Below are 57,671 nucleotides of genomic sequence, written 5' to 3'. Positions count from 1 at the left end.
TAAGCCGCAAGCGGGACCGAAGACATTGCGACACAGCACCATCGCATCCGGCGCGGGAGAAGATGAAGGTGATCGCCGGGAGCAGGCCGTCCTCGTCGAGCCGCGTGATGACCTCGGGCCGCGACGGCGGACGGTACAGGGTGGGTGGGCGCCCACTGCGATCGTGCGGCCCCCGGCGGCGCGGGCGGTCGAAGTCCGCGAAGCGATCGGCCTGCCGGCGCTGGGCGATGTAGCGCGTGAGTTCCGGATCGACCTCGGTTTTCTTGCCGTCGTAATCGAACAGGTCGAACAGCCGCCGTCCCACCATGACGTGCTGCCACAACGGAACCGGGCGCGTCTCGTCGACCACCACGGTGGTATCGCCGCGCACCGTCTTGATCCAGCCGCCGAACTCCTCAGCGTTGCTCACCGTGGCCGAAAGGCTGGCCAGCGCGACGTCCTCGGGCAGGTGCAGGATCACCTCTTCCCACACCGCACCGCGGAACCGGTCGGCGAGGAAGTGCACCTCGTCCATGACGACATAGGAAAGACCATGCAGCGCTGGTGAATCCGCGTACAGCATGTTGCGCAGCACCTCGGTGGTCATCACCACCACCGGCGCGTCGGAGTTGATCGACGAGTCGCCGGTGAGCAGACCGACCTTTTCGGGTCCGTACACGGACACCAGATCGTTGTGTTTCTGGTTACTCAGCGCCTTGATCGGGGTGGTGTAGAAGCACTTACGCCCGGCGGCCAGCGCCAGGTGCACTGCGAACTCACCGACAATGGTCTTGCCCGCGCCGGTGGGCGCACAGACCAGCACGCCGTGCCCGTTCTCCAGTGCGGTGCAGGCGCGCACCTGAAATGGGTCGAGCGCGAAACTCAGCCCTTGCGAGAACGCGCTCAGTTGCGGCGTGGGGACTGTGGTCAACGTTCTTCACCCGAGAGGCTCATCATTTACCCCTGTTGTCGAACCGCTCGGGAGGACCGATCGGTTCGGGTGCGGCAATGGCTTCGGGGGCATCCAGCGCGGAGGCCTCGTCGTCGTTGAGCTGCTGCGCGGCCTCACGTCTTGCCTTGCGCTTGTCGTGTACCCGAGCGACCTGGATGGAGAACTCCAAGAGCAGCGTGAGCGCGAGCCCCAATGCCGTCATGGAGAACGGATCCGATCCCGGGGTCGCGAACGCGGCGAACACGAACAGGCCGAAGATCAGACCGCGGCGCCAGCTCTTGAGCTTGTCGTAGGAGATGATCCCGACGAAATTCAGCATGACGATCAGTAAGGGGAATTCGAAGCTGACCCCGAAGACCAGCAAGAGGTTGATCAGAAAGCTGAAGTACTCGTCGCCCTTGAGGCCGGTGACCTGAACATCGCTGCCCACGGTCAGCAAGAAGTGCAGCGCCTTGGCCAACACCAGGTAGGCCAGCAGCGCGCCCGCGACGAACAACACCGCCGCCGCCGTGACGAAGATGATCGCGAACCTGCGCTCATTGCGGTACAGGCCCGGGGTGATGAACCGCCAGATCTGGTACAGCCATACCGGACAGGCCAGCACCACGCCCGCCGTCAGGCCAACCTTGAGGCGCAGCATGAACTGTTCGAACGGCGCCGTGGCCAGCAGCCGACAGGCGCCGTCGGCACTGAGATTGGCCCGCGCGCTGGCCGGCAGCGAGCAATACGGTTCACGCAGCCACTCGCCCAGGCTCTCGAGGCCGAACATGGTGTGCTCGTACCAGACGAAACCGATGATGGTGGTCAGCAGGACAGCCGCCACCGAAATCAACAGGCGCGTGCGCAGCTCCTGCAGATGCTCGACGAGCGACATGGTGCCGTCGGGATTCTTGGGTTGTCGAGGACGTCCAGGCAGCCGAAGAGCACCCAGAACCTTATTCATAAACCATGACCTGTCCGGCCGGCCTATCTCGCGGGCAGACGCGGCTAGGCGGTGGGCTTGTGACCGGGAGTCGACTCGATCGGGGGTGCTTCCACCGCGACAGTAGGAGGCACTTGTTGCTGCTCCACGGCTTGCGGGGCACTCTCGGCGCTCTTCCCGTCGTTTTGCAGTTCCTTGACTTCCGACTTGAAGATCCGCAGCGACTTACCCAGCGAACGCGCGAGGTCGGGCAGCTTCTTAGCTCCGAAGAGCAGCGCGAATACGACGATTACGATTACCCAGTGCATGGGTTGTAGACCGCCCAATGTGGTCACCTCCAGACGTCGTGTATGCCCTGAATGCTACCCCAGGGCTGGTTGCGGTCAGCTGGCCTGATACGCCGCCAGCGCCGCGACCGCATCGGCGCGTACCCGCAGCGCCAGCGATTCCGGTGCCAGCACCCGGATGGCCGATCCGAAACCGAGGACCAGACGGGCCATCCAGTCTTCGGAGGCGTAGGTCATGGCGGCCTCCAGCGATCCATCGGGATGCTGAACCCCGGTCGGACGCATCGGGAAATAATCGAAAACCCAGGACGCGCTCGGACCGACGAGCACGGTTGCCGCCGGCAGCGAGGGGTCCGCCTCGAAGAGACCGGTGTCGGTGGCGGTCTGGACCGCGGGCTCCGGAGGCGCCGCACGCTGGTCGAGAACCTCGGCCTGCTCGATCCGGTCGAATCGGAACAGCCGCACGCCCTCCGAGGCGCGGCACCAGGCCTCCAGATAGCTGTGGTCCCCCACCACGGCGATCCGGATCGGGTCGACGATCCGCTCCGACAACGTGTCTCGCGACGCCGAGTAGTACTCGATGCGCAGCGCCTGCCCCTTGCGCACCGCCGAGCGCACCGCGGTCACCGCCTCAGATTCGACGGGGGCCGATAGCGGTGCGGGTGCGCCGTCGGTCGGGGCCGCACCCACAGCGTCCTCGATCTTGGCGATGGCACTGCGCGCGGCCTCGGGGTCCACGGTGCCGGGCATGTCCAGCAGCGCACGCAACGCGACCAACAATGCGGTCGCCTCGGGCGAGGTCAGGCGCAGCGGACGGTCGATGCCCGCCGAGAAGGTGACCTCGATGCTCTCCTCGGAAAAGGAAAGATCGATGAGATCTCCGGGACCGTAGCCGGGCAGTCCGCACATCCACAGCTGGTTCAGGTCAGCCATCAGTTGTTTGGTGGTCACGCCCAGATCCGCGGCGGCCTCGGCGGCACTGATGCCGGGATTGGCCTGGAAGTACGGAACCATGTTCAGCAGCCGCGTGAGCCTGTTCGACAGCTCCGTCATGCGATGACTCCTGCCTGCTCCTGAAGTCGGGCCACTACCTCGTCACGCACCTGCGCCGGTTCCAGCGCCACCGCGTCGGCACCGTGGGAGGCAATGGACCGAACCAGCCGATCCGGTGAAGCGACCTCGATCTCTACGACATCCCCGTCACGTTCTCCCAATCGGCGGGGTTCGACGACGGCACCCATGCGGCGCAGCTCCTGGGCACGGCCCTCGGCGATCCACACCCGCGCGGTGATCCGCACCGGACCGTCGCCCACCGCCGCGGCGACGATGGCACGCAGATCGGCGCCGTCCGGGCGGCGGACCGTCCCCGGTTTATCGAGTTTGGTGACGTCCTCCCCGATGCGCGACAACCGAAAGGTCCGGGTGGCGCCCCGATCCCGATCGTGTCCGACCAGATACCAGCGGCCACGATCGGTAACCACACCCCACGGCTCGACGGTGCGGGTGACGTAGGGCTCGGTACGCGAAGGCCGATGCCCGAACCGCACCGCCTGACCGGAGTCGATGGCGGACAACAGAACCCGCAACACCGATTCCGAACCCCGGCCACCCGGCATGGCAGCCGGGGCGGCCACCGAAACATTCTCGGCGGCGGGATCGACGTCGACGCCCGCGGCACGCAGTTTCATCAGTGCGCCCTGTGCGGCGGTGACCAGTTCGGGTGACTGCCACAACTGGGTGGCCACGGCGACGGCGGCGGACTCGTCGGCGGTCAGGGTGATATCGGACAGTTCGTAGGCGTCCCGGCGAATCCGGTAGCCCTCGGTCGCGTCGAAAGAGGACACCTTTCCCGTCTCCAGCGGGATGCCCAGGTCGCGCAGCTCGTTCTTGTCGCGCTCGAACATCCGGCTGAACGCCTCGTCGCTCGGCGAGTCCGAGTAACCGGCGACCGAGGTGCGGATTCGTTCAGCGGTGACGTAGGTGCGGGTGGACAGCAGGCAGATCACCAGGTTCATCAACCGCTCGACTTTGGAGATCGCCACGGCGGAAAGCTTAGAGGACGGCGAAAGTTTGTTCGAGAGGACGCGCGAACACCGAGAGCTGCGTTACGCAGCGAAAGGTCGAGTAGATCGCTGCATTTCGTCGATCTCGATGCGACAGCCCCGGCTCCGCAGCGCAGCGATCGTCCGCGCGATCCATGCACCGGGCAATTCTTCGGCGATGACGCGGATGACGATCCAGCCACGCTCCTCGAGCATGCGCAGTCGTGCCAGGTCTTTGACGCCGCACACCGCGCACCTTCGGATAACGCTCCGACAGTCCGGCAACCCCGTCGAGCGCGAAAACCTGGTTTCGCATCAGCGCGTCCAGACACCCCATGGCCCGGGCACGCGGCTGATAGCGGCCCAGATCGAACGCGGTGCGCACCCGGTTTGTCACCGGTACACCCGCATGCGGGTGACCTCATCGGCGCCGATGCGCTCATGCCGGGCGATGAGGCCCTCTTGCCTGCGGCATTTCACACTGACCAATTCGATCGGCACGTCGGGATCGACCCAGCTAGCGCCATGCAGACTCGAGGCCGCCAAGCCCGCGACCACTCCCCGGCGTCCCAAGGCCAGCCACGCCGCCACGGTCCTGTCCCGCAGGGTCGGTTCGGCGGATTTCGGGAGATAGACGCCACGAAAGATGGGCCGATAAAAGCGCTGCATGTGTGCATGCTGCACGGCGGCACCGACATAACTCGAGATCGACGTTTCGCAGCGAAAGTACGGGTAGATGCCTGCAAAAAGCAGCTCTCGACGGGCGGTGGGGCGGACTACATGCTGGCGATGAGGCGTTCCACCCGCTCGTCGACGGACCGGAACGGGTCCTTGCACAACACCGTGCGCTGCGCCTGGTCGTTGAGCTTGAGGTGCACCCAGTCCACCGTGAAATCGCGGCCGGCCTCTTGGGCGGCGGTGATGAAGTCACCGCGCAGTTTGGCCCGGGTGGTCTGCGGCGGCTGATCGACAGCGGCCTTGATCTCCTCGTCGGTGGTGACGCGGGCGGCCAGGCCTTTGCGCTGCAGCAGATCGAAGACGCCCCGGCCCCGCTTGATGTCGTGATAGGCCAGGTCCAGCTGGGCGATCTTGGGATCGGACAGCTCCATGTTGTAGCGGTCCTGGTAGCGCTGGAACAGCTTGCGCTTGATCACCCAGTCGATCTCGGTGTCGACCTTCGAGAAATCTTGGCTTTCAACGGCATCAAGCGTGCGGCCCCAGAGCTCGACGACCTGCTCGATCTGCTCGTTGGGCTCCCTGGTGTTGAGGTGTTCCACGGCCCGCGCGTGGTACTCGCGCTGGATGTCCAGGGCGCTGGCCTGACGGCCACCGGCGAGCCGGACGGGACGGCGACCGGTGAGATCGTGGCTGACCTCGCGGATCGCCCTGATCGGATTGTCCAACGAGAAGTCGCGGAACGCGACCCCCGACTCGATCATCTCCAGCACCAGCGCCGCGGTACCCACCTTGAGCATGGTGGTTGCCTCCGACATGTTGGAGTCACCGACGATGACGTGCAGACGCCGGTACTTCTCGGCGTCGGCATGTGGTTCGTCACGTGTGTTGATGATGGGACGGCTGCGGGTGGTCGCCGAGGACACGCCTTCCCAAATGTGTTCGGCACGTTGCGATAAGCAGTACGTCGCCGCCTTGGGGGTTTGCAACACCTTGCCCGCGCCACAGATCAGCTGGCGCGTGACCAGGAACGGCAGCAGCACGTCGGAGATCCGGGAGAACTCCCCCGCTCGCACGATCAGGTAGTTCTCGTGGCAGCCGTACGAATTGCCCGCGGAGTCGGTGTTGTTCTTGAACAGGTAGATGTCACCGCCGATGCCCTCGTCGGACAGGCGTTGCTCGGCGTCGATGAGCAGGTCTTCCAAAACGCGCTCCCCGGCGCGGTCGTGCGTGACCAGCTGCACCAGGCTGTCGCATTCGGCGGTGGCGTATTCGGGGTGACTGCCCACGTCGAGGTAGAGCCGGGCGCCATTACGCAGAAAGACGTTGGAGCTGCGGCCCCAGGACACCACACGGCGGAACAGGTAGCGGGCGACCTCGTCGGGACTCAGTCGCCGGTGGCCGTGGAATGTGCACGTAACGCCGAACTCCGTCTCGATCCCCATAATTCGACGTTGCACACCATCGAGCCTACTGGGTGACGCCACCTACAGCGGGGAGGCTGGCCTTTCTCGGCCCCTTCTGTCTGGGTATCTCAGCAGCATCAGCGGCGATCCGATACGGTTCGGAACGGGTTGGGCCCGGTTCCGTCCGCGCCGTATTGGCACACAACGACAGGTTTCGACGATGCATATAGCGCTGTTCACCGATCTTCACCCCGAGAGCCTGGGCGGGGCGCAGATCTCGGTGGCCCGGCAACGTCACGGGCTGGAACGGCTGGGACACAAGGTGACGGTGTTCACCGCACCGCTGGCGCACACCGTCGACCCGGACCCGAACGTGGTCGAGGTCAAGCCGGTGCCGTTCGTCGCCGAGGCCATGCGCAAACTGGGCAAGCACGACGACTTCACCTTCGTGTGGCCGGGAGCGGCGAACCGCGAACTGATCGATCGGGAGCTGCGTGCCCGTGGGCCCATCGACATCATCCACAGCCAGGGCGACTTGGGTGTCTGCATCGCCGGCGTGGAGGCCGCGCGCCGCAACGGCATCCCGGTGGTACAGACCAAGCACACCCGGTACGACGTGTACTTCGAAAAGGCCAGCCCCAATCCGCTGTTGCTGGCCTGGATTTTCAGCCAGATGCAGGAGCGCCACCTGCCCAAGGATTTCCACCTGACGACGGTGCAGGAATCCGCGGCATCGCGGCGGGCCTGGCAGCTGATGATGGCGCAGGCGCAGGCGGTGGACCACGAGATCACCCCGACGACGCATTTCGCGCAGGCCCTCACCGACCGCGGTCTGCGCCGGCCCGTTTCGGTGGTGTCCAACGGCGTTGACGACGAGCTAGTGGACATCGCCCGCGAGGCCGCGGACGACAAGCCCACCGATGACGAGCCGCTGCGGTTGATCTGGTGCGGACGACTCTCTCCCGAGAAGCGCGTGTTGGAGGCCGTACAGGCCGCCACCCAGGTCACGAACTGTGTCATGGACATCTACGGCGACGGCCACCTTGAAGGCGCCATCAAGAAGTACGTCGATTCGCACGGCGCCTCCAACCGCATCCGGCTACGCGGGCGGGTCAGTCAGGACAGCTGCCTGGCGGCGATGGGAGCGAGCAGCGCGCTGCTGTTCACCTCGTACGGTTTCGACACCCAGGGACTGGTTCTGCTGGAGGCGATTTCGATGTCGACTCCGGTCATCTTCTGCGACGAGATCCTCGGCGAATCGGTGCCCGAGGGCGGCGGGCTGGTTACCGAGAACGAATCCGTCGAGGCGATCGCGAAGGCCATCCGCGTCCTGGCCGATGACCGCGCCAAACTGCGGCAGATGACGGAGGTGGTGGCCGCACATCAGGATGAGCCCCGGCAATCACTGCAGACCGAGAAGATCGTCGCCATCTACAACGATGTGTTGCAGAAGGCCAACGCTTGACCCGGTAGAGCCGCATAGGCTGGTCGGGTGGATTTCTCCGACTACTCCCAATACGACGCCACCGGCCTAGCCGAACTGGTCGCCACCAAGCAGGTCACCCCCGCCGAGCTGCTCGCCGCCGCCCGCGCTCGCGCGGCAGAGGTCAATAGCGAGATCAACGCGATAGTCCGAACCATCCCCGAAGCCGACCAGCAGGCCGAGGGTGATCTGACGGGGCCATTCGCCGGTGTGCCGTTCCTCATCAAGGATCTGGGCCAGGACTACCAGGGCCACCCGACGTCGGGTGGATGCCGGGCGCTGTCCGCCCTGCCCGCGCCGGAGCACTCCACCATCGTGCGGCGCTGGCTCGACGCCGGCCTGGTCATCTTCGGCAAGACCAACACCCCCGAGTTCGGCTCCAAAGGCATCACCGAGCCGGAACTCTTTGGGGCGAGCCGTAATCCGTGGGATGTGAGTCGCACACCGGGCGGCTCCTCGGGCGGCTCCGCCGCCGCGGTCGCCGCCGGGATCGTGCCGGTGGCCGGCGCCAGCGATGGCGGTGGCTCGATCCGGATCCCCGCCGGATGTTGCGGTTTGGTCGGTCTCAAGCCTGGCCGGGGTATCACGCCCATGGGCCCAACGGCAGGCGAGCCCATGCACGGCGCGGCGGTCAACGGCACCGTCTCGCGTACCGTCCGCGATACCGCGGCCATGCTCGACGTCATCGCCGGACCCGAGTCCACATCGCCGTATCTGCCTGCGATTCCCAAGGATTCGTATGCGTCGCAGGTCGGCCGCGATCCGGGCAAGCTCAGGATCGGAGTACGCATCCCGACGGTGATCACCCCGAACCCCGATCCGGCCGCGGTGGCCGCTGTGGAGTCGGCGGTCCGCCTGTTGACCCACCTGGGCCACGAGGTGGAGGAGGTGAGCGCCCCATACGACGACGGCCAACTCGCCCGCGATTTTCTGCTGACGTGGTTCGTGAACGCCGCCTACGAGGTGGACTACACCAAGAAGCTGACCGGTGCCGGCGACGAGGGATTCGAGCGCGACACACTACTCATCGCGGCACTGGGACGTACCACAAGTGGTCCCGATTATGTTGCGGCAGTGGAGCGCCGGCATGACTATGTGCGAGAGCTGGCGACGTTCTTCGACAGCTACGACCTGCTGCTCACCCCGACCCTCGCCAAGGCTCCACCGCGGATCGGCGAGTTCGACCTGCCGGCGCCGGTGGCCGCCGTGTCGGATCTGCTGCTGCGCACCAAGACCGCCCGGGTGCTCAAGTACGCGAACATCGTCGACAGCATGATCAACGACAACCTCGGCTGGGTTCCCTATACCCAGTTAGCGAATCTCACTGGACGCCCCGCGATTTCACTGCCGTTGTATCAGACCCCGAAGGGCCTGCCGCTCGGCGTGCAGTTTGTCGCCCCGCTCGGCGGCGAATCGCTGCTCATTCGGCTGGCCGCTCAGCTCGAGGCGACCGAGCCATGGGCACACCGGCGCCCCACCCTCTAGCGCGGTAGTCTGGACGCCGGGCGTGCAGGAGCGCCCGGTGTCCGCCCGAAGAGGCTCAGCCTCCCTGCCTTCCTTGAACTGGTTACCGACCTCTTCTCGCCCGGCCTCGCGGACATCGGGTTCACGAGAGGAGGCCGTCATGGCCAGCACCCTTCCCACCAATCCGTCGTTGGATCGCATTCGCGATGACGCGCGCGCCCTGCAGCGCGCGGTGCGCGCGGCCCGTCCCGAAGCATTCGAGACGGTGCGCCAACACCATCCGCGTCCCGATCTCGCCTTGGCGGGTCAGCGGTTCGCATTGCACGATGCCCAGTTGACGATGGCCAGGCGCTACGGATTCACCGGCTGGCCCGCGCTTGTGCACTATCTGAACCTGGCCGCCGAGCTGAGCACCGATCCGGGCGCGGTACCTGAATCCGGCCTGGCCGCGGCCGATCGATTCTGTGCCCTTTCCTCATTGCGGTACCGCGAGGACGACGCACCACCACGCTGGCAGGCGGCGGCAGACCTCGTCACCGCGGATCCGGCGCTGGTGCAAGGACACATCTGGGCGGCCGCTGCCGCGGCCGACCCAGCCGCGCTCGCACGGCACCTCGCCGTCCACCCGCACCTCGCGGCGACCGCCGGTGGTCCGTACCAATGGCTTCCACTGATGTACCTGTGCTACAGCCGCGCACCGTTGGGCCGCACCCTGAGTGACACATTGGCTGCGGCACGCATACTGCTGGATGCCGGTGCCGACCCCAATTCGGGATACCTCTGGTGTGGGATGTCCACTCCCTTCACAGCGCTGACCGGAGTGTTCGGCGAGGGCGAGCAGGGGCCAGGACGCCAGCCACGTCACCCGTTCGCCGAGGAACTGGCCACCTTGTTGCTGCGACACGGTGCCCACCCGGTGGATCAGCAGACCCTCTACAACCGGATGTTCCGGCCCGACAATTCTCATCTCGAGCTGCTCTTCGCCCACGGCTTGGCCGATGCCGGCCCGAGCCCATGGGAGCGCCGCCTGGGTGAGGCCATGGAGAGCCGCCAGCAGATGTGGCAGCGGCAGATCGACTGGGCCGCCGCCCACGGATTCGCCGAGCGGCTGGATCTGCTCGCTCGCCACGGGATCGACACCGCAGGAGCGACTCTGGTGCCCCGCACCTTTCCCGTCGACGTCAACGCCCGCGACGAGGACGGAGCTACTGCGCTGCACGAGGCCGCCTGGGCGGGCGACCTGGCACTGATCGGTCGGCTGCTGGACGCCGGGGCCGATCCCACGGTCACCGATTTACGTTATGGGTCAACACCACTGGAATGGGCCGAGCACGCCTATCAGCTCGCGGCTGCGGAACTACTGCGCAGCCGTACCGGCGGCTAGTCCGCGGCGTACACCGCGTCCCGTACCTCGACGGTCAGCGCACCCGTCATGCCCTCGTAGGCCGTGTTCGTCAGGAGCAGCACGGACAATCCGTGGGCGGCATCCACAAACCAGCTGTGCCCATAAACTCCACCCCAGCCGATTGTGCCCGCGCCCTGGGGGCTGTCGGCAGCGTCCGGATCGGACAATACGGCGCCGCCGTAGCCGAATCCCCAACCCGGTCCTCGGGTTTGAGCCTGTGGTCCCACATGATCGGTCCGCATCAACGTGCGCAGGCCGTCTGCCAGGAAGCCGTCTCCGGCACGGATCGCTTCCAGCAGGAGCAGTACATCATCAGCGGTGCCGTACATCCCGGCGCCACCCGAGGGATACGCCTCCGGGCGCACCACCCGCGATGGACCGAAACGCACCGCGACACCGATCCCCTCCGGCAGAGGCACACTGGCGTTTTCGGCGATCCGGAACGGTTCGGGTTCGCCATTGGCGTAGGGCACCGCAAAGCGGGTCAGATCGCGGGCCACGAAACCCGATTCACGCATGCCGAGCGGGGAGGCGACCAGCTTCTCGACGGCCCGGTCCAGGGGCAGACCGGTCGCGTTCTCCACCACCGCACCCAGCACGTCGAGTGCCAAGGAGTACCGCCAGGCACTGCCCGGCGGGAACTGCAGCGGTGCCGCTGCCAGTCGCCGCAGGTTCTCCCGCAGATCGAAATCGACCACATCGATACCGTCAGATATGCCCAGTGCGTGGAATGGCGATTCGGGCTCTTCCAGCAATCCATAACTCAAACCTGCTGTGTGGGTGAGCAAGTGATGAATGGTCAGGTCCGGCGTGGTGCCGTCCGCAAGACTCGGTGTGAAGTCGGGCAGCCAGCGCGTGACGGGATCATCGAGCCGGATGACCTCATCACCGACCAGCCGCAGAACCGCGAGAGTGACGATCGGCTTGGTCACCGAGGCGAGCCGGAACAGCGTGTCCGCCCGCATCGGCACGGATTCCTCACGATCCGCGAGCCCATGGGCGCGGCGGTACTGGATCTCGCCGTCTCGGGCGACAACCGCCACAGCGCCCACGACCCGGCGCTCCCGCAGTGCGGCCCCGAAGACCTCGTCAAGCCGTTCGGCGAGTGTGGAATCGCTACCCATGGGGCAACTCTAGGCAGCCGCGGCCTTCACCGCACGACCCACTTCGGTACGCAGTTCGGCGTATTCGGGGGAACGCCGTAGATCGTCGGGATCGATGCCGGTCCTGGGCAGTTCCACGGGAATGTCCAGTGCGACCTGCCCCGGCCGGCGGGTCAGTACCACGATGCGCGATCCGAGAAAGGCGGCTTCGTCGGCGCTATGCGTGACGAATACCGTCGTGCGGCCCGACTCGGCGCTGACCTGGCGGACATCCTCTTGCAGACGCTCACGGGTAAGGGCGTCAAGCGCGGCGAACGGCTCGTCCAGAAGAAACAGCGGCGTCTCCGCGGCGAGCGCACGAGCAATCGCGACCCGTTGCTGTTGGCCACCGCTGATCTCCCAGATACGGCGCCCCGCAGTACCTTCCAGACCGACACGGGCGAGCAACTGATCCCGCCGCTGTGCCCACCGCTCGCGCGGAACCTTTGCGTACTTCAACGCGAGCTCGACATTGCCTCCCACGGTGCGCCACGGAAACAGCCGGGGCTGCTGGAACACCACACCGGAGGTGATGCCCGGTGTCGGCACCCCACCGGCCACGTGCACGGCCCCTTCGCTGGGCGATTCGAACCCGGCCAACAGCCGCAGCAAGGTGCTCTTGCCGCAGCCGGAGGCTCCCACCAGGACGAGGAATGTGCCCGGCTCGACGGTCAGGTCCACCGGGCCCAGTGCTGTGGTCTTGGCCGCGCCGCTGCCATAGCTGTGGGTGACCCCGCTGATCCGAATCGATCCGGTATCGCGTGCCTGGACGGCGGAGTCCACTTCATCGACCAATGACATCGGGTAGACCCTTCGTGTAGACAGCATTCTCGAATGTCGAAAGCGGCGCCGCAGCCGGTATCTGTTTCTGATCGGCCAGGAACTGCGAAGCGCTCTGCAGATCTACCGCGATGTGCCCCGGCTTACCTTGTTCACCAAGCCATTTCGCCGACCCGATCTCCTCCGGAGTCAGGTAGATACCCTGCTTGAGCTGATCGGCCACCTCCTGCGGGGTGAGCCCGTTTTCGGCGGCGATCGCCTTGGCCGCCGTGCTCGGATCATCGTGGATGAGCCGGACTGCCCGCGCCTGCTGCCTGCGCCACGCATCGACCACATCGGGACGCGTATCGGCGAACGCATTGGCCACCACGGCCAGATCCAGGGTGGGTCTGCCGTCGGCCGCCAGCTGGCGGCTGGTGATCAGATCCTTGCCGTTCTTCCGCACCTGGTCGACAGTAGGTAGCCAGGTGTAGACGGCATCCACGTCGCCGCGGTCGAAGGCGGCCAGCGCGGCCTGCGGTTGCAGGTCTACGAGACGAACATCGTTCGCCGACAAGCCGTTCTGGGCCAGCGCGGACAGCAGACTGTAGTGCGCGGTGGAGGCGAATGGGGTCCCGACACGTTTACCCTTGAGCCCCGCGATCGTCGTCACGCCACTGTGATTGCTGGCCACCAGCGCCTCATTGTCACCGGCCACGTCAAGGACGAAGGCCACCCGGTACGGAATGTTCAGGGGCGCCGAGAGCCCCCGCGCGAAGGGGCTCGATCCCAGCGCCCCGAAATCGAGCTCCCGGGCGATGAAGGCGGTGTTGATGTCGGCACCCGAGTCGAACCGGGTCCACTTGATGTTGTATTCCGGCAACGCCGTTTCCAGCCAACGGTTTTGCTTGACCACAAGGTCACCGCTGGGGAAGTTCTGGTAACCGATCCGGATGGTCGGCTTACTGCTGTCCAGACCGGAGTGATCGATCGCGCAGCCCGACAACGCCACGATCGCCACCGCGAGCGTGGCCGCGAGGCGACCCAACCTCATATCTTTCCCCGCCACGGCACCGCGCGGCGCTCGACCGCGCGCAGGGCGGCATCGATGACCAGTCCTGAGATCCCGATGGAGAAGATCCCGACCAGCACCACGGGCGTGTTGTTGTAGTTACTAGCATCCTTGACCAGCCCACCGACGCCGGGTATGCCGTTGAAGAGTTCCGCGGCGACCACCGACGAGTAGGCCATGCCCACCGCGAGCCGCACCCCGGTGAACGTCTCGGGCAGTGCTGCGGGGATCACCACGTCACGGGTCACCTGCCACCGCGACGCACCCAGCGCGCGGGCCGCCTCCACCAGCCCAACCGGTGCCGCCACCACTGCCGCCGTGGTCGCGACGGCTGCGGGCGGCAGTGCTGCCAGCGCGAGCAGGGTGATCTTGGGGGCCTCGTCGATGCCCAGCCAGATCACCAACAGGAAGAAGTAGGCCAGCGGTGGCAACGTGCGCAGGAAAGTCAGCCACGGCTCCAGGACGCTGCGCACCCAACCGACCGATCCCATCAGCAGGCCGAGCAGCACGCCGGCGGTGACGCCGATCAGAACGCCGAACAGCAAGCGCCGCAATGTCATATACAGGTGCTCGGCCAAAAGATAGCCGCCGTACCCATGCACGCCGTCGTGATTGGTGGATACCTCGATAAACGCGTGCCACACGCTGCTCGGGTACGGCACGAAGGTCTGGTTCCAGATCCCACTGGCGGCCGCCAGCTGCCAGATGCCGATGAACACGATCACGGAAAGCAGCGGGAGGGCGGCCCGCGTCAACCGGATGCGCCACTGCGACGGACTAGCAGCGGCTTCTGGGGCGGGTGACTCGTCGGGGACGATGTCGACGAAAACAGACACTATGCGGAGAACTTTCTGTGACTAGGCGCTAGGGAACGGCGTCAGATAACAGCAGCAATCAGCAGATAGTGTCGAAGGCACCTGGTATTGATACCCGCGCAAACCCACCGTCTCAAGGGTCCGGCTCAGCGCGAACGAAACCCCCGCCGCGGTGGTGGGTCGAACTCGTCCGCGCAGTCGCTGTCCCACAGGCCGATGACCGGGGCCGACGCCTTGGGCAGGTCGCCGAGCAGTTCTCGGGTGTTGTCGGCATTCACCAGATACGGCGGGCTGAAGTGCTCGTTCTCATCGCCCCGCCGCTGGGTTGCCTGCGGCGGATACGCACCCATCATCGGCATCAGGGCGCCCAGCGACCGACTCCCCACCCCACCGCCCAGACCTCCCACGCTTGTCACGGCTTGTCCGGCTTGTCCGGGACCAAACGCCGGCAATCGATCGGGTGACAACGTCCCCCGTGGGGTGGGCGGTGCCGATTCGTACCCGGCGCTATGGGTGGGCCCCTCACGCCAAAGCGGATCACGCATCCAGTTCTGGTCGGCGTAGACGTCGTCTTCACCGAGGTCGCCGTACCCTGCGACGGGCGCTGATCCCATCCCAGAACCCATGCCCGGGAACGGTTTCCCCGGAATTCCCGTCACGGTGAGCGGTATCGACGACGGTATAGCCGCAGCGCCCTGGGGCGCCGTCTGTGGATTCGGCTCTTGCTCGCCCAGTCCCCAGCGCGCCAGAAATTCCCCGGCCCGCTCGGCTTGTTCGTCGGGATGTCGCTCTGGCTCCGACTCGGCCGCGATCGCCTCAGGCCCGGCGCCGAAGCGGAGCCGTTCTCGGGGACCCGTCAGCTCGGCAACCGCGTTGCCGGCCTGTATGGCCGGGGTGCTGTATACGGTTTGCACCTGCGCCTGGGCCTGCTGCCACAGGCTCAACTGCTCGGCGAACGGAGTACCCCAGCGCGGGATGTCGCCCAATTTGTGGGCCAGGACCGGCACGGGCGGGGGTGAGATCTGTTCTTGCAGTTCGCCCGTGGCCTGGGCCAGCACATCGAGGCCGGAAGACAGCGTGTAGGCCTTGTCTAGGGCCGCGCGTGAGTTTTCGACGTAGGCACGCATGGTGCCCAGCGCCGCCCGTGCGCCGGGACCGCTCCAACCGTCCTCGATCGTGACCGTCACATCCGCAAGAAAGGTCGCGAATAACGAATCCAGTGTCCCGAGAGTGTCTTTCCATTCCCCGGCGAGGCGTTTGATGTCCTGTGGCGCCAGTCGTGCCTGCATATCCATGATCGACTCGTGGCTCCACTTGTCGCTGTGCCACTCATCGGGACGTACGGTCGCGGTCATCTCATCGCCTCCTGCGAGTTGTCCGCGGCGCACGCATCGGCTTCCACGTAGGCGTCGCCGATGCGGCGAAAGGTCTCGGCGAACTCGGTCAGCACCGATCGGTGCTGTTCGAGGACGGCGACAAGTGATCCCGACGGCGCGTGGACGGCATCGTGAACGACCCGGCGCCACCCTCGGCCTTCCTCGCAATCGCCGAAGATGGCGTGATTGACGGGCGCGAAGGTGCCCAGGTGCGCGATCATCCCCGCGAATGCGCTGCGCAACAGCTCGCAGCGCGTGGCCAGCTCTTCGCACGTGCCGTCGGCGAGCCGCAGCGTCGCGAGATCGATATACGTGTCCGGTTCCGCATCGGGCATGACGGCTCCTACCTGGGCTAAACGGGTTTGTTAGCAGGTAGGACCACATCCACACGCATCCGGTTCCGCCGATTTCAGGCTGTGGATAACGGTGGGGCGGTGTATCGCACGTACCACCACCCCGCCACCACCACGATCAGGCCACCCAGCAGTGCACCCCCGGTCACATCGGAGAGCCAATGCACACCCAGATACAGCCGCGTGAGCGCGACCGCAACCGTGCCGACCGCTGCCGCCACCCACAACCAGATCCGAACGGTCCGGCTGCGGCCGTGTCCGAGGATCACCGCGAGCACCCCCAGCACCGAGATCGTCGTCACCGAATGCCCGGATGGATACGACGGCGACTGTTCGGCCACCAACCGGACGCCATGCGGTGGGCGCTCGGTGCCCACGAGGTGTTTGGTCAGCGAGATCGCGATTCTGGTGGTCATCAGGGTTCCGAAAATCACCAGCGCGGGTAGCGGTCGACGCCACCGCCACCACAGCACTGCCCCGGCGATCAATCCGAGCGGCCACATGCCGTCGGGTCCCACCACGTCCGTGATGAACACAGCGACGGGCGTCAGCCACTCCCGGCGCTGGCTCAGCATGAAATTCAGTACCGAGTGATCAACGGCCGTACCGGCGTGTGCGGCATGCGCGACGCACGCGAGCACCACAAAAAGGACCGTGAGAAACGCGCCGGTGATCACCGGCCATTGCCGAACCGACAGCACGAACGCTAGCTGTCCTTGGAGTCCTTAGGATCACCCGGTTCGGGCGCGGGATCGCCGCCACCCTCGGTCTGCCCCGGTGAGAAGTCGTCGGGCAACAACGCGTCCAGCGCGGCACCCTTGATCCGCCGGAACGCCCGGCGCGGCCGGCTCTGCTCCAGTACCGCGATCTCGAGTCCGCCCAGAGCCCGGCCTTCGGAGCCGTTGGTGCCGGCCGTACCGGCCTGCAAAGCCTTCACCGCGAAGCCGACCGCATCCCTGAGCGTGGCGCTCTCGACGTAGCTTTCCTTCAGCGAGTTGATCACGGGCTCGGTGTTACCGCCCATGACCACCCAGTGCGGCTCATCGGCGATCGACCCGTCATAGGTGATCCGATAGAGCACCGGCTCGGTGTCGCGGCCGTAATGGGCCACCTCGCCGACGCACAGCTCCACCTCGTAGGGCTTGGCCTGCTCGTTGAAGATGGTGCCGAGCGCTTCAGCGTAGATGTTGGCCAGCTGCCGCCCGCTCACGTCGCGGCGGTCGTACGCGTAGCCGCGCATATCGGCCCACTGAATGCCGCCTCGCCGCAGCCTGTCGAACTCGTTGAACTTGCCAACGGCCGCGAAACCCACCCGGTCGTAGACCTCGCTGACTTTCTGCAGTGAGTTCGACGGGTTCTCGGCGACGAACAGCACGCCGTCGACGTACGTCAGCGCCACCACCGAACGACCGCGGCTGATTCCCTTGCGCGCCAGCTCCGAACGGTCGCGCATGAGCTGCTCGACCGAGGCGTAGTACGGAAAGGTCATGAGTCACCTCCCGATTCACGCAATTCTGATTCGGCACGTGCAGCCTCGGTGCGCTTCTCGATGACCTCGCGCGCGATACGTTCGATGTCGGCCTCCGGGACGCGAACCGCTCCCCCGGAATCGATCCGGACAGCTGTTGGGAACACCCGGCGCACCAAATCCGGTCCGCCCGTTGCCGAATCGTCGTCAGCGGCGTCGTAGAGCGACTCCACCGCCACCGACAATGCGTTGAGTGCGTTCCCACCGGGCTTGTACAGCTTCTTGATGGATGACTTGGCGAACATCGAGCCCGAGCCCACCGCCTGGTAGCCGTCGCTCTCCACGTGCCAGCCGCCGGCCACGTCGAAAGACACGATGCGTCCGGCGGTTTCGCCGTTGGGGTCATCGATGTCGTAACCCACCAACAGCGGCACTGCCACCAGACCCTGCATGGCCGCGGCCAGGTTGCCGCGTACCAGCGCCGAAAGCCTGTTGGCCTTACCGTTGAACGTCAGCGGCACGCCCTCGAGCTTCTCGTAATGCTCCAGCTCTACGGCGTACAGCCGGGCGAACTCCACGGCAATCGCCGCGGTCCCGGCAATCCCGGTGGCCGAATAGTTATCGGTGATCTGCACCTTGTCGATATCGCGGTTGGCGATGTAATTGCCCTGCGTCGCACGTCGGTCACCGGCGATCAGGACTCCGCCACGGTAGTTCAGCGCGACGATGGTGGTCCCATGCGGCAGATTCCCAATCACGTCACTGGACGCCTTTCCGAGCGCCGGAAGCAGTTCTGGGGCCTGGACCCTCAGGTATTCCGAGAACGAGGAAAGGTGCGAATTGCGGAAGTGCTGTCCGGCGGGCTGACGTGCGATCGAGTCGTCGCGCCAGATCACTGGCCGCCCTTTTGGACGTATGCCCGCACGAAGTCCTCGGCGTTCTCTTCCAGCACGTCGTCGATCTCATCGAGCAGATCGTCAGTGTCCTCCGCCAGCTTTTCGCGGCGCTCCTGCCCGGCGGGTCCCCCTAGATCGGTGACGTCGTCATCGTCTCCGCCACCACCGCGCTTGGTCTGTTCCTGCGCCATCGCTGCCTCCTGACTCATAGGTCGGTTCTGTTCAGCCTACCGGGCAACGCCGACGCGGTGACGTTTCACGCGTGTGCGTCGCCCGTCGGGTTATGTGGTGAGCTGATCGACCAGTTCAGCGGCCGAATCGACGGAATCGAGCAGCGCGCCCACATGACTGCGGCTTCCGCGCAGCGGCTCCAGGGTTGGAATCCTGACAAGCGAATCCCCACCCAGGTCGAAGATCACCGAGTCCCAGCTCGCGGCGGCTATATCCGCACCGAACTTGCGCAGGCACTCGCCGCGGAAGTAGGCCCGGGTGTCCGACGGAGGCCGGGTCACCGCGTCCAGCACCTGCTGCTCGGTCACCATCCGCTGCATGGAACCGCGGGCGACAAGCCGGTTGTAGAGCCCCTTGTCCAGGCGGACATCGGAGTACTGCAGGTCGACCAGGTGCAGGCGCGGCGCCGACCAGCTCAGGTTTTCGCGCTGCCGGAAACCCTCCAGCAATCGCAGCTTGGCAGGCCAGTCCAGCAGGTCCGCGCATTCCATCGGGTCGCGCTCCAACAGGTCGAGCACCTTGGCCCACACCTGCAACACCTGGTCGGCCTGCGGATCCGGGTCGCGAGACGCCACCAGCTCGGCCACCCGATCCAGGTAAATCCGTTGCAGCGCAAGACCGGTCAGCTCGCGACCGTCGGCGAGCGCGACGGTGGCCCGCAGCGAGGGGTCCCGGCTGATCACGTGCACCGCATGCACAGGGCGGGCCAGCGCCAGGTCCGACAGGTCAGCGCCGGACTCGATCAGGTCGAGCACCAGCGAGGTGGTGCCGACCTTCAGGAACGTCGAGGTCTCGGCGAGGTTGGCGTCGCCGATGATGACGTGTAGCCGGCGATACTTGTCGGCGTCCGCGTGCGGCTCGTCGCGAGTGTTGATGATGCCCCGCTTGAGCGTGGTCTCCAGTCCGACCTCGACCTCGATGTAGTCCGCACGCTGCGAAAGTTGGAAGCCCGAATCGTCGCCGGAGGGTCCGATGCCCACCCGGCCGGAACCGGTGACCACCTGACGCGATACGAAGAACGGGGTCAGTCCGCTGATGATCGACGAGAACGGTGTCTGCCGGTCCATCAGGTAGTTCTCGTGGGTGCCGTACGAGGCGCCCTTGCCGTCGATATTGTTCTTGTACAGCTGCAAACGTGCCGCCCCAGGCACGCTGGCGACGTGGCGGGCGGCCGCCTCCATGACGCGCTCACCGGCCTTGTCCCAGATGACGGCGTCCAAGGGATTGGTGCACTCGGGTGCCGAGTACTCCGGGTGGGCGTGATCGACGTACAACCGGGCCCCGTTGGTGAGGATCATGTTGGCCGCCCCGACCTCGTCGGCGTCGACGATCGGTGCCGGGCCGGTGGTGCGTCCCAGATCGAATCCGCGGGCATCGCGCAGCGGCGACTCCACCTCATAGTCCCAGCGGGTGCGCTTGGCGCGCTGGATCCCTGATGCCGCGGCATACGCCAGCACCGCCTGCGTCGACGTGAGGATCGGGTTGGCGGAAGGGTCCGTGGGCGACGAAATGCCGTATTCAACCTCGGTACCGATGATCCGTTGCATGGTGTTCAGCCTAGAGAGGCGGTGCTGAACACCACGCCGGGGACTGTTCAGAGTGCTCTGCGTGCCCCGAAATCGGCGTTAGCGTCGCGTTTATGAGCCACCCCGAGAAGATTCATGTCGACCTCAGCGGAGCACCGCAGACCATGTTGGCGACGTTCTACGCCAAGGCGCTCGACGCCGAGTTGCCTGAACCGATCCTGGGCGATCAGATGGCCCGCGACATCGCCCGTCGCATCGACTATGACTGGTCCAAGACCACCATCACCGCCGGCAGGTCCCCAGCTGTCACCACCCGCTCCGCGCATTTCGACGATTGGGCCCGCGCGTTTTTGACCAGGCACGCCGAGGCCGTTGTGCTGCATCTGGGTTGCGGTCTGGACGGTCGCTACTTCCGGTTGAATCCCGGTCCCGGGGTCGAGTGGTACGACGTCGATTACCCCGACGTGGCCGCACTCCGCAGTCAGCTTTACCCGACACACGATCACTATCACGTGGTTTCCGCGTCGGTCACCGATCCCGGGTGGCTCGCGAACATCGCCGACGGCCGCCCGGTGCTAGCGATCGGTGAAGGACTCACGATGTATCTCAAGCAGGACGACGGAATCGCGCTGTTTCGCCGAATCGTCGATCACTTTCCCTATGGGGAATTGCAATTCGACGCGTTCAACAAATTCGGCATCAAGACACAGTGGTCCAATGCTGTGGTCCGGCGTTCGGGAGCGACGCTGTACTGGGGCATAGACAGCCCCGAGGACCTCATTCACGCCATACCGAAGCTGCAACTGCTCGAATGGGAGTCACCGTTCGACGCGGAGTCCTTCCAACAGACCAAGACCGCGTATCGACTTCTGGCCAAGGCGATGTCGCTGTCGGCGACCCTCCGCTACATGGCCCAGTATCACCGCTACGCGTTCTGAGAAGTGGGGGTTGGCCGCGGCGGTCCTTGCCGTTTCGGGGCCGGCAATCGGGGGGACGGATCGCCGCGGCCAACCTGTCTATGACGCAGGTCTACTCAACTGAGACGCTGCGCTTTCACCTATCTCGCCGACGTCCAACAAACGTCGCGCGACTATTGCCATTTCGCGCGGGTCGCCGACGGTAAGACGGACTCCGCCATCGGGGTATTCCTTGGCCACGACATCGCCGGTTCCCAATTTCGACATCCAGGGCTCGCCGTCGCCGCGGGCCGGCAAGTACACGAAGTTGGCATGCGACTCCGGGATATGTGCGCCCATCTGCGCGAGCCGCTCCCGCAGCTGATCACGTTCGTAGACAATCGAATCGACCCGCAATCGCAGCTCGTCTTCCGCCGCGTACGACGCTGCCACAGCCACCGCGGCCGCACGATTCATGCCGAACGGGAGTTGGTACCGGCGGATGACACCACAGACCGTGGGTGCGGCCAGCCCATATCCGATACGCAGCCCGGCCAGCCCATACGCCTTCGAAAAGGTACGCAGTACCACCAGGTTCGAGTGCGCCCGCAGCAGGCGGGGGATATCCAGATGCTCATCAGGATCCACGAATTCGATATAGGCCTCGTCCAGAATGACGACGCTGGTCGGTGGCGCCTGGCGCACAAACTCATAGACCTGTTCGGCGGGTATCAACGTTCCTGTCGGATTGTGCGGCCGGCACAGCACCACTGCGGCGGCATCGGCGTCGTACGCCGCCCCGAGCAGTTCGTCAAGGTCGGTCATACCGTTGTCCGCCAGTGGAATCGGTACTTGAATGAGCCCGGCGATATCGGCCAGTATCGGATAGCCGTCAAATGTTGGGTGCGCGAAGACCAGCGAATCTCCCGGCCGGCACAGCGCCTGCAGAACCTGAAGCGCAACCCCGGTGGCACCGACGCCCACCACCACTTCCTCCGGCGTCATACCCACCCGTTCCGCGATCAGTCTCGGAAGCACCACCGGCAGAAACTCGGGGTAGCGATTCACCTCCGCGATGTCATGCCGGAGCGCGTCGCGAACCGAGGGCAGTGGACGGTAGGGGTTTTCGTTCAACGCCAACCGAAGCGGGCTCACTGTCATTGACCTCGGCCTCCCCAGCGGACCGCCGCCGCGGCCGCGTAGTCGCCGGCGTGGGCGAATCCGGCCAGCATCACGGTGTCGCCTGCTCGCACCTGGCCCTCGGAAATCGCCGCATCGAGTGTATGTGGGATACCCACTCCGAAGAGATTCCCACACTCATCAAAGGTGTCGGGGTGCTTGTCCTTGGGCAGCTGCAAGGCGTCACGCCAGTTGCGCAGAAATATCCGGTTGGGCTGATTGGTCACCAGAACATCGAGATCTGTTGAGGGAACTCCAATTCGATCGCAGACGGCCAGCGCCACCTCCGGCACCATGCGGTTGCCCCGCGCCAACACCTTGCTGATCTTGTGTTCGGTGAAGGCCACTCGCCCCTGCCCGGAGCCTGATTCCCAGTATTTGCGATGCGGCGTTACCGCGTAGGTCATGTCGCCGGCGTATTCGCCGAAGTTCCGGGTCTCGATGCCTAGGACCGGCGATCCCCCGTCCCGGGTGATCAGTGTCGCAGTGGCGCCGTCTCCCGGGATCGATGCCTGGGCGGTAGAGCGCACTTGCTCTTGCACAAAGATCTGCCCTGCCGCGTTCTGCATGTTCATGATCAGTGCCGAGCGCGCGTTCGAGGAGTCCATCATCTGTTGAACCAGCTTGAGCATCAACACAAATGACACGCAACCACCGTTGTGCACATCCAGAATCCACTCGGGACGAATCTGCAACCGGTTCGCCACTTCCCCACCGCAGCCCACGAACGGCAGATCAGGCAATTGGGTATGCGTCAGCAGGATGTCGACGTCATCGAGCACAGCTTCTCCATGGCGCTCCTTGAGCCCGGCGACGGCGCGCTCGGCCATGTCGACCGCGGTCTCGTCGTGCGCCACATGATGCCGGTATGCCGGGCTGCGGAACATCACATTCTCGGCCAGATCGTCATCCTTGGCGTACTGCGCGAAGTAGTCTGCGCCGACCCGATTCTGCGGAAGGTAGCTGGATACATCAAAGATGCTGACGGTCATTTCATCCACTCCGGAACAATCGGCAGCCCATGGCTGTGGCGGTATTCAGCAATGGCCTTGAGGTTGAGCAGCTCCAACATGTGCCCCGCGCCGAACATGTCCCAGAAGTCGCCCACCCACGGCTTGCGTTGTGGTGGAGCTGTTTCCGGATAGGGATTGTCGTCGTAGAACGGATGGTGACAGTTTGTCCACAGCACCACGGAGCCCGGCTTGTTGAGTACGACCTGCGCGTCAACCACCCGCATGAGGTAGATCATCCACAGGTGGTCGCCCTGATCCCACGCACAGTGGTAGTCGACGGTTCCGGATTCGGCGTTCGACTCGGTACGGGTGTAGATCAGCGTGTCAGACCCCAGGCGATCATGCGCAACCCACAGCCCGGGTTCATCGGTCTCTTCGAAGCCGCGCAGGCTGTAGGTCCACTCCTCCAGGCACCGCGTGTCGGACAGATAGCGGTGCAGTTCATCGGGTGGGCAATCGACGTACTCCTGGACGGTGCAGAACGGGCCGAAAACCTGATCGTGCGGGTACACCGACCGCATCATGTCCATGATGATCGGCGTGGCCTTTTCCCGTGGAGAGGTCTCGATGCGGTGCACTCCGGGAAGCGCGGTCTCGGTGCCGGCATCCGCGGTGATATCACTAAGCGCGGGCAAGGCTTTCGCGGTTTGGGTAATCGTGTCGGTCATTCGTATTCTCCTTAGCGGTTTCGGATGACAGGAATGGGGCGAACGGTGGTACCTCGTCGGTGGCGCACACGACCTCCACCACGGACGGCCCGTTGTGAGTCATTGCCGCATGTATGGCGGCACCGAAGTCGGCCGCCGTATCTGCCGAATGGCACACCAGGCCCGGGAACATCGCGGCCAGTCCGGATGCGATGTGTGACGGCGCGAATCTGTTGAAGCTGTAGCTCCCTCCGTAGTACAGCTGTTCGCGCGTGACGCACATAGCGTGTGCGTTGTTGTTGACGATGACGAACGTCACCGGCAGCCGATGCTCGATGGCCGTATGAATCTCCATGCCGTGCATGAAGAATGCGCCATCACCGGCAATCACCACGGTGCGTCCGGCGCGCGCGAAGGCGCAACCGATGCCCGCACCGAAGGCATATCCCATACCCCCCATGCCGAGTGCGACGACGTAGCGCCCACGCGGCCGCGCACCCAGGTAATGCACGGCCGCGGCACCGGTATTGCCCGCGTCCACGAAGATGTCGGCACCCACGGGAATGGCCTGGTCCAAGACCTGCATGGCGTCGCGGTATCGCACGCCGTCACCGTCATACACAGGAGGTTCCAGATGGGCCGGGGCATAGAGTGTTTCACTGTCGGCAACATCCGAACGTGGCACCAGAGCTGCTACGAGGCCCGTCAATGTAGACGCCAGATCGTGGGTCTGCAGGTGCCGCGACGCGATGTACGGCGGCGTGGAGCCGATGGAGAGCACCGGGATTGCCGAGAAGTCAGTTGCACCCCGGGTCATCACGGGCATGTTGGTGCCGACGCATACGCACGTGACACCGTGACGCAAGACCTGTTCCACGGCCGGGTGACCCATCACCCCAACGACTCCGAGCAATCGCGGATTCTCGCTATCCACAACGTCTTTAGCATCGGGAGAGACAGCCACAAAGGCGTCAAGGCGGTCCAGGAGATCGGATAATTCGTCGCGCGCGTTATGCCGGGCCACCTCGGGGCCCGCCACCACCAAGATCCTGCCCGCCGTTTCGGCCAGCTGCCCGGCGATGTCGGCCAGCTGCGCAGGCGCCGCCCCCAAAGGGGGATGCGGCTCTCGCGGCTGCGGTACGGCCGTCAACCGCGCCTGCTGAACATCCTTGGGGATCAACAGAACCGCAGGCAGCCCGTCGTGAACAGCCGCCAAGGCCTGACCGAGAGCCTCGTCAATTTCTTCCGGGCTTTCCACCCGCGCGCAGTATCCGGATATGGGCCGGAACACCGCCTGTAAATCCATACTTCCCGCGCGCCCGCTGCCGTCCTGAAATGCGCCGTTGCCCTCCAGCGGCCGGGGCGGCTGACCCACGATCGCCAGCACGGGCACCCGACTCGCATATGATTCAGCCAGCGCTGGAACGAGATTGACTGCGCCGCCGCCAGATGTCGTGGCCACCACACTCAGCCGCGAGGTTCCACGCGCATAGCCATCGGCCATCGTCCCCGCCGAGAATTCGTGCTTGGCGACGACGGCTTCGATACCTGGCGTGTAGTGCACGGCATCGTAGAGATCCTCGATGTTGGCACCGTCGACACCGAACACAAAGTCGACGGCGTGCCTGCGTAGCTCCGAGACGAGCCAGTCGACAACCCTTGGGTTCCCCTCCCGGAACGGCAGGTCACCGTCCGCGCGGCTCCGGGCACATGTCGGGCTGGTCATGACTAGTACACGACTGTCACACGTGACGGGTTCAACAATCTCAGAGAAAAAGTGATCGAGTTATCTCAATCATGTGATGGCACAACATGAATCGAGTTTCAGATTACCTGAAGATGCGCACGTCAAAGCACCGCGAGCGCGGTGCCCAAGGAGCTCAGTTGCGCAATTCGAGGAATACCAGCGGTGAGGCGTCACCGTGGTTGTCGATCACCTGGACGCTCTCGATCTGATCCTGCGCCATGGGAACGGTCGTCGACGTCATCATCGTCGAACCAGGCTTGGCGGTCCACGAGCTAGCGATGATGCTCTGCCCGGAGCGAGTACCGATACGCAGCGCGTACGGCGCTGCCGAGTCGTCTGCGTCGTCGCCATAGGCCGGATAGCTGCACCACATTTCGATGCGGGTGCCGGTGCCGTCCCGCACCAGGGCGACCTGTGCGCTCATCGGCGAGGGCGTCACCTGACGCATCGGTTGCCAGTGCTCACCCGAAGGCAACGAGCCCGCCGCCACACTCATCGGTGCGGGCCGGTGGTACCACGGCGGCGGCACCAGTGAAACAGTCAGCGCTACCGTCGCGGCGACCGCGACCGCGCCGACATAGGCCAGCCGGCGCACCGCGCTCTGCCGCCGCCATCGAGCCTGCAACTTGGGCCACAGCGCCTGCACCGGGCAGCTGGTGGCCGGCTTCGCGAGCGCGGGAGGGTCTTCCAGTTCCATCTTTTCGGCATAGCCGCGATCCACCTTGGACAGCAGGCCGGGCATCGCCGTCACCTCGGAAAGCGCACGCTGGCAGCTGGCGCAATCCACCAGGTGTTGCTCATATTCGCGCCGTTCGGTCGAGGACAGCGCGCCCAACACATAGGCGGCATCCCAGTCGGCGTAGACATGTTCGATAGTCATCGCGTGACCCCCATTTCCTGCAGCGACAACCGAAGTGCGCGCACACCATAGTGAAGGCGTGACTTGACGGTACCCTCGGGCACTCCCAGCTCGGCGGATATGTCCGCGACCGAACTCCCGCGGTAGTACGCCCGCAGGATGACGGCGCGGTGATCGGTGGACAGGGTGCGCAGCGCCTCGGCGACCAGCCAGGCGTCCAGCGTCGCGTCCACCTGGTCCGGCGAGGCGAACTCTGGCGTTTCCGCGGTGGCGATCTCACTGCGGAAGCGCGAACTCCGCGCGTTATCGCGGACCAGATTGTGGGCAACGGTGAACAGCCAGGCGCGGGCCGACCCTTCGGTCTGGTTCACCAGCGTCGGATGCCGCCAGGCACGCAACAGCACCTCCTGCACGATGTCTTCCGCGAGCGCCGAGTCGTGTGTCAGATGCATGACGTAGCGGTGCAACGGACCCGCGTATTCGTCGTAAAACGCCCTCATCAGGGATGATGAGCCGCTCGCGCGAAGAGCGCCGGACTCAGATGAGCCGGTTGCGCGCGCGCCATCGCCCTGCGGCGAGCCCTCTAGGCTCACCCGGTCAGGCCCGGCCTGCCCATCCGTCATGGAACACCTCCGACGGTTACACGATCCAACCGCCCGATTGGTTCAAGATACGCGCGTTTCGGTCCTTTGGCACCACCCCGGCGGACGTCATCATGACCTGGTGCGCAATCTCGAGGACGTCCACGAATGGTTCCTGATGCGAGGGCTACCCGTCGTCCTGGACCGCCGGGTGCGCGCACGCGAGCTCCTTGATCGCGCCGCACCCATGATCGGAATCGCGGGCGCGGGCGCGGCACTCTACGAGCTCCTCTCCACCGACAACGCGACACGGTCCGTGGCACTGATGGTCCTGCTTGGGGTGGTGGCGCTGCTGATGGCGGCGCAACCCTTGGTGCTCACCGCGCTGCAACGCGTGGGAACCATCCGCGCCGATGCAGTGCGCCGCACCCTGTCGTGGCTCGTGATCGCGATCTTCGTGATCGCCCTACCTGCCGTCGATACCGGCACGTGGTCGGCGACGGCGGCCCGGATGCCGGCGTATCTCGTGGCCGCGCTGATACTGATCTGGCTCACGTACCTTGGCGCCGGATCTATCGGCCTGTGGGCATTGCGCTACGCGTCAACACAATTCGGCGCCTTGGGAACACTGATGTCCCGGGCGCTACCACTACTCATGTTGACCGTGGTGGTGTTCTTCACCGGGGAACTCTGGCAGCTGTCCGCGCGCATCACCCGCGAGAGGCTCTGGCAGACAATAGGTTTCCTCTCCGTCACCGCGGTGATGTTCATGGTGGTGACCGTGCGCGACGAGCTGGCCAACCTGCGCGAGAACCGCGCCGAGTCGGTGGGAGCAGCTGCACTGCTAACCGGTACGCCGCTGGCCGGCCTCGTCGACGACGAGGTACCCAGACCCGCACTGCGATGGCCGGAACGCATCAACGTGCTGCTGGTCATGGTGGTCTCGCAGGCCATCCAGGTCGTGTTCTTCACCACCGGCGTATTCGCCTTTTTCTTGCTTCTCGGCATCGTGGCGGTGCCCCATGATGTGATGGTGTTGTGGTCCAACGAGGCCGCATGCGCCTCAGGGGCAGCGCCTCCGTGCGCCGGAACATGGTTCGGCATCCACATCGGGTTGCCACAAACCCTCATTCATATGGCGCTGCTGGTCGCGGTCCTTTCCGGGCTGTACTTCACGGTGAACAGCAGCGTGGATCCGCAATACCGCAGCCGGTTCTTCGAGCCACTGATCGCCGATGTCGCGGTGAGTCTGGCCGGGCGCGACGCCTACCTCGCCGCATCGCGCGACTAGTTCATTCGCGCGGCCAGCCTCGGCCCGCCCGCACCGTCCAGCGCGGTGTCGACGAACCGCAGACCGTCTGAACCGCGACGCGTTACAGGTACTGGCCCAGGCTTGATTCGGTGTCGATAGCGCGGCTGGCACTCGAACTCTTACCGGTGACCAGCGTGCGGATGTAAACGATCCGCTCACCCTTCTTGCCCGAGATCCGGGCCCAGTCATCGGGATTGGTGGTGTTGGGCAGGTCTTCGTTCTCGGCGAACTCATCGACGATCGAATCCAGCAGATGCTGGATACGCAGACCCTTCTGCCCCGTTTCCAGCACCGACTTGATGGCATTCTTCTTCGCGCGATCGACGACGTTCTGAATCATGGCGCCGGAGTTGAAGTCCTTGAAGTACATGACTTCCTTGTCACCGTTGGCATAGGTGACCTCCAGGAACCGGTTGTCGTCGATCTCGGCGTACATCCGGTCCACGACCTTCTCGATCATCGCCTTGACGGTCAGACCGCGGTCACCTCCGAACTCGGCCAGATCGTCGGTGTTCACCGGCAGTTTGTCGGTGAGGTACTTGGAGAAGATGTCCTGCGCCGATTCGGCGTCCGGCCGCTCGATCTTGATCTTCACGTCGAGGCGGCCGGGCCGCAGGATCGCGGGGTCGATCATGTCTTCACGGTTGGAGGCACCGATGACGATGACGTTCTCCAGGCCTTCGACACCATCGATCTCCGACAGCAGCTGCGGCACCACGGTGGTCTCCACGTCGGAACTGACACCGGTACCGCGGGTGCGGAAGATCGAGTCCATCTCGTCGAAGAACACAATCACCGGCGTACCGTCGGAAGCCTTCTCGCGGGCCCGCTGGAAGATCAACCGGATATGCCGCTCGGTCTCACCGACGAACTTGTTGAGCAGCTCGGGCCCCTTGATGTTCAAGAAGTACGACTTGGCCTCGCGTGAGTCGTCGCCGCGCAGCTCGGCCATCTTCTTGGCCAGCGAGTTGGCAACAGCCTTGGCGATGAGCGTTTTACCGCATCCGGGAGGCCCGTACAGCAGCACACCCTTGGGCGGACGCAACGCGTATTCCTGGTACAGATCCTTATGCAGGAAGGGCAGCTCAACCGCGTCGCGGATCTGCTCGATCTGCCGCGCCAAACCGCCGATATCGCTGTAGCTGACATCCGGTACCTCTTCGAGCACCAGATCCTCGACCTCGGCCTTGGGAATGCGCTCGAAGGCGTATCCCGCCTTGGTGTCGACCAGCAACGAATCACCGGGCCGCAGCTTCCGCGGCTTGAGGTCGTCGGCGTTGTCCTCATCGGTCTTGTCCGCGAGGTCCGGCGCGATCAGCGGATCGGCGAGCCAGACGATGCGCTCTTCGTCAGCGTGCCCCACGACCAGCGCGCGATGCCCGTCGTCGAGCACCTCGCGCAGGGTGCTGATCTCGCCGACCGATTCAAAGTTGCCGGCCTCGACCACGGTGAGCGCCTCATTGAGGCGCACGGTCTGGCCCCGGCGCAATTCACTGGTCTCGATGTTGGGCGAGCAGGTCACCCGCATCTTGCGGCCCGAGGTGAACACGTCGACCGTCTCGTCGCTCTGCACGGCCAGCAGCACGCCGTAACCGCTCGGCGGCTGTCCCAGCCGGTCGACCTCCTCGCGCAGCGCCAACAGCTGCTGACGGGCCTCCTTGAGGGTGTCCATCAACTTGGCATTGCGCGCGTTCAGGGAGTCGATACGGGCCTCAAGCTGATTCAGGTCGCGCAAGCGACCCGCATCTCCCGACCCGCGAGCAGCGCTGCCTTCCAGCTGTTCCCGAAGGGCCGCAACCTCTCGGCGTAGCCGCTCCACTTCGGCGGCATCCGGTGTGCCGAACGCCTCTGAACGCTCCGACTCACTCATGATGTCCTCCTCTCCCACACCGAGAGTTGGTGCGGTGGATGCTTCAACGCTACCGGCGATTGGCAAGCCGTGCGGGGTCTACCCGTTGCCCAGCACGTCTACGCTGTTAGCGTTCGTCACATTCAGGTCGATCGAAAGGACAACCGTGAGCTCACGAACCGGTGTGCCGGGGGCCGCCATGCTGGGTTTACTCGTGGCCGCGGCGGTCGGTGCGGCGGTGCCGATGGGCGGGCTGACAGCCAGCTCTGCTAGCCCGACAGCAACGGCCGTGATGTCCTTCACAGTGGTCCCCGCATCGTGGGATGTGCCCTCGGATGTGCCCGCCGACCCCGCTGACACGACACCCACCTCGGACGAGTTGAGCGGTTTGCTGTACTCGCTCGCCGATCCGGGCGTGTCGGCCCTTGCCAAGGGCGGACTGGTGGAGGGTGGCATCGGCGCCGGGGAGGCCATCTACGCAGACCGCGCCTTCAAGAACGCCAACCGTGATGGTTTCCTGCCACTGGCCTTCTCGGTGTCCAACGTCAAGCCCACCGGCCCTGGCCTCGCCGCCGCGGCCGTCACCATCACCGGCCCGAAAACCCAGGCCTACACCACACAGGTCAATTTCGTGAACCAGGACGGCTGGAAGATCAGCAAGGCATCGGCCATTTCGCTGATTCAGGCAGCATCCGGTAAGTCTGGAAGGTAGACGTGAGAGGAGGGCCGGACGATCTCCAGGACCTCACGCGCCGATATCGTCACCGCACTGACGGAATGACTTAGCCGAAACGCCGAATGGGAGTCACCTCGATCATGGTCCGCCACCGCCTCGTCGCCCGCCTTGTCGTGCTCGCCGCCGGTGCAGCCGTTCTCACCCTGAGTGCCTGCAGCGGCTCGGGCGATAAGGCCAGCCCGACCAGCTCGTCGGCGGCGCAGCCCGCGGCTACTTCCGCCGCTGCCGCATCCGCCCCGGATCATCCGCTGCCAGACCCAGCAGCGCTCAACGATGTTCTCAACAAGCTCGCGGATCCGAACCTGCCGGGCACCGAGAAGGTCACCGCGGTGCAGGGCGCCACTCCCGAGCAACTCGACAAGTTCACCAAGGCAATCGGCGATGCCGGCTTCTCGCCGCTGTCGTTCACGGTGAAGGACCCCAAGTGGTCCTCCGAGACCCCCGGCGATGTCGAGGCCGTCGTCACCATCAACAGCCCCAGCCCGAAGATGGGCGGGTTCGCTGTTCCGATGTCGTTCTCGCCCGAGGGCGAGGGCTGGAAGTTGTCGAAGCGGACTTCCGATCTGCTGTTGAAGACCGGGACGTCACTCGCGGGTACCGGCACACCGCACGAGGCACCTCCCGCCGGAGCCCCCGCTCCGCAGGTCCCGACACCCACCCCGTAGCTAAAGAAGTCCTACGTCGGCAGGCGCTTGCGCCGCAACGGTGTCGGGGTGATCGTGCCCGGCGCCAGGCGGCGCGCGCTGACCAGGAATGCCGTGTGTCCGCGCATGCTGTGCTCTGGGCGCACGGCCAGCCCCACCACATTCCAGCCGCGCTGCAGCGACTCCCAGGACCGTGGCTCGGTCCAGCATTGCTGCTCGCGCATCGCCTCGACTACGCGGGAAAGTTGGGTGACGGTCGCGACGTAGACGATGAGCACACCACCGGGGACCAGCGATTCGGCGACCGCGGGCAAAGTCTCCCAAGGCGCCAACATGTCGAGGACCACTCGGTCGACTTCACCGGCGTCCGCGGTCCGCTCCGCCAGGTCGCCGATAACCAGCTCCCAGTTATCGGGCTGCTCCCCGAAGAACGTTGTGACGTTACGCACAGCGTGTTCGGCGTGATCCTCACGAATCTCGTAAGAGATCACCGATCCCTGTGGCCCCACGGCCCGCAGCAGCGAGCAGGTGAGCGCACCGGATCCGACGCCCGCCTCAAGCACCCGCGCTCCGGGGAAGATATCTCCGTCGTGCACGATCTGAGCGGCGTCCTTCGGGTAAATCACCTGCGCCCCGCGCGGCATCGACAACACGTAGTCGATCAGCAACGGACGGAGCACCAGGAACTGGTCGCCATTGGTGGACTTGACCACACTGCCCTCGGGAAGGCCGATCACGCCGTCGTGCACGATGGCCCCGCGGTGGGTGTGGAACTCCTTACCGGGCTCGAGCACCATCGTGTAGTGCCGCCCCTTGGGGTCGGTAAGTTGCACGCGGTCGCCGACGACGAATGGTCCGGTTCGAGACATGCGCTCACCTTGCCAGGTACGCACCGCCCGACGCGAATGGGTCGGGTTTCGCAGGTGAGCGGCGCCGAAGAGGACGGATATCCAATGTGTTTCGGCACACACGAATTAGCTCTTGGGCGGCTCTCCCCGTACTGTCGTAGGTAAGCGCCACTGTGCGCCGCGTCGTAGATCATTCTTTCGTCAGCTTCGCTGATCTCAGGCTTTTCTCACGGCGATCGATTTTGCCCACTGGCAATCTCGCCATTCCAGAGCCTTGAAAGGCGTCAATTCTTCATGTCTTCAACAACATTCGCGTCCCTCGGCGTGCCCGCACGCCTCGTCACCGTCCTTGCCCAGGGCGGTATCGACGCACCTTTCCCCATCCAGTCCGCCACCTTGCCGGATACGCTTAGCGGCCGCGACGTACTGGCCCGGGGCAAGACCGGCAGCGGTAAGACCCTTGGTTTCTCCATCCCCGTTGTCGCACGTATCGCCGAAGGCACCCGGGTGCCGGGCCGGCCCCGGGCACTGGTGCTGGCACCGACCCGCGAACTGGCCACCCAGATCAGTGCCGTCATCGAGCCGTTGGCAGCCGCGTACCGGATGAAGGTCACCACGATCTTCGGCGGCGTCTCGCAGCACCGGCAGGTCCAGGCCCTGAAGAGCGGCGTGGACATCGTCGTCGCCTGCCCCGGCCGGCTGGACGACCTGCTCAAGCAGCGTCACCTGACGCTCGACGGTATCGAGATCACCGTGCTGGACGAAGCCGATCACATGGCCGATCTCGGATTCCTGCCGGTCGTTACCCGCCTATTGGCCGCGACACCGAATTCCGGTCAGCGCCTGCTGTTCTCGGCGACGCTGGACAACGATGTCGATAAGTTGGTCAAGCGATTCCTGTACTCCCCCGCCGAGCACTCGGTCGACTCCGCCGACTCCCCCGTCGCGGCGATGACGCACCACGTCTTCACCGTCGCGGGACCTGACGCCAAGCGTGAGCTCATCAACACGCTGGCTTCGGGATCCGGACGCCGGATCTTGTTCATGCGCACCAAACATCACGCAAAGCGGCTGGCGCATCAGCTCACCCAGTCGGGCATTCCGTCAGTTGACTTGCACGGCAACCTGTCCCAGGGCGCCCGCGATCGCAACCTGGCGGCGTTCTCCAACGGCGACGCACGAGTCCTGGTGGCTACCGACGTCGCCGCGCGCGGGGTCCACGTCGACGATGTGGCGTTGGTCGTACATGTCGATCCGCCCGCCGAGCACAAGGCCTACCTGCACCGGTCCGGCCGGACCGCGCGTGCCGGTGGCTCCGGCGATGTCGTGACACTGGTCCTGCCCGAACAGCGCCGCGACGTCGACGCGCTGCTGCGCAAGGCCGCCATCAAGGCCACTCCACGCCAGGTAACCGCAGACTCCCCCGAGGTCAGCAACTTGGTGGGTGAGATCGCTCCGTACGTGAAACCCGCTCCGGCGCAAAAGCCCAACGGCTCCTCCACGGCGAACGGCCAGCGGTCGCAGCGGCCCCGCGGCGGCGCCGAGGGACGCCCGGCCCGTACGCCACGGCGCGGCGGGCAGGGCCAAGGTCGCCAGGGTCAGAGTCAGGGACGTCAGGGCCAGGGCCAGCGATCCGCCCGCAGGGCCGGCAACGGCGCCTCCCGGTAAACCGGCCGGCGCGGCTGATCACCTACACCGCTGCGGCGGCACGCATCGCCGCCTTCTCCTCGTAGTACTTTGCTCGCTCATCCACGGCGGCAAGGAATTTCGCGAGGTTCTGGCGAGCCTGCTCGCCCTCGGGACCGAAATCGTCACGTTCGAACACACGCCAAAAACGCAGGATGGGCTGTAGGACGTCGTCGTGATGGATGCGCAGGTCGTAGATTCCGGCCTTGGCAATGGCTATCGCGTTCTGCGCGAAACCTTCCATTCCCATACCCGGCATCGCGAAGCCGATGATTTCCTTGCAGATCGCCTGCATCGCCGCATCGGGCTCGATATCGAATGCGGCCGCCATGAGGTTGCGGTAGAAGACCATGTGCAGGTTCTCATCCAGCGCGACCCGGGCCAGCAGCTGATCGGCGATCGGACAGCCAGAGGCCTTTCCGGTGTTGCGATGGGAGATTCGCGTGGCCAACTCCTGGAACGATACGTATGCCAAGGCCTCAAGGGGAGTCTTGTCGCCCGAGTCGTAGCCGGCGACCGTGTGTGCCATGCGCATTGTTTCGAGGTTGCCCGGATCGACGCCCCGGGTCACAACCAGATAGTCGCGAAGGGCGATGCTGTGCCGCCCCTCCTCGGCGGTCCATTGGCCCACCCAGGTTCCCCAGGCTCCGTCCCGGCCGAACCGCGTGGCGATTTCCCGGTGATATGACGGCAGGTTGTCCTCGGTGAGCAAGTTCACCACCAGCGCAGCCTGAGCCACCGGGTCGAGCGGGCTGTCCTCTGGCCGCCAATCCTCGCCGCCCAGGAACGCAAAGTCTCTGCCCCGACTCCAGGGCACGTAATCGTGTGGGGCCCATGGTTTTGCGATACGCAGATGCCGTTCGAGATTCTCCTCGACAACGGGCTCCAACTCGGTGAGTAGTCGCGTTTGCAGTCCAGTCACCATCTCGTCCACCTCTCTGTCCGGCCTGACCAATGCCTAACCTACGGTACCGTAAGTTACGCAGAAGTAGGTTAGAGATAGGTGAACTTGTCGGGACTACGCGGCTCCCGAAGGCGTGCCATCAAGCACCGGCGCCACCAAGTAACTCGGCGCGCCAGGGTCAAGCACCAGCGACTGGCCGTGGCGGCTGGCCCACAGCTCGGGAATCGACGGAATGTAACGGGGCAGACTGGCGGCCGAGACGACCACTCGCAGCCGATGACCTGTCTCGATCACCGCGTCAACCTCGGTGAGGTCGATGTCGAGAATTGTCGGCACCCCGGGCTCCACCGGAGTCTTCTGCCCCTTGCCGGTCGGATGCCAGGGCGATAGATAGTCACCATCGACGGTGCACAGACTCCTACCCTCATCCACCGCGCGGCGCGACGCCAGTAACGCCCCCTCGGCCAGCATCCGGGAAAAGCCGTCGGGGGCCACATCGGTCACCGAAACGACCCAGAACGCCTCTGCGCCCATTGCTTTGGTGTTCAGGTGAAGATTAAGCGCCCCGGAGATGACCCATGGTTCCGCGGCAGGGGCCCCGGTGAAGGTAAGCGCGCCACGCTCGAAGTACCGCGAGTCCTTGAGCCCCGCAGTGCCCAGCGCCGCCGTCATGCCGGCCGTCAGCCGGGAGGTCGTGGGCGATTTCAGCAGCCCCAACCGCCGGCGCAGCAGATGCTCAGTTCGATTGAGGGGCGCCGCGCCGCGCAGCGACCCGTCGAAGGTGGTGTGCGCCGCGAACCCTGAAGGCTCGGCATCCAGGTAAAACCGGTGCGGGACGGCGTCCGGCCGCGGATAAGCCTCCAGAGAGTGCCAGTCACCGCCTTGCTGCTGCAAGGTGACGGGACCGTAGCGCTCCACGCCGTTGTCAATGCCCTTGAGCCACTTGTCAAACCACGCGCGCTGCAATACATCGAGCCGGGGAGGCCCGCCCGGCCGTCCCAGTTGGGCGCCCGGGGAGCCGTGGTACCCCTCATTGATGAGCACCTGGAATTTGCCTCCGGGCACCGCGGTTCGACGATGGATACGCAATGCCGCCGGCCCGAAGATGTCGTCCCAGGCCCCATAGACGAAGGTCGGAATCTCGATGTTCTCGAATCGGGGACTGATCTGCTGGAAGAACTCATCGTTGTCGATCAGCACACCACGGCCGCGCAGCCCCTCGAAGATGTAACGGATCACGCGGTTCAGTGGCGCCCGCAACCGCCCCACGAGCCAGCCCGGCCCGATGCCGCCGCGCGCCACATCCGAGGGCGACGGCAGCCACTTGCCAAGGGCCACCGCAAGCATCCAGAACGGCATGAAAAAGGTCTGTGCTCCACCGGTTTTCATGAGGTCTCGGGAAATATCGCTCACCGGCTCGACGGCGAACACCGCGCCAAGACCGGGCACCCGATTGCCCGCCGCCTGCAACGAGTTGATCGAGCAATAGGAAATGCCGTACATCCCGACCGCGCCGTCGCACCATGGCTGCGCCTGCGCCCACGCGACCACCTCCGCGGTGTCCCGCTGTTCGACGTCGTTGAACATCCCCCAGTCTCCGGTGGACGCCCCGGTGCCGCGCACGTCGACCACCACCTGTGTGTATCCGCTGCGGATCAGTGCGTCGTTGACCCCGAAGGTGGCGAGGCCGCCACCCGGGACGGCACGCGCAAGTTCCGCGAGCTCGAACAGCCGGGGATTCTTCGGCGGGGCGGCCGGCACGGTGATACCGAATCTCCGCAGTCCCCGCAGCAGCCACGCGGCCAGATGGGTAACCGATTTGTTGTACGGGGTCAGGTTCAACAGCACCGGCAGCCGGTCGGATACCGGAGTGCCGTCCGCATGAGCCGGCCGAAACACCTGTGCCTTGAGCACGGTGCCGTCGGCCAGCGGTATCGACACGTTCGGAGTGAAGGAGACACGGAGATATCGGCTGGGACCATCGGCCACCGCGGTCCACTGTTCAGCCAGGTCCGCCCCGGCCAGTGAGGTGTCAGCGGCCGGTACCGCAACCGGGACGCTTCGCTGCTTTGCCGTGGTCACTACGAACTCCTCCCAGGTCGGGGCGTCGTTGCCCGCGCTTACCCGGAGATTCACGTTACTTGCAGTACGGATATTTTGGGGACGACTTGTGACAAGTGTTGAACAACGCGGGCCGACTTTGTGTCCGGCGTGGCGCCGTCACCTGTCGGACTCGCTGCCTAGGCTGCCAGCCATGAGCGAGATTGCGCAGGATCGGCCGGTGCGCCGGCCCGCGCTGTCTCCTTCACGTGCCAGCGACTTCAAACAGTGCCCGCTGCTGTACCGGTTCCGGGCGATCGACCGGCTCCCCGAACCTCCGTCGACCGCCCAGGTCCGCGGCAGCCTCGTGCACGCCGCACTGGAGGATTTGTACGCGCGGCCCGCCGCCGAACGCGAATACGCCACCGCGGCCGGTCTGGTGGAGCCCGCATGGGACCGCCTCGTGGAATCGAATCCCGAGCTGGCCGAGGTAGTCGAGGCGGAGCGCCTTCCCAAGTTCTTCGACGAGGCACGGGACCTGTTGTCCGGCTACTACCGCCTCGAAGATCCGACTCGATTCGATCCCGATAGTTGCGAAGAACGCGTCGAGGTGGAATTGGCCGACGGGACGATGCTGCGCGGATTCATCGACCGGATCGACATCGCCCCCGGCGGTGCGATGCGACTCGTCGACTACAAGACCGGGCGCGCACCACGCGCCTTGTTCGAAGCCAAGGCGCTCTTTCAGATGAAGTTCTACGCCGTCGCGCTGTATCGCACCCGTGGCGTGGTGCCCCGGCGGTTGCGTCTGCTGTACCTGTCTGACGGCGAAGTTCTCGACTACTCCCCCGACGAAGCCGAGCTGCTCAAGTTCGAGAAGACGCTGATGGCCATCTGGCGGACAATTCAAAATATCGGCACCACAGGCGATTTCCGCCCCAATCCATCCCGGCTGTGCGATTGGTGCGCCCACCAGTCGCTGTGCCCGGCGTTCGGCGGCACACCGCCGCCCTACCCGGGATGGCCCGCAGATTACGGTGTCTCTGACGCGGATATCGGAGACGCCGAATCCTCCGCGACCGCTATTCCGGGAGATGCCGCATGACATTGGAGCCGACGGGCTGTTACTACCGGCGCTTGGACACCGATGGCGAGTTCCAGGTGTTCGAGTCCACCGAACTCACCGCCAGCGGATGGGGCCCCAACCTGCAGCATGGCTCGCCCCCGATGGCTCTGCTACTCAAGGCCATCGAGGAGCTGCCCGAGCCACGCGAGAACCTGCGAATTGGCCGCGTCGCGCTCGACATCTTGGGTCCGGTACCGCTGGAGCCGGTGCGGGTGCGCGCCTGGATCGAGCGGCCGGGCCGCCGGATCGCGCTGGCCGTCGCCGAGATGGAGGCGCGTGCCAATGGCGGATACCGCGCGGTCGCGCGGGCCAGCGCCTGGTTACTGGCAACGTCGGTGACGGCCGACAAGGCAAGCGACCGATACCCCGCGCTACCCGAATACCCGGCGGGCCCGACGCCGTCGGCCTTCGGCTTCGAAGGCTCCAATTACTCAAAGTCGGTTGATTTCCAATGGTTTTCGGTGCCGGATGGCGAGGCACAAGTAGCTTGGATGCGGCCGCATGTACACATAGTCGATACCGAAGTGACCACACCGTGGCAGCGCCTGGCATCTGTCATCGACTCGGCCAACGGCATCGGCGCGGTGCTGAACCCCCTGCGATTTGTGTACATGAACACCGACACCGTGATGCACGTGCATCGAATCCCCCACGGTGACGAATTCGGAGTGCGCGCCCGCATGTCGGTCGGCCCCGACGGGGTGGGCGTGACCACCGCGGAGATCTTCGATCGCCGGGGCTACATCGGCACCAGCGCCCAGACCGTGCTGGTCCAGCGGCGTTAGGCGCTGGCCCTGCGCCGTACGGTTTCCTTGATGTGCTCAGGGAGCGCGGGTGCGTGCAAGAGTTGCGGAAGCAGCTCGGGTTCACGGGTCAGCGCCCGGAACGCCAGTCCGATGCTCACCTCATGATCCGGAACATTGCGAACGGTGATGAGGTCACCCTGGCGCACCGCACCCGGAGAGATCACCCGTAGGTAAGCGCCCGGAACCGCCTCGACGGTAAAGGTTTTCACCCAGCCTCGCTGTTCCAGCCAGGCCGCGAAGGTGCGGCACGGTATCCGCGGCGCAGACACCTCCAACACCAGTCCATCGGCGCCGACATGCCAGTGCTCGCCGATCCGCGCCCCGGTCACATCGATGTCGCGGGTCGTGAGGTTCTCGCCGAACTGTCCGTTATCCAGATCGCGGCCCAGCTCCCCTTGCCACCAATCGAGGTCTTCGCGGGCGTACGCGTATACGGCTTGATCATCGCCGCCGTGCACGCTGTGATCGCCGATGGCGTCACCCACCAGCCCACTGCCCGCCCCCTCGACGGGTGCGCGTACCGCAATCGCCGAATTCGTTGGCCGCTTGTCGATCCCGGTAGGCACCGGCCCACCCGTCGGATTGGCCCGCAGATCCCCCACATTCACCGTCAACACTGATGCCACTTGTACAGGATACGAATCCCGGTTCTGGGCTCACTTCCCCACACTCAGGAAGGCGTCCATCGCGAACTCAAGCCTGCCGGTAAAGGTGTCCGAAGCAAACGCGTCCGCCGACCGGGCAAGTGCAGGGTAATCATCGGTGTGCTCGCCCAACGGAGGCGACCACACCGATCCGGTGTCCTGCTCCTCTTGGACCAGACCTAGCAGGAAATAGTGCAGGCACGAGCTGATACGCGCCGCCGCTCGACCACCGAAGCCCGCTTCCAGGAGCGCTGACACCGTCGCTTCAGTGACATTCATGGTGTTGCGCTCGAATACGTTGGTTCCCAATACCACTCGAGCACCGTCTCGACGGGCCAGCAGGACTGCCCATTGTCGTCGAGTTATCTCTTTGACGCGTTGCAACGGCTCTTCAGGAAGACCCTCGAGGGACAGATCCGCCAAGATCGCGTCCGCCATCAACTCGAACAGTCGCGCCTTCGTCTTCACCTGAAACGACACGGTATTGAGGTGCACGCCCATCCGGGCGGCCACGGCGCGCAGCGCCACAGCGTCTCGCCCACCCTCGTCAAGCAAGTCAAGAGCAGTGCCAACAACGTCGCCGAGGGTGTGTCGACGCTTGGTCATCGCAATGCCATTCTCCGAGGTAGCCAACTTGGTCAGTGACCAACTATACTCTTGGTCACTGACCAAGTAGTGAGGTATCAGCCATGGTCGCCGCAGGTGATGGACCAAGCACAGCACGAGTGATTCCCGGGTTCTGCGCACTGTGCAAATCGCGGTGCGGCGCACTGTTCACGGTGCGAGACGACCACATCGTGAATGTGGAACCTGATTTTTCGCACCCAAATGGCGATGCACTGTGCGCAAAAGGGCGTGCGGCTCCCGAGATCGCCGATCATCCCGCCCGGCTCCGCACACCGTTACGTAGGGTAAGCCCCAAGGGTGAGCTCCCCGCACGCTGGGAACCAATATCTTGGGACGAAGCGATTCGGGTGACCCGCGAAGCGCTCACCACGGTCAAAAATCTTAACGGTGCGAACGCAATTGCGCTTCAGCACACGTCTCCGAGCGGTACTGCCCTATCCGACTCCATGGAGTGGATCGACAGATTGTTCCGCCTCATCGGAAGTGCGAACATCCTCAGCAGCACAGAAAACTGCAACTGGCACAAGGATTTCACCCACACCTTCACTTTCGGCGCCAGAACTCCCCCGGCCAACTGGCTTGACGCCAAGCTCGGAATACTCTGGGGACATAACCCAGCCAAGACCTGGCTAGCACAGGCCTCGCTCGTTTCCAGAGCACGGTCGCTGGGCATGAAGCTGGTGGTGATCGATCCACGCCGATCAACCAGCGCCCTCGATGCCGATCTGTGGCTACGCGTGAGACCTGGAACCGATGCGGCGCTGGCGCTATGCGCTATCCGGCACCTCATCGAAACACAAAGATACGACAAAGAATTCATCGGGCGCTGGTCCAACGCACCGTTCCTCGTAGAGGATCGAACGGGCCGTTTCCTGCGACCGGAACCCTGCTCCGCACAGTTCGTGGTGTGGAACACCCGACATGGACATCCCGAAATAACGAATACCGAATCCACGGACTCCAACTGGATGGACTGGTCACTGCGCTACCACGGCATCGTCGCGACAGCGCAGGGGCCGGTACAAGCCCGCACCGCACTGAGTCATCTCTGGGAGGCCGCCGCCCCATGGGACTATCCAACCACTAGTGCACGTACCGGAATTTCAACGCACGATCTGCGGAAATTCGTCGATCTACTCGCCGAGTCAATGCCCGAGATCGGCTATCACGCCTGGACCGGAATCGCCCAGCATGCACATGCCACGCAGACAGAGCGAGCCATAGCGTGCCTCTATGCGTTACTCGGCGGGTTCGACCGCCGAGGAGGGAACCTTCAGCTCCCGCTCCTGCCGGCCCGCAGCACCGCGGTATCCATTCCCACCGAGAACATCGCCAAAGGGCTTGGGCAACAAAGTCATCCTTTGGGTGTCTCCCAAATGGGGTACATCACCGGAGCCGACTTTCAAAATGCGGTTCTGAACGACGACCCCTATCCCGTAAAGGCTCTTCTCTCATTCGGGGCCAACCCGATCCTCACCCAACCCGACTCCAAGCGCACCGCCGAAGCCCTGTCCAAACTCGATTTCTATGTGCACGTCGACCTATTCCACAACCCCACCAACGAGTACGCCGACGTTCTACTCCCGTCATCGAGTCCGTATGAGAACGACTCGGTGCGCCTGGGCTGGGAACTCACCCACGAGGGAGCCGAGAGGCTTCAGTATCGACCTCAGCTCATCTCCCGCAGAGGCGACACCCGTAGCGACGCCGAAATCGCGTTTCTGCTCGCACGAGCACTGGGACATGATGACGACGAATACTTTTCACTCGGGCTCGACGCGGCACGTGACAGAGTGCTTGAGCCCCTGAGCATCACGCTCGCGGAGCTCAAGGAACAACTGGTTGTCAAGGTCCCGCTGCCCACCGGTTCCGAGAAGTACCGCTCTCATGGCTTCAACACACCGTCACGACGGGTAGAGCTGTACTCCGAGCGCTTGCACGACGCAGGACAAGATCCCGTCCCGAACTTTGCCGCCGCACCCGATGGTGATGAAGTGCTGCCCTACCTGCTTTCCTGCGTCAAAAACGGCTACTACTGTCACAGCCAGCATCGCGCCATCAACTCGCTGCGCAAGCGGGCACCACATCCGAATGTGTATGTCTCCGAACATGTCGCCGCCAAGCATCGATTGAGCCCTGGCATGGCCGCGGAGATCCGCACCAGCACTGGAGCCATCACCATGACGGTCGAAGTCGACCCGTCGCTGTCGGACGACGTACTCATTGCGGAGTTCGGCTGGTGGGAGGGCAACCCCGATCTCGGTCTTCCGGCGCTCGACGCCTTTTCCGCGACGGGGAGCAACTACAACACCATCATCACGACCGCCGTCGCAGACCCCGTCAGCGGTTCAATTCCGTTTCGTTCCGTCCCGTGCACCATCACATCCGCAGCCTCCTCATCGATATGGGAAGGTAGGCGGCGCTTCGCCGTGACGGGGCTGCGAATGCAGACCAGTGATATCGCTACGGTCACGCTCAGCCCGATCGACGGGCTGGCGCTACCCGGATTCATCTCCGGTCAATACCTAGAACTATCCATGCCAGAGCGATCCGACCATAGTCGGCGCTATTCCATGACATGCCAGTCTGTCGATGTCGGTTCGAGTTACGAAATCTCCGTGAAGCGGATCGACGGCGGCGAGATCTCCCCGTTGATACATCAGATGGGCATTGGCGACGAGGTTGAATGCACTTCCCCGGCAGGCTCATTCACTATTCCGCACGCCGACAACCCGTCGCCCTTGGTCTTCGTCGCGATCGGTGTTGGCATCACGCCGTTCATCAGCGCACTTCGCACCGCGGCCTATTGCACGCCAGCCGATAGGCGAGCACACATCACCCTTCTCTACTCGAGCCGGACCTTCGCCGAGATGGCCTACGCCGACGAATTGGCACAGATCGGCCAAATCCTCGGCGATCGATTCCGGATGACGACATTTATCACTCGCGCAACAGAAGCCCATGAAAACCCCGGCGAACACACCGTGATACACCGACGGTTCACACCCGCCGATATTCCTGATCCGCTCCTGGACGCAGGCGGGCGAGTCTATTACTGCGGCCCCACCGAGGCTGCGCGAGAGATCAAGCAGTATCTGACCGTCCACGGCGTGGGTGCTCACCGGTTCTTCAACGAATCATTTCACCTGCCCGCATCGACAGGCCATGTCCCAACCACCGATGCCACCGTGCGCTTCGCGCGATCTGGACGCACCGCGAAATGGGTTGCGGCCGAGCGACTGACCCTGCTGGCCCTCGCCGAGCGCAACGGCATTCCCGCTCCGAGTGGGTGCCGGGTCGGGCAGTGTGAGAGCTGCGCGACCGGACTAGTGCGGGGCAACGTAAGACATCTCGTCGACGTCAATGACGAATACCTCGACGGATCCTATTGCCTCACATGCCAATCTCTACCGATGGGCGATGTCGTACTGGATCTTTGAATCTCAGGCCGGATCGGCGACGGCGGTGGCACCTCGGTAGCAGGCGATGAGTCCCGCGATGAGCCCAAGCGCCGCGGCCTCGATGATCACAATCAGCACATTCACCGGACTCATCAGCTGCATGAGGTTCCCGATGAACAGACTCATCGGGGTGTGCCTACCGAAGGCCGAGAAGAAATAGACGCCCGCTGCTCCAGCGGCTATGAAGGCCAACGGCACCGACGCGACAGCGGTGGCGAGCACCCGCGGGACGACGTACCCATGTGTGATGTCGATGCCCCTGCTACGCATGGCGCCAATCTGCTCTTGGATCCGCGCAGAATCTGCTTCGGCGAACACCACTGTCGCGCCGGCGGCCGCGGCCACCAGGACTGCGTGCGCGGGGAATCCCGTCGGGCCGAACACCAAAGCCTCCAGAACAAGCACGATCACCACAGCCAGCGGTATCGCCACCATGCACATCGGCAGCACCGAGACTCTGGCTATCGCGCCCGCCTGCCGGAAGAACTCGCGCACGGCGGGCGGCCGAGTCAGCGCGGCAACGAGCACATCCCGCGTCATCGCCAGGAAGCCGGTCAGTGAGCGCGTGGGCCTCTCGGTGGGGCTCAGAATCAGGTCATCCCCCGGGCCCGCGTGCGTCATTGCCGGGGCATCTACATACGTGGTCACACATCTCTACATATCGCGTTCTGCTCATCTGCGCGGCAGAATGCTCAAGATCGCCAAGGACCCCGGGACCGGCGGTTTTAGCTGGGATCCCTACCGCAGCAGGCCTGCGACTAGACCGCAACCTTGTTGCGACGGCGTTCCCGAACCATGGCGATCGCGGTCTTGAGTCCGCGCCGCGGAGCCGAATCCAACTCCGGTGCCGGCGGTTGTTCCAGGACCACGAACATCCGCTCACTACGGGTTTCTGGTGCGTTATCCGCGGTGGCGTGCAGGAACCGGTCCGGCAGTGAGAGTTTGGCAATGGTGCGCCAGGTCTTCGCGTACTGGAACAGCATCGATCCGGTGGTGTACGGCAGATCGTAGCGCTCACAGATCTCCCGCACCCGCACCGAGATCTCGTGCAGCCGGTTGCTCGGCAGATCCGGGTAAATATGGTGCTCGATCTGATGACACAGGTTGCCACTCATCAGCCGCATCGTCGGTCCGGCATTGAAGTTCGCGCTGCCGAGCAGCTGGCGCAGGTACCACTGACCGCGCGTCTCGTTCTCCATGTCCGTCACGGTGAACTTCTCGGCGCCGTCCGGGAAATGCCCGCAGAAGATCACGGCGTTGGACCAAAAGTTCCGCAGCAAATTGGCCGTCGCGTTGGCGGTGAGCGTCGACCGGTAGGTGGCGCCGGGCGATACCGCGGTGATTGCCGGGAACGCGACATAGTCCTTGAAGACCTGCGAACCGGCCGACGTCAGCAATTCACGCGTCCGCTGCTTGGTCGCCTCGCGCGTTTCCTTGGTCCAGATCTTCCGGAATTCCAGGTGCTGCAGGGCGATTCCCCACTCAAATCCCGCCGCCAGGATGAAGTTGAGCGGCATGTTCAGAAGGTTGCGCACCTTCCAGGGCTCATCGCGAGTGACCCGCAGGATCCCGTAACCGACATCATCGTCCAGATCCAGGATGTTGGTGAACTTGTGATGCTCGACGTTATGCGTGATGCGCCAGTGTTTGGCCGCACCGGCCATGTCCCACTCCCAGGTCGAGGAGTGAATCTCCGGATCGTTCATCCAGTCCCACTGACCGTGCAGAACGTTGTGACCGATCTCCATGTTCTCGATGATCTTGGCGACCGCCAAGGTCAGAGTTCCGGCCCACCACGCGGAGCGCTTCTTGCTCGCGGCCAGCAGCACACGGCCCGTCAATTCAAGGGCACGCTGCGCGGCAATGGTGCGGCGGATATACCGGGCGTCACGCGCACCGCGCGACTCCTCGATCTCACGTCGCAGCCCATCGAGCTCGACGGCCAGGTTCTCGACGTCCTCGCTAGTGAGATGCGCGAATGCCGAGATGTCCGTGATTGCCATCGGCCTCCTTTCGCGCCCACGATACCTTCACCCTACGGTCCCGTAGGTTACTCGCTGGTAAATGGACACGCCACAGGCGGTGACAACCAGGCCACGGTACGCGCCGACACGCCGTTTTCTGGGCGGATCGAAGGCGTGTCGGATACCCAATACGGCGTGTCGAACATCAGTGGGTGGTGACTGGACTCACTTGGCAAAAGTGGCGAGATTCCCGACAAGATCCAGCAGCGGCTGGGGTACCACACCGAGCAAGACAGTCACCAGCGCGCTGACTCCGATCGATATCGTCACCGCCGGTCCGGGAATGCGAAGCACCCCGGAGTCCTCGACCGGGTCGGCGAAAAACATCACCACGATGACGCGCACATAGAAGTACGCGGCGATGGCGCTGCAGAGCACGCCCACGACCACCAGCGGCACGGCGCCGCCGGAGGCCGCCGCCTCGAAGACCGCGAACTTGCTGACGAATCCACTCGTCAACGGGATGCCCGCGAACGCAAGCAAGAACAGCGCGAACACGATGCCCAGCACCGGAGCCCGGCGGCCGATCCCCGCCCAGCGCCGCAGATCGGTGACCTCGTCGTCATCGTTGAAGTCGCCATCAGCGCCGTCATCGGCAGCACCCGAACGCACCAGGCCGGCGATCGCGAAGGCCCCGACGGTGCTGAAACCGTATGCGGCCAAATAAAACAGCGTTGACGAGACACCTCGCTCATTGGCGGCGGCCACTCCGGTGAGCAGAAATCCGGTATGCGCCACCGCCGAATAGGCAAGCATGCGTTTGACGTCTGTTTGTGTTACCGCGCCAATCGAACCGATCAGCATGGTGGCGATCGCAACCGCCCACAGCACCGGCCGCCAATCGGCGGTGATTCCGGGCAGCGCGACGTAGAGAACCCGCAGCAGCGCTCCGAAAGCGGCGATCTTCGTGGTGGCCGCCATGAATGCGGTCACCGGTGTCGGTGCTCCCTGATAGACGTCCGGGACCCAGAAATGAAAGGGCACGGCCCCGACCTTGAACAGCAGCCCTACCGAAAGCATCGCCACACCGAGCAGCAGGAAGGAGCGCTCCCCCGCGTCGGCGTTGATCGCGCGCGCGACGGCGTCGAGTTCGACGGTTCCGGCGTATCCGTAGACGAATGCCGCACCGAAAAGGAAGAACGCCGAAGAGAAGGCACCCAGCAAGAAATACTTGAGTGCCGATTCCTGGGACAGCAGCCGACGGCGCCGCGCCAGCGCGCACATCACATACAGCGGAAGCGAAAACACCTCCAGCGCAACGAACATTGTCAATAGGTCATTGCAGGCGGGAAAGAGCATCATGCCCGCGATCGCGAACAACGTCAGCGGGAAGATCTCCGTCTGGGTGATGCCGGTGCGGTTCAGCACCTGCTCCGGCTCGCTTCCGGGCACGCTGGACGCCTGGGCCGCGAAGGCATCCAGTCCTCCGCTGGTCCCGACGCCGACAGCGCTCGGTGCCACCGCAATCGTTCTTCGCTGCGCCATGACCGCCAGCGCCAGGCCAGAAGCCACCAGGATGAGCCCTTGCAGATACAGTGCCGGACCGTCGATCGCCACCGCACCGTTCATGACAACCTGCTGCGAACCGTGCAACGCGACCACCGCGACAAAGGCACCGAGAATCGCGCTTGTCGCCAGCGCCAGTTGGGTGTTGAGCCGGTATCGCCGCGGCGCGAATGCCTCCACGAGTACCGATACCACCGCGGCCCCGAACATGATCAACATGGGCGAAAGCGCGCCGTAAGCGACCGGCGGAGCGGGGAGGATCCCGATATCGGTCATCGCTGCTCGCCTTCGCCGTGCCGGAGGGCCACATCGGCCACGACCGGCGGCGGGTCCTTCTCCTTGACTGTGCGCAACGTCTGCTCGACGGCGGGATTCACGATGTCCAGCAGCGGTTTCGGGTAGATTCCCAGCACCAGTAGCAGCGCGATGAGCGGCGCCACCACGGTCAATTCCCGGCGTTTGAGATCCCCGATGGTCTCATTCTCCGGCGCCAACGGACCGGTCATCATCCGCTGATACATCCACAACACGTAGATCGCCGCCAGCACCAATGCGACAACCGCACACGCCGCCGCCACCGGGTAGCGAGTGAAAGTGCCTACCAGAACCAGGAACTCACTGATGAAGGGCGCCAGACCAGGCAGCGACAAGGTCGCCAGGCCCGCCACCAAGAACGAGCCGGCGAGAACCGGAGCCACCTTCTGCACCCCACCGTATGCCGCGATGAGTCGAGATCCTCTGCGGGTAACCAGGAATCCCGCGACCAACATCAGCGCCGCGGTGGAGATACCGTGGTTGACCATGTAGAGGGTCGAGCCCGATTGCCCCTGACTGGTCATCGCGAAGATACCCAGAATGATGAACCCGAAATGCGAGATCGATGTGTAGGCGATCAGACGCATTACATCGGTCTGCCCGATCGCCACGATGGCGCCGTAGATGATTCCGACGACCGCCAGTGTGATGATCACCGGGGTGAAATATCTACTGGCATCGGGGAAAAGCTGGATGCAATACCGCAGCATCGCAAACGTACCCACCTTGTCGACTATCGCCATCATGAGCACCGCACTGGCCGGTGTGGCATGCACCGCGGCGTCGGGCAGCCAGGTATGGAAAGGCCAGAGCGGCGCCTTGACTGCGAACGCGAACATGAAGCCCAGGAAGAGTGCCTTCGCCACACCGGGGTCTACATCCAGTGCGCCGGTGGCGACCATTTCGGTGATCTCACGCAGATCGAACGTGCCGCCTTGCCTCCCGCCCGGGCTCTGCGCCGTGGCGACGTACAGACCGATCACGGCCGCCAACATGATGAGACCACCGAACAGGTTGTACATCAAGAATTTCACCGCCGCGCGGGAGCGCTGCGCGACGTCGGAGTGTGTGCTGCCGAACCCCCCGATCAGAAAATACATCGGGATGAGCATTGCCTCGAAGAAGATGTAGAAGAGCAGGACGTCTAGGGCCGCGAAGGACAACAGCACCATGGATTCCACAACCAGGAGCAATGCCACGTAGCGCTGCGCCAGTGGGCGATTTCCGTATCCGGGAGCTTCTGCCCCATCGTTCCATCCGGCCAGCAGTAGCACCGGAAGAAGCCCGGCAGTGAGCAGCACCAGGGCAAGGCCGATCCCGTCGAGGCCGACCGCGTACTTCATGCCGAATGCCGGTATCCACGAGACTGATTCGACGAATTGATACTGCGGGCCGGCCGGGTCGAATGCGACCGCCAACCCGATCGCGACAATCAAGACGATCAGCGATACACCCAACGCCACCTTCTTGGCCAGGGCCCGCCGGTGGGTCGGTAGCACCAACACCGCGGCGGCACCTAGTAACGGAATGAGCCACAACGCAGTTACGGTACCCACGGCACTCACCACCTCACTGCCATCAACACCGCGACCACCACGGCCGCGCCGGCACACATGGACAACGCGTAGGAGCGGACATGACCTGTCTGCATATGCCGTACCCAACCCGATACAGCGCCGAGGGTGGAGGCCACGCCGTTGACCAGACCATCGACCGCTCGGTCATCGGCCAGCACCAGGCCACGCGTCAGGCGCTGTCCGGGCCGCATGAACACCGCCTCATTGAAGGCATCTCCGTAGAGATCCCGGCGCGCGGCGACGGTGAGCGCGGCGCCCGGCGGTGCGGTCTCCGGCACGCTCGCGCGATACATCCAGTAGGCGATGCCGATTCCGCAGAGCACCACCGCCACCGTGACGGCGCTGACCACCCAAGCCGGTACCGGTAACTCACCGTGATGGACGCCGACCACAGGCGTCAGCCAGTTCTGCAGCGCCCCACCTAGACTCAGCAGGAATCCGGCTCCCACCGATCCGAGTGCGAGCACCATCATCGGCCATGTCATCACCGCGGGTGATTCGTGCGGATGCACGTCCTCGCGCCAGCGACGCCGACCGAAGAAGGTCAACAGCATGACCCGAGTCATGTAGAAAGCTGTGATTCCGGCGCCCAGCAGGGCCGCCGTACCCAACAGGAATCCTCCCGCACCACCGTGTGCGAAAGCGACCTCGATGATCTTGTCCTTGGAGTAGAAACCCGCGAATGGCGGAACACCAATGATGGCAAGATATCCCAGCCCAAAGGTGGCAAACGTGATCGGCATGACGGTGCGTAACCCGCCGTAGCGGCGCATGTCGGTCTCTTCGTTCATACCGTGCATGACCGAACCGGCACCCAAGAACAGTCCGGCCTTGAAAAACCCGTGTGTGAGCAGATGCATGATCGCTACCGCATACCCCGCGGGTCCCAAACCTGCCGCCAGCACCATGTACCCGATCTGCGACATCGTGCTCGCGGCAAGGGCTTTCTTGATGTCGTCCTTGGCGCAACCGATGACAGCCCCGAAGAGCAAGGTGACGGCGCCTACCAGCACCACCGCCACCTGGGCGTACGGAGCGTGTTCGAAGATCGGCCCAGACCGGGTGATCAGATAGACACCCGCGGTCACCATGGTTGCCGCATGAATGAGTGCGGACACCGGGGTGGGGCCTTCCATCGCATCCCCCAGCCACGACTGCAACGGCACCTGGGCAGACTTCCCGCAGGCCGCCAGCAGCAGCGCCAATCCGATTGCGGTATCACGACTCTCACCAGCCGCGCCCGCCGATCCCAGCACCTGCGAGAATCCGACAGAGCCGAATGTCGCGAACATCAGCATCATGGCCAGTGCCAGCCCCATATCGCCAACCCTGTTGACGATGAAGGCCTTCTTGGCCGCCGCGGCGGCCGACGGCTTCTGATACCAGAAACCGATCAGCAGGTAGGAGGCCAAACCGACACCCTCCCAGCCCACGTACAGTCCAAGGAAGTTGTCGGCGAGCACCAGCAGCAGCATGGCCGCCAGAAACAGATTCAGATACCCGAAGAACCTCCGCCTGTCGGGATCGTGCGCCATGTAGCCGATCGAGTAGACATGGATCAGCGAACCCACCCCGGTGATCAGCAATGCGAAGCACACCGACAGCTGATCGAGGGTCAACCCGAAATCAATGTGCAGTGCCCCGACCGGTACCCAGCTGAAAAGTACCTCATGCACCACTCGCTCGGCCCCGGTCCTGCCCAGCATGCCGAAGAAGGCCACCACAGCCACCAGGAAAGACCCGAGGGCCGCGGCACAGCCCAGGAGGTGTCCCCAGGCGTCTGCACGGCGACCGGCGAGCAGAAGCACGGCGGCACCAACAAGAGGCAGCACCGGCATGAGCCATGTCACGAGCGCTCCCCTCCTAGAACTTCAACAGATCGGCATCGTCGACCGAGGCCGACCTACGGGTGCGGAAGATGGTCATGATGATCCCCAGCCCCACAACAACCTCCGTAGCCGCAACGACCATGGTGAAGAATGCGATGACCTGGCCGTCGAGGTTCCCGTGCATGCGCGCGAACGTGACGAAGGCCAGGTTGGCGGCGTTGAGCATCAACTCGACGCTCATGAAGACCACAATCGCGTTGCGGCGCAACATCACACCGGCCGCACCGATGGTGAAGATGAGCGCGGCGAGATAGAGGTAATTGTCAGGATTCATGCCTGCTCACCTCTACCTCCATGTTCCGCGGCGTGAGTACACCGCTGACCGACAGTTCCGAGAACGACCCATCGGGAAGTAGTGCGGGCACGTCGACGGCGTTATGCCGGGCATACACACCGGGATTCGGCAACGGGGTGGCGCGATCGCCGTGCTGAAACCGTCGAATGGCCAGCTCGCGTTGGCCGCCGGCTTGGCCCAGCCGCTCGCGGTGCGCCAGCACCATCGCTCCGATGGTCGCGGTGATCAGAAGTGCGCCGGTCAGTTCGAACGCCCACAGGTAGTCGATGAAGATGCGCTCGGCCAGACCCTCTACATTGCCACGGCTGTTGGCTTGCTCTAACCCCACAAAGGCTGTGGTGGAGGCATTTCCGATACCCGCGATGGCAAGGATCCCGAATCCCAATCCCGCCGCGACGGCACCTACTCGTTGCCCCGGCAGGGTCTCCACCAGTGAGTCCGAGGAATCCACACCCACGAACATCAGGACGAACAAGAAGAGCATCATGACCGCGCCGGTGTACACCACCACCTGGGCAACACCCAAAAACAGCGCCCCCTGAGCCACGAAGAACACCGCCAGGATGACCATCGTCATCGCAAGAAAGATCGCCGAGTACACCGCCTTTGGCGCGGCGATCACGCCAAGCGCTCCGAGCACCGCGAGGGCGCCGAGCACCCAGAACGTCACCCCTTCCCATGTCGGGGTGCGGGACAATCCCTCGACAGCAAGTACCGCCGCCTGATTGGCCACGACATCGGGGCTCACCTGCCGTCCTCCCCGCCGCTAGGCAGGTTGCCCAGGTAGTAGTCGGTGTCAGTGGCGCCGGGGTACATCGCGTGGGGTGGTGGCGTCATGCCCGGTCGCAGCGGCGCGAGTAACTTGTCCTTGCCATAGATGAGGTCGGCCCTGTTGTCGTCGGCCATCTCGTAGTCGTTGGTCATGGTGAGCGCCCGCGTGGGGCATGCCTCGATGCACAGCCCGCAGCCGATACACCGCAGATAGTTGATCTGGTACACCCGCCCGTACCGCTCTCCCGGCGAGAACCGCTCCTCCTCGGAATTGTCTGCGCCCTCGACGAATATCGCGTCCGCCGGGCAAGCCCAGGCACACAGCTCGCAACCTATGCACTTCTCCAGACCGTCGGTATAGCGATTGAGCTGATGCCGCCCGTGGTAGCGAGCCGCGGTCGGTTGCTTCTTCTCGGGGTACTGCTCGGTGAGCCGCTTCTTGAACATGGACGAGAAGGTGACCCAGAACCCGGCCATGGCATCGACCGAACGTCGCAGCAGATCAGGCATGTGCGTCCTCCTTGGTGGTTGAGTACGCCGCCGCATCGGCACGCTGCCCCGGCAGTGGCGGCACCGGGAATCCGCCGGCCATCGGATCAAAGCTGGAGCTGAGCAACGGTTTTGGTGGCTGCGTACGCCGGGACAGCACACCCACCAGGGCGATGCTGCCGACCGAGACGACCACCCCGGTGATCCCGAGGATGGCCGACGAGTGCCCGTATCCATACAGCGCCATGGCCTTTACCACACCGACGATGACGATCCACACCAACGCGACCGGGATCAGAACCTCCCACCCCAAGCGCATGAACTGGTCATAGCGCAGCCGCGGCAGGGTGGCGCGCAACCACATGAACAAGAACATGAATCCCCACACCTTGGCCACGAACCACACCACCGGCCACCACGAGGTATTGGCCCCGTCGATCAGACTCACCGGCCAGGGCGCGTGCCAGCCACCCAGGAACATGGTGGCGGCCAATCCGGAAACCGTCGCCATATTGATGTATTCGGCGAGCATGAACATGGCGAAGCGCAATGAGGAGTATTCGGTGTGGAAACCGCCGACGAGCTCGCCCTCGGCTTCCGGCAGGTCGAATGGCGCCCTATTGGTTTCGCCGACCATCGCGGTCACATAGACGAGAAATGAGGGCAAGAGCAGGAAGACATACCAGCGGCTCTCCTGCGCCGCCACTATTCCAGAGGTAGACATCGTCCCCGCCAGCAGGAAGACGGCGGCGAAGGTCAGACCCATCGCGATCTCGTAGGAGATCACCTGCGCGGAGGATCGCAGCCCGCCCAGCAGAGGGTATGTCGATCCGGATGCCCAGCCTCCCAACACAATGCCGTATACACCGACTGAGGTCACGGCCAGCACGAAAAGGATGGCCACCGGTAGGTCGGTGAGTTGCAAGGGTGTGCGATGCCCGAAAACCGTGACAACGGGCCCGAACGGGATGACCGCGTACGCGACGATCGCCGGCACAACGGAGATGATGGGTGCCAGCAGGTAGATCGGCTTGTCCACCCCGGCAGGCGTAAGGCCCTCCTTGAGCGCCAGTTTCACGCCGTCGGCCAGGCTCTGCAGCAGGCCGAACGGCCCCACCCTGTTGGGTCCGATGCGGCGCTGCATCCAGGCCAGCACCCTGCGCTCGACGAGGATGGCGATAAGCACAGTGAGAACCAGAAAGGCGAATACGGCAACACATTTCACCAGAACAAGCCATAGCGGGTCGATCCCGAACTGTGACAAGTCTGTTTTGCCCGTCATGGCGCGACCTCGATTCGCACCACTTGGCCGAGCGCCGGGCCGAGTTGTTGATGAACCTCCGAACCTGCCGACCGCATGGGTACCCACACGACCCTGTCAGGCATCTCGGCGATCCGCAGCGGCAAGGTAATAGATCCCCTGATCGACTCCGAGAGACTGCGCACGGTGACGGATTCACCCTCGGCAGCGCCGATTTCGTTGGCCGTCGCCTCGGAGAGCAGTAACTGGGCCTCCCGCGCGGTGCCCGCGAGGTGCGGCTCACCGTCCTGCAGCCGTCCGGCATCGAGCAGTAGCCGCCACGAGGCCATGACCGCCTCTCCCACCTCGGGCCGCGGTCTGACGCCGGCGCGTACCGCGCCCGGGGCTTCCCGCGCCCCCTCCCACGAACCAATGTCGGCGAGCTCGGCCAGCGCCTGGTTCGCATGGTTCAACCCGATCGGGCGATCCATCCGCTGGGACAGCGCAGCAAGCACTCTGAGATCGTCCAGCGTGTCGCTGGTCTCCAATGTGGCGGGAAAAGACCTCAGGCGGCCTTCCCAATTCAAGAAACTGCCGGACTTCTCCGCGACCGCCCCCACGGGGAGCACCACATCGGCGAGTTCTGTGACGGCCCCATGGCGCATCTCGAGGCTCACCACAAATGCCGTCTTGAGTGCGCCTGCGGCAGCGGCGGGATAGGGCAGATCGGCGAGTTCTACACCGCCGATAAGGAAGGCACCAAGCCCGCTTCCCGGGTCCAGCATCGCGGCGGCATCCAGTCCGGGCATATCCGGCAGCGCGATGACACCCCACTTCTCGGCGACAACGCGCCGCGCCGCGCTGTCGACTACCGGATGTGCACCCGGCAGCAGCCGGGGCAGGGCGCCCACCTCCAACGCCCCGCGCTCGCCCGCCCGGCGTGGAACCCACACCAAGGTGGCCCCCGTCTTACCCGCCAGCCGCGCGGCCGCCGAGAGTCCCCCTGCCGCCGACGCCAGCCGCTCGCCCACCATGATCACGGCGCCCGGCCGCCGGAGCAGCTCCATATCGGACAAACCCGCCAGAGTGTCTGACTCGGCACCGGGGACGGTGGCGATCACCTCGGCGGAAAGCTTGGCCGACCCACGGCTCGCGAAGGGTGCGATGGTGAACACCTTGAGCCCCCGTTTGCGCACCGCCTTACGCAGCCGCAGGAACACGATGGGAGATTCCTCCTCCGGCTCGAATCCCGCCAGCAGAACCACCGGCGCGGACTCGAGCGCCGCATATGTCTGCGTCATCCCATGACCGGCGACCGCCGAACCGAGGAAGGCCGCTTCTTCCGCACTATGCGCCCTGGCACGAAAGTCAATATTGTTGGTGCCCAGCACCATACGTGCGAATTTCACATATGCGTAGGCATCTTCGACCGTCAGCCGGCCGCCGGTAAGCACTCCGCTATTGGTACCCGCGCCCGCCAATCCCTTTGCCGCGACGTCCAACGCTTGCGGCCACGAGACCGCCACCAGGTTCCCGGACTCGTCGCGGACCATCGGGTCGGTAACACGATCCCCCGCCGTGGCGTAGGTAAACGCCCAGCGCCCCTTGTCGCAATTCCATTCCTCGTTGACCTCAGGATCGTCCCCGGAAAGCCTTCTCAGCACCTTCCCGCGTCGATGATCGGTCCGCTGCGCGCATCCGCTGGCGCAGTGCTCGCACACGCTCGGGGTGGACACCAGATCGAAAGGGCGGGCACGGAATCGGTACGCGGCGCCGGTGAGCGCGCCCACCGGACAGATCTGCACGGTGTTGCCGGAGAAGTACGATTCGAAAGGTTCATCGTCGGCGATGCCTACCTGTTGAAGCGCACCACGTTCCAGCAGCTCGATAAAGGGATCACCGGCGATCTGCTGCGAGAACCGGGTACAGCGCGCGCACAGGACACAACGCTCCCTATCCAGTAGCACCTCGGTGGAAAGCGGAATCGGCTTGGGAAATGTCCGTTTGGTCTCAGTGAATCTGGTTTCGGCACGCCCGGTCGACATCGCCTGGTTCTGAAGTGGGCACTCGCCCCCCTTGTCGCACACGGGGCAGTCGAGCGGGTGGTTGATCAGCAGCAGTTCCATCACACCGCTCTGCGCCTTCTGTGCCGCCGCGGAGGTCACCTGGGTGTGTACCACCATCTCATCGGTGACGGTGGTGGTACACGCCGCCAGCGGTTTGCGCTGCCCTTCCACCTCGACAAGGCACTGACGGCACGCACCAACGGGTTCCAGCAACGGGTGATCACAGAACCGCGGAATCTGCACACCGATGAGTTCGGCCGCGCGGATCACCAACGTGCCCTTGGGAACCGAGATGCTGGTGCCGTCGATCTGGACGGTGATGAGGTCGGTGTCCGCCCTCGGTTCTGTGGCTGTCATCGATTCGCCTCCCCAAAGACAGTGCTGGCCACCGGATCAAAGGGGCATCCATCGGCCAAGTGCGCCTCGTACTCGGTGCGGAAGTACTTCAACGAGGACATGATCGGGCTCGCCGCGCCGTCCCCGAGCGCGCAGAAAGACTTGCCCAATACGATGTCCGAGATATCGAGTAGTTTGTCCAGGTCTTCGGCGCGCCCCTCACCGGACTCGAGCCGCTGCAGGATACGCACCAGCCAGTAGGTGCCCTCTCGGCACGGTGTGCACTTGCCGCAGGATTCGTGCGCGTAGAACTCGGTCCACCGCAACACCGCACGCACCACGCAGGTCGTGTCGTCGAATATCTGTAATGCCTTGGTGCCCAGCATCGATCCGGCGGCACTGACCCCCTCGTAGTCGAGCGGGACGTCCAGGTGCTCGATGGTGAACAGCGGCGTCGAGGAGCCGCCCGGAGTCCAGAACTTGAGCCCGTGACCATCGCGCACGCCCCCAGCCAGCTCCAGCAGCTGGCGTAGCGTGACGCCAAGGGGCGCTTCGTACTGGCCGGGAGTACGCACATGCCCGGACAATGAGTACAAGGTGAAGCCCGGTGACTTTTCCGAGCCCATGGTGCGGAACCATGCGGCGCCCCGCCGCAGGATCACCGGAACGCTGGCGATGGACTCCACATTGTTGACCACTGTCGGGCTCGCGTACAGACCGGCCACCGCGGGAAACGGGGGGCGCAGCCGCGGCTGCCCGCGCCGGCCCTCCAGCGAGTCCAGCAGTGCGGTCTCTTCCCCGCAGATGTAGGCGCCGGCGCCGGCATGCACCACCAGTTCCAGATCGAAACCGCTGTCCAGGATGTTGCGGCCGAGGTATCCGGCCTTGTAGGCCTGCGCCACCGCCGTCTGCAGCCGCCTGATCACCGAGATGACCTCGCCACGCACATAAATGAAAGCGTGCGAGGCGCGAATCGCGTAGGCGGCGATCACGATTCCCTCGATCAGGGTATGCGGCGTCGCCAGCATCAGCGGAATGTCTTTGCAGGTGCCGGGTTCGGACTCGTCGGCATTCACCACCAGGTAATGCGGCTTGGCACCAGCCTCACCGCCCTGCGGAATGAAGGACCACTTGGTACCCGTCGGGAATCCGGCCCCGCCCCGCCCCCGCAGCCCCGCCTCTTTGACCAAGGCGATCACCGCATCCGGCTCCATCTCCAGCGCGGCCCGCAGTCCCCGGTAGCCGTCGTGGCGCAGATATCCGTCGAGGGTCCAGGAGTCGGTCTCGTCCCAGTGTTCGGACAGA

Annotated in this window: 51 protein-coding genes and 1 pseudogene (2 of these 52 cut by a window edge); 11 read left to right on the top strand and 41 right to left on the bottom strand. The window is 64.5% G+C overall.

Annotated features, from left to right (window positions below):
* From ABG82_RS11600 to pafA, 7 genes and pseudogenes are all read right to left on the bottom strand, one after another.
* Positions 1-910, bottom strand: the 5' end (the start) of a protein-coding gene (locus tag ABG82_RS11600) for a DEAD/DEAH box helicase (protein ID WP_043079134.1). Its footprint begins 1,826 nt before the window's first position; 910 of the gene's 2,736 nt are visible here — the first part of the coding sequence; the start codon lies at positions 908-910; its stop codon lies beyond the left edge, outside the window.
* 22 nt (positions 911-932) lie between these two features.
* Positions 933-1,874 (bottom strand): twin-arginine translocase subunit TatC, encoded by a 942-nt coding sequence (gene tatC, locus ABG82_RS11595; RefSeq protein WP_078343456.1) that lies wholly within the window; start codon positions 1,872-1,874, stop codon positions 933-935.
* A 44-nt stretch (positions 1,875-1,918) separates the two neighbouring features.
* The gene (tatA, locus tag ABG82_RS11590; protein WP_043079177.1) at positions 1,919-2,179 is read right to left on the bottom strand and encodes a Sec-independent protein translocase subunit TatA; all 261 of its coding nucleotides are present in this window, start codon (positions 2,177-2,179) and stop codon (positions 1,919-1,921) included.
* 57 nt (positions 2,180-2,236) lie between these two features.
* Positions 2,237-3,193, bottom strand: a complete 957-nt coding sequence (locus ABG82_RS11585; RefSeq protein WP_043079132.1) for a helix-turn-helix transcriptional regulator — start codon at positions 3,191-3,193, stop codon at positions 2,237-2,239.
* Complete coding sequence (locus tag ABG82_RS11580) at positions 3,190-4,182, bottom strand: helix-turn-helix transcriptional regulator (RefSeq protein ID WP_043079131.1); 993 nt, start codon at positions 4,180-4,182, stop codon at positions 3,190-3,192. Before ABG82_RS11580 ends, ABG82_RS11585 begins: the two co-directional genes overlap by 4 nt.
* Positions 4,183-4,245: 63 nt before the next feature.
* A pseudogene (locus tag ABG82_RS11575) lies at positions 4,246-4,851 on the bottom strand (hypothetical protein).
* 107 nt (positions 4,852-4,958) lie between these two features.
* Entirely contained in the window at positions 4,959-6,317 is a 1,359-nt protein-coding gene (gene pafA / locus ABG82_RS11570) for a Pup--protein ligase (protein WP_109475852.1), read from the bottom strand.
* Between the two features lie 166 nt (positions 6,318-6,483).
* Here pafA and ABG82_RS11565 point away from each other — a divergent pair, with 166 nt between their 5' ends.
* The 3 genes from ABG82_RS11565 (at position 6,484) to ABG82_RS28450 (ending at position 10,594) form a co-directional block, all read left to right on the top strand.
* On the top strand, positions 6,484-7,728 hold the full coding sequence (locus tag ABG82_RS11565; RefSeq protein WP_043079129.1) for a glycosyltransferase: 1,245 nt from the start codon (positions 6,484-6,486) through the stop codon (positions 7,726-7,728).
* A gap of 27 nt (positions 7,729-7,755) precedes the next feature.
* Positions 7,756-9,231: an amidase gene (locus ABG82_RS11560; RefSeq protein ID WP_043079128.1), complete on the top strand. Its 1,476-nt coding sequence runs from the start codon at positions 7,756-7,758 to the stop codon at positions 9,229-9,231.
* 139 nt (positions 9,232-9,370) lie between these two features.
* Positions 9,371-10,594, top strand: a complete 1,224-nt coding sequence (locus ABG82_RS28450; RefSeq protein ID WP_043079127.1) for an ankyrin repeat domain-containing protein — start codon at positions 9,371-9,373, stop codon at positions 10,592-10,594.
* On the opposite strand, the gene ABG82_RS11550 is transcribed toward ABG82_RS28450, so the two are convergent.
* The 11 genes from ABG82_RS11550 to dop form a co-directional block, all read right to left on the bottom strand.
* Positions 10,591-11,739: a serine hydrolase domain-containing protein gene (locus ABG82_RS11550; RefSeq protein ID WP_043079126.1), complete on the bottom strand. Its 1,149-nt coding sequence runs from the start codon at positions 11,737-11,739 to the stop codon at positions 10,591-10,593. The two genes, ABG82_RS28450 and ABG82_RS11550, sit on opposite strands and share 4 nt — an antisense overlap.
* A 9-nt stretch (positions 11,740-11,748) precedes the next feature.
* A complete protein-coding gene (locus tag ABG82_RS11545; protein WP_043079125.1) occupies positions 11,749-12,558 on the bottom strand; it encodes an ABC transporter ATP-binding protein in 810 nt (269 codons plus the stop codon).
* On the bottom strand, positions 12,542-13,570 hold the full coding sequence (locus ABG82_RS11540) for a taurine ABC transporter substrate-binding protein (RefSeq protein ID WP_043079124.1): 1,029 nt from the start codon (positions 13,568-13,570) through the stop codon (positions 12,542-12,544). Before ABG82_RS11540 ends, ABG82_RS11545 begins: the two co-directional genes overlap by 17 nt.
* On the bottom strand, positions 13,567-14,424 hold the full coding sequence (locus ABG82_RS11535) for an ABC transporter permease (protein WP_043079123.1): 858 nt from the start codon (positions 14,422-14,424) through the stop codon (positions 13,567-13,569). Before ABG82_RS11535 ends, ABG82_RS11540 begins: the two co-directional genes overlap by 4 nt.
* Positions 14,425-14,549: 125 nt before the next feature.
* A complete protein-coding gene (locus tag ABG82_RS11530) occupies positions 14,550-15,758 on the bottom strand; it encodes a hypothetical protein (protein WP_043079122.1) in 1,209 nt (402 codons plus the stop codon).
* On the bottom strand, positions 15,755-16,114 hold the full coding sequence (locus tag ABG82_RS11525; RefSeq protein WP_043079121.1) for a hypothetical protein: 360 nt from the start codon (positions 16,112-16,114) through the stop codon (positions 15,755-15,757). Before ABG82_RS11525 ends, ABG82_RS11530 begins: the two co-directional genes overlap by 4 nt.
* 74 nt (positions 16,115-16,188) lie before the next feature.
* Positions 16,189-16,833: a phosphatase PAP2 family protein gene (locus tag ABG82_RS11520; protein ID WP_052511068.1), complete on the bottom strand. Its 645-nt coding sequence runs from the start codon at positions 16,831-16,833 to the stop codon at positions 16,189-16,191.
* A 5-nt stretch (positions 16,834-16,838) separates the two neighbouring features.
* Positions 16,839-17,621 carry a proteasome subunit alpha gene (gene prcA / locus ABG82_RS11515; protein ID WP_043079120.1) on the bottom strand — a complete coding sequence of 261 codons (783 nt, stop codon included), beginning with the start codon at positions 17,619-17,621 and terminating at the stop codon, positions 16,839-16,841.
* Positions 17,618-18,496, bottom strand: coding sequence for a proteasome subunit beta (gene prcB / locus ABG82_RS11510; protein ID WP_078343458.1), 879 nt, complete (start codon positions 18,494-18,496; stop codon positions 17,618-17,620). The genes prcA and prcB overlap by 4 nt, the downstream gene beginning before the upstream one ends.
* The gene (locus ABG82_RS11505) at positions 18,493-18,687 is read right to left on the bottom strand and encodes a ubiquitin-like protein Pup (RefSeq protein WP_005061283.1); all 195 of its coding nucleotides are present in this window, start codon (positions 18,685-18,687) and stop codon (positions 18,493-18,495) included. The genes prcB and ABG82_RS11505 overlap by 4 nt, the downstream gene beginning before the upstream one ends.
* A gap of 90 nt (positions 18,688-18,777) precedes the next feature.
* Positions 18,778-20,274, bottom strand: coding sequence for a depupylase/deamidase Dop (gene dop / locus ABG82_RS11500; RefSeq protein ID WP_043079119.1), 1,497 nt, complete (start codon positions 20,272-20,274; stop codon positions 18,778-18,780).
* 92 nt (positions 20,275-20,366) lie between these two features.
* Here dop and ABG82_RS11495 point away from each other — a divergent pair, with 92 nt between their 5' ends.
* The gene (locus ABG82_RS11495; RefSeq protein WP_043079118.1) at positions 20,367-21,191 is read left to right on the top strand and encodes a class I SAM-dependent methyltransferase; all 825 of its coding nucleotides are present in this window, start codon (positions 20,367-20,369) and stop codon (positions 21,189-21,191) included.
* Positions 21,192-21,269: 78 nt separating this feature from the next.
* On the opposite strand, the gene ABG82_RS11490 is transcribed toward ABG82_RS11495, so the two are convergent.
* The 6 genes from ABG82_RS11490 to ABG82_RS11465 form a co-directional block, all read right to left on the bottom strand.
* Positions 21,270-22,310: an aminotransferase class I/II-fold pyridoxal phosphate-dependent enzyme gene (locus ABG82_RS11490; RefSeq protein WP_043079117.1), complete on the bottom strand. Its 1,041-nt coding sequence runs from the start codon at positions 22,308-22,310 to the stop codon at positions 21,270-21,272.
* Positions 22,307-23,320: a 3-oxoacyl-ACP synthase III family protein gene (locus ABG82_RS11485; RefSeq protein WP_043079116.1), complete on the bottom strand. Its 1,014-nt coding sequence runs from the start codon at positions 23,318-23,320 to the stop codon at positions 22,307-22,309. Before ABG82_RS11485 ends, ABG82_RS11490 begins: the two co-directional genes overlap by 4 nt.
* On the bottom strand, positions 23,317-23,976 hold the full coding sequence (locus ABG82_RS11480) for an SRPBCC family protein (protein WP_162269254.1): 660 nt from the start codon (positions 23,974-23,976) through the stop codon (positions 23,317-23,319). Before ABG82_RS11480 ends, ABG82_RS11485 begins: the two co-directional genes overlap by 4 nt.
* Positions 23,963-25,714, bottom strand: a complete 1,752-nt coding sequence (locus ABG82_RS11475) for a thiamine pyrophosphate-binding protein (RefSeq protein WP_078343459.1) — start codon at positions 25,712-25,714, stop codon at positions 23,963-23,965. The genes ABG82_RS11480 and ABG82_RS11475 overlap by 14 nt, the downstream gene beginning before the upstream one ends.
* Before the next feature lie 154 nt (positions 25,715-25,868).
* A complete protein-coding gene (locus tag ABG82_RS11470) occupies positions 25,869-26,615 on the bottom strand; it encodes an anti-sigma factor family protein (RefSeq protein ID WP_043079114.1) in 747 nt (248 codons plus the stop codon).
* On the bottom strand, positions 26,612-27,094 hold the full coding sequence (locus tag ABG82_RS11465; RefSeq protein WP_005061267.1) for a sigma-70 family RNA polymerase sigma factor: 483 nt from the start codon (positions 27,092-27,094) through the stop codon (positions 26,612-26,614). The genes ABG82_RS11470 and ABG82_RS11465 overlap by 4 nt, the downstream gene beginning before the upstream one ends.
* Positions 27,095-27,317: 223 nt before the next feature.
* Between ABG82_RS11465 and ABG82_RS11460 the strand changes: the two genes are divergently transcribed.
* Positions 27,318-28,466 carry a hypothetical protein gene (locus tag ABG82_RS11460; RefSeq protein WP_308213263.1) on the top strand — a complete coding sequence of 383 codons (1,149 nt, stop codon included), beginning with the start codon at positions 27,318-27,320 and terminating at the stop codon, positions 28,464-28,466.
* 82 nt (positions 28,467-28,548) lie between these two features.
* Here the strand turns inward: ABG82_RS11460 and arc are convergent, their stop codons facing one another.
* Complete coding sequence (arc, locus tag ABG82_RS11455) at positions 28,549-30,357, bottom strand: proteasome ATPase (protein WP_043079172.1); 1,809 nt, start codon at positions 30,355-30,357, stop codon at positions 28,549-28,551.
* Positions 30,358-30,520: 163 nt separating this feature from the next.
* On the opposite strand from arc, the gene ABG82_RS11445 reads away from it, so the two are divergent.
* Positions 30,521-31,048 carry a hypothetical protein gene (locus ABG82_RS11445; RefSeq protein ID WP_078343460.1) on the top strand — a complete coding sequence of 176 codons (528 nt, stop codon included), beginning with the start codon at positions 30,521-30,523 and terminating at the stop codon, positions 31,046-31,048.
* 86 nt (positions 31,049-31,134) lie between these two features.
* The gene (locus tag ABG82_RS11440) at positions 31,135-31,737 is read left to right on the top strand and encodes a hypothetical protein (protein ID WP_043079113.1); all 603 of its coding nucleotides are present in this window, start codon (positions 31,135-31,137) and stop codon (positions 31,735-31,737) included.
* An 11-nt stretch (positions 31,738-31,748) separates the two neighbouring features.
* Here ABG82_RS11440 and ABG82_RS11435 read toward each other — a convergent pair whose 3' ends face one another.
* Positions 31,749-32,585, bottom strand: coding sequence for a tRNA (adenine-N1)-methyltransferase (locus ABG82_RS11435; RefSeq protein ID WP_043079170.1), 837 nt, complete (start codon positions 32,583-32,585; stop codon positions 31,749-31,751).
* A 303-nt stretch (positions 32,586-32,888) separates the two neighbouring features.
* Between ABG82_RS11435 and ABG82_RS11430 the strand changes: the two genes are divergently transcribed.
* Positions 32,889-34,232, top strand: coding sequence for a DEAD/DEAH box helicase (locus tag ABG82_RS11430; protein ID WP_062826688.1), 1,344 nt, complete (start codon positions 32,889-32,891; stop codon positions 34,230-34,232).
* A 22-nt stretch (positions 34,233-34,254) separates the two neighbouring features.
* Here the strand turns inward: ABG82_RS11430 and ABG82_RS11425 are convergent, their stop codons facing one another.
* Together ABG82_RS11425 and ABG82_RS11420 are read right to left on the bottom strand one after the other, a co-directional pair.
* The gene (locus ABG82_RS11425) at positions 34,255-35,175 is read right to left on the bottom strand and encodes an acyl-ACP desaturase (RefSeq protein WP_043079169.1); all 921 of its coding nucleotides are present in this window, start codon (positions 35,173-35,175) and stop codon (positions 34,255-34,257) included.
* A gap of 93 nt (positions 35,176-35,268) precedes the next feature.
* Positions 35,269-37,236, bottom strand: coding sequence for a CocE/NonD family hydrolase (locus ABG82_RS11420; protein WP_043079168.1), 1,968 nt, complete (start codon positions 37,234-37,236; stop codon positions 35,269-35,271).
* Positions 37,237-37,408: 172 nt separating this feature from the next.
* On the opposite strand from ABG82_RS11420, the gene ABG82_RS11415 reads away from it, so the two are divergent.
* Both ABG82_RS11415 and ABG82_RS11410 read left to right on the top strand, forming a co-directional pair.
* A complete protein-coding gene (locus ABG82_RS11415) occupies positions 37,409-38,299 on the top strand; it encodes a RecB family exonuclease (protein WP_078343462.1) in 891 nt (296 codons plus the stop codon).
* Positions 38,296-39,105, top strand: a complete 810-nt coding sequence (locus tag ABG82_RS11410) for a thioesterase family protein (protein ID WP_043079111.1) — start codon at positions 38,296-38,298, stop codon at positions 39,103-39,105. The genes ABG82_RS11415 and ABG82_RS11410 overlap by 4 nt, the downstream gene beginning before the upstream one ends.
* Here ABG82_RS11410 and ABG82_RS11405 read toward each other — a convergent pair.
* Positions 39,102-39,752 (bottom strand): MOSC domain-containing protein, encoded by a 651-nt coding sequence (locus ABG82_RS11405; RefSeq protein WP_054417021.1) that lies wholly within the window; start codon positions 39,750-39,752, stop codon positions 39,102-39,104. The genes ABG82_RS11410 and ABG82_RS11405 overlap by 4 nt on opposite strands.
* A gap of 30 nt (positions 39,753-39,782) precedes the next feature.
* Entirely contained in the window at positions 39,783-40,382 is a 600-nt protein-coding gene (locus ABG82_RS11400) for a TetR/AcrR family transcriptional regulator C-terminal domain-containing protein (protein ID WP_052511071.1), read from the bottom strand.
* Between the two features lie 77 nt (positions 40,383-40,459).
* On the opposite strand from ABG82_RS11400, the gene ABG82_RS11395 reads away from it, so the two are divergent.
* Positions 40,460-43,837, top strand: a complete 3,378-nt coding sequence (locus ABG82_RS11395; protein WP_054173161.1) for a molybdopterin-dependent oxidoreductase — start codon at positions 40,460-40,462, stop codon at positions 43,835-43,837.
* Positions 43,838-43,840: 3 nt separating this feature from the next.
* Here ABG82_RS11395 and ABG82_RS11390 read toward each other — a convergent pair whose 3' ends face one another.
* The 11 genes from ABG82_RS11390 to nuoF all read right to left on the bottom strand — a co-directional run.
* Complete coding sequence (locus ABG82_RS11390) at positions 43,841-44,506, bottom strand: ABC transporter permease (RefSeq protein ID WP_043077519.1); 666 nt, start codon at positions 44,504-44,506, stop codon at positions 43,841-43,843.
* A 110-nt stretch (positions 44,507-44,616) separates the two neighbouring features.
* Positions 44,617-45,861, bottom strand: coding sequence for a fatty acid desaturase family protein (locus ABG82_RS11385; RefSeq protein ID WP_043077520.1), 1,245 nt, complete (start codon positions 45,859-45,861; stop codon positions 44,617-44,619).
* A 186-nt stretch (positions 45,862-46,047) separates the two neighbouring features.
* Entirely contained in the window at positions 46,048-47,664 is a 1,617-nt protein-coding gene (nuoN, locus tag ABG82_RS11380) for an NADH-quinone oxidoreductase subunit NuoN (RefSeq protein WP_043077521.1), read from the bottom strand.
* Positions 47,661-49,271 carry an NADH-quinone oxidoreductase subunit M gene (locus tag ABG82_RS11375; RefSeq protein WP_043077522.1) on the bottom strand — a complete coding sequence of 537 codons (1,611 nt, stop codon included), beginning with the start codon at positions 49,269-49,271 and terminating at the stop codon, positions 47,661-47,663. The genes nuoN and ABG82_RS11375 overlap by 4 nt, the downstream gene beginning before the upstream one ends.
* A complete protein-coding gene (nuoL, locus tag ABG82_RS11370) occupies positions 49,265-51,130 on the bottom strand; it encodes an NADH-quinone oxidoreductase subunit L (protein WP_078343463.1) in 1,866 nt (621 codons plus the stop codon). The genes ABG82_RS11375 and nuoL overlap by 7 nt, the downstream gene beginning before the upstream one ends.
* A 13-nt stretch (positions 51,131-51,143) precedes the next feature.
* Entirely contained in the window at positions 51,144-51,443 is a 300-nt protein-coding gene (gene nuoK, locus ABG82_RS11365; protein WP_043077524.1) for an NADH-quinone oxidoreductase subunit NuoK, read from the bottom strand.
* Positions 51,433-52,212, bottom strand: a complete 780-nt coding sequence (locus tag ABG82_RS11360) for an NADH-quinone oxidoreductase subunit J (protein ID WP_043077525.1) — start codon at positions 52,210-52,212, stop codon at positions 51,433-51,435. The genes nuoK and ABG82_RS11360 overlap by 11 nt, the downstream gene beginning before the upstream one ends.
* On the bottom strand, positions 52,209-52,745 hold the full coding sequence (gene nuoI, locus ABG82_RS11355) for an NADH-quinone oxidoreductase subunit NuoI (protein ID WP_078343464.1): 537 nt from the start codon (positions 52,743-52,745) through the stop codon (positions 52,209-52,211). The genes ABG82_RS11360 and nuoI overlap by 4 nt, the downstream gene beginning before the upstream one ends.
* Positions 52,738-54,006: an NADH-quinone oxidoreductase subunit NuoH gene (gene nuoH, locus ABG82_RS11350; RefSeq protein ID WP_043077526.1), complete on the bottom strand. Its 1,269-nt coding sequence runs from the start codon at positions 54,004-54,006 to the stop codon at positions 52,738-52,740. The genes nuoI and nuoH overlap by 8 nt, the downstream gene beginning before the upstream one ends.
* A complete protein-coding gene (locus ABG82_RS11345) occupies positions 54,003-56,387 on the bottom strand; it encodes an NADH-quinone oxidoreductase subunit G (protein WP_043077527.1) in 2,385 nt (794 codons plus the stop codon). The genes nuoH and ABG82_RS11345 overlap by 4 nt, the downstream gene beginning before the upstream one ends.
* Positions 56,384-57,671 carry the 3' portion of an NADH-quinone oxidoreductase subunit NuoF gene (nuoF, locus tag ABG82_RS11340; protein ID WP_043077528.1) on the bottom strand. It continues 26 nt past the right edge of the window, so 1,288 of the gene's 1,314 nt are visible here — the last part of the coding sequence; its start codon lies beyond the right edge, outside the window — the gene reads right to left on this strand; it ends in the stop codon at positions 56,384-56,386. The genes ABG82_RS11345 and nuoF overlap by 4 nt, the downstream gene beginning before the upstream one ends.

Origin of the sequence: Mycobacteroides immunogenum, assembly GCF_001605725.1 — a bacterium.
Lineage (GTDB): Bacteria > Actinomycetota > Actinomycetes > Mycobacteriales > Mycobacteriaceae > Mycobacterium > Mycobacterium immunogenum.
Note: the sequence above shows the minus strand (reverse complement) of the source record. Positions and strands in the feature narration are given on the sequence as shown.

What these genes read in the sequence shown, in the direction of transcription:
- tatC (WP_078343456.1), bottom strand. Translation starts at nt 1,874, where the DNA reads ATGAATAAGGTTCTGGGTGCTCTTCGGCTGCCTGGACGTCCTCGACAA.
- ABG82_RS11585 (WP_043079132.1), bottom strand. Translation starts at nt 3,193, where the DNA reads ATGACGGAGCTGTCGAACAGGCTCACGCGGCTGCTGAACATGGTTCCG.
- ABG82_RS11565 (WP_043079129.1), top strand. Translation starts at nt 6,484, where the DNA reads ATGCATATAGCGCTGTTCACCGATCTTCACCCCGAGAGCCTGGGCGGG.
- ABG82_RS28450 (WP_043079127.1), top strand. Translation starts at nt 9,371, where the DNA reads ATGGCCAGCACCCTTCCCACCAATCCGTCGTTGGATCGCATTCGCGAT.
- ABG82_RS11550 (WP_043079126.1), bottom strand. Translation starts at nt 11,739, where the DNA reads ATGGGTAGCGATTCCACACTCGCCGAACGGCTTGACGAGGTCTTCGGG.
- ABG82_RS11545 (WP_043079125.1), bottom strand. Translation starts at nt 12,558, where the DNA reads ATGTCATTGGTCGATGAAGTGGACTCCGCCGTCCAGGCACGCGATACC.
- ABG82_RS11540 (WP_043079124.1), bottom strand. Translation starts at nt 13,570, where the DNA reads ATGAGGTTGGGTCGCCTCGCGGCCACGCTCGCGGTGGCGATCGTGGCG.
- ABG82_RS11530 (WP_043079122.1), bottom strand. Translation starts at nt 15,758, where the DNA reads ATGACCGCGACCGTACGTCCCGATGAGTGGCACAGCGACAAGTGGAGC.
- ABG82_RS11525 (WP_043079121.1), bottom strand. Translation starts at nt 16,114, where the DNA reads ATGCCCGATGCGGAACCGGACACGTATATCGATCTCGCGACGCTGCGG.
- prcA (WP_043079120.1), bottom strand. Translation starts at nt 17,621, where the DNA reads ATGACCTTTCCGTACTACGCCTCGGTCGAGCAGCTCATGCGCGACCGT.
- ABG82_RS11505 (WP_005061283.1), bottom strand. Translation starts at nt 18,687, where the DNA reads ATGGCGCAGGAACAGACCAAGCGCGGTGGTGGCGGAGACGATGACGAC.
- dop (WP_043079119.1), bottom strand. Translation starts at nt 20,274, where the DNA reads ATGCAACGGATCATCGGTACCGAGGTTGAATACGGCATTTCGTCGCCC.
- ABG82_RS11495 (WP_043079118.1), top strand. Translation starts at nt 20,367, where the DNA reads ATGAGCCACCCCGAGAAGATTCATGTCGACCTCAGCGGAGCACCGCAG.
- ABG82_RS11490 (WP_043079117.1), bottom strand. Translation starts at nt 22,310, where the DNA reads ATGACAGTGAGCCCGCTTCGGTTGGCGTTGAACGAAAACCCCTACCGT.
- ABG82_RS11485 (WP_043079116.1), bottom strand. Translation starts at nt 23,320, where the DNA reads ATGACCGTCAGCATCTTTGATGTATCCAGCTACCTTCCGCAGAATCGG.
- ABG82_RS11475 (WP_078343459.1), bottom strand. Translation starts at nt 25,714, where the DNA reads ATGACCAGCCCGACATGTGCCCGGAGCCGCGCGGACGGTGACCTGCCG.
- ABG82_RS11470 (WP_043079114.1), bottom strand. Translation starts at nt 26,615, where the DNA reads ATGACTATCGAACATGTCTACGCCGACTGGGATGCCGCCTATGTGTTG.
- ABG82_RS11465 (WP_005061267.1), bottom strand. Translation starts at nt 27,094, where the DNA reads ATGAGGGCGTTTTACGACGAATACGCGGGTCCGTTGCACCGCTACGTC.
- arc (WP_043079172.1), bottom strand. Translation starts at nt 30,357, where the DNA reads ATGAGTGAGTCGGAGCGTTCAGAGGCGTTCGGCACACCGGATGCCGCC.
- ABG82_RS11440 (WP_043079113.1), top strand. Translation starts at nt 31,135, where the DNA reads ATGGGAGTCACCTCGATCATGGTCCGCCACCGCCTCGTCGCCCGCCTT.
- ABG82_RS11435 (WP_043079170.1), bottom strand. Translation starts at nt 32,585, where the DNA reads ATGTCTCGAACCGGACCATTCGTCGTCGGCGACCGCGTGCAACTTACC.
- ABG82_RS11425 (WP_043079169.1), bottom strand. Translation starts at nt 35,175, where the DNA reads ATGGTGACTGGACTGCAAACGCGACTACTCACCGAGTTGGAGCCCGTT.
- ABG82_RS11415 (WP_078343462.1), top strand. Translation starts at nt 37,409, where the DNA reads ATGAGCGAGATTGCGCAGGATCGGCCGGTGCGCCGGCCCGCGCTGTCT.
- ABG82_RS11410 (WP_043079111.1), top strand. Translation starts at nt 38,296, where the DNA reads ATGACATTGGAGCCGACGGGCTGTTACTACCGGCGCTTGGACACCGAT.
- ABG82_RS11395 (WP_054173161.1), top strand. Translation starts at nt 40,460, where the DNA reads ATGGTCGCCGCAGGTGATGGACCAAGCACAGCACGAGTGATTCCCGGG.
- ABG82_RS11385 (WP_043077520.1), bottom strand. Translation starts at nt 45,861, where the DNA reads ATGGCAATCACGGACATCTCGGCATTCGCGCATCTCACTAGCGAGGAC.
- nuoN (WP_043077521.1), bottom strand. Translation starts at nt 47,664, where the DNA reads ATGACCGATATCGGGATCCTCCCCGCTCCGCCGGTCGCTTACGGCGCG.
- nuoK (WP_043077524.1), bottom strand. Translation starts at nt 51,443, where the DNA reads ATGAATCCTGACAATTACCTCTATCTCGCCGCGCTCATCTTCACCATC.
- nuoI (WP_078343464.1), bottom strand. Translation starts at nt 52,745, where the DNA reads ATGCCTGATCTGCTGCGACGTTCGGTCGATGCCATGGCCGGGTTCTGG.
- nuoH (WP_043077526.1), bottom strand. Translation starts at nt 54,006, where the DNA reads ATGACGGGCAAAACAGACTTGTCACAGTTCGGGATCGACCCGCTATGG.
- ABG82_RS11345 (WP_043077527.1), bottom strand. Translation starts at nt 56,387, where the DNA reads ATGACAGCCACAGAACCGAGGGCGGACACCGACCTCATCACCGTCCAG.